Origin of the sequence: Desulfallas sp. Bu1-1, assembly GCF_015594625.1 — a bacterium.
GTDB lineage: Bacteria > Bacillota > Desulfotomaculia > Desulfotomaculales > Desulfallaceae > JADNRQ01.
In genome coordinates this window covers 1-57,671 of record NZ_JADNRQ010000019.1, presented here as the reverse complement: position 1 = coordinate 57,671, position 57,671 = coordinate 1, and the positions used below count along the sequence as shown (strand labels likewise).

At 52.6% G+C, this 57,671-nt stretch carries 50 protein-coding genes (1 of these 50 running past the window's edge); 10 read left to right on the top strand and 40 right to left on the bottom strand.

The genetic code is table 11. The annotated features are described in order from the left end of the window. The 4 genes in view from IT084_RS14255 to IT084_RS14240 are tightly spaced (at most 38 nt apart) and all read right to left on the bottom strand, a layout consistent with a single transcriptional unit that may run on beyond the window. Positions 1-3,185: the 5' portion of a helicase-related protein gene (locus IT084_RS14255; protein WP_195713570.1), read on the bottom strand. It extends 739 nt beyond the left edge of the window; only the first 3,185 of its 3,924 coding nucleotides appear in the window; its start codon is at positions 3,183-3,185; its stop codon lies beyond the left edge, outside the window. Between the two features lie 38 nt (positions 3,186-3,223). Then, positions 3,224-6,436, bottom strand: coding sequence for a DUF1156 domain-containing protein (locus IT084_RS14250; protein ID WP_195713569.1), 3,213 nt, complete (start codon positions 6,434-6,436; stop codon positions 3,224-3,226). Between the two features lie 18 nt (positions 6,437-6,454). Next, complete coding sequence (locus IT084_RS14245) at positions 6,455-7,063, bottom strand: hypothetical protein (protein WP_195713568.1); 609 nt, start codon at positions 7,061-7,063, stop codon at positions 6,455-6,457. A 15-nt stretch (positions 7,064-7,078) separates the two neighbouring features. Then, complete coding sequence (locus IT084_RS14240) at positions 7,079-10,324, bottom strand: ATP-binding protein (RefSeq protein ID WP_195713567.1); 3,246 nt, start codon at positions 10,322-10,324, stop codon at positions 7,079-7,081. Between the two features lie 384 nt (positions 10,325-10,708). On the opposite strand from IT084_RS14240, the gene IT084_RS14235 reads away from it, so the two are divergent. Next, positions 10,709-10,849, top strand: a complete 141-nt coding sequence (locus IT084_RS14235; protein WP_195713566.1) for a hypothetical protein — start codon at positions 10,709-10,711, stop codon at positions 10,847-10,849. Between the two features lie 110 nt (positions 10,850-10,959). Then, complete coding sequence (locus IT084_RS14230; RefSeq protein ID WP_195713565.1) at positions 10,960-11,124, top strand: hypothetical protein; 165 nt, start codon at positions 10,960-10,962, stop codon at positions 11,122-11,124. Here IT084_RS14230 and IT084_RS14225 read toward each other — a convergent pair. Beyond that, on the bottom strand, positions 11,107-12,039 hold the full coding sequence (locus tag IT084_RS14225) for a restriction endonuclease (protein ID WP_195713564.1): 933 nt from the start codon (positions 12,037-12,039) through the stop codon (positions 11,107-11,109). The genes IT084_RS14230 and IT084_RS14225 overlap by 18 nt on opposite strands. A gap of 98 nt (positions 12,040-12,137) precedes the next feature. Here IT084_RS14225 and IT084_RS14220 point away from each other — a divergent pair, with 98 nt between their 5' ends. Further along, positions 12,138-12,692, top strand: coding sequence for an NAD(P)H-dependent oxidoreductase subunit E (locus IT084_RS14220; protein WP_195713563.1), 555 nt, complete (start codon positions 12,138-12,140; stop codon positions 12,690-12,692). Further along, on the top strand, positions 12,634-14,508 hold the full coding sequence (locus tag IT084_RS14215; protein WP_195713562.1) for an NADH-ubiquinone oxidoreductase-F iron-sulfur binding region domain-containing protein: 1,875 nt from the start codon (positions 12,634-12,636) through the stop codon (positions 14,506-14,508). Before IT084_RS14220 ends, IT084_RS14215 begins: the two co-directional genes overlap by 59 nt. Here the strand turns inward: IT084_RS14215 and IT084_RS14210 are convergent. From IT084_RS14210 to IT084_RS14165, 10 genes are all read right to left on the bottom strand, one after another. After that, positions 14,505-15,257: a thiamine pyrophosphate-dependent enzyme gene (locus IT084_RS14210; RefSeq protein ID WP_195713561.1), complete on the bottom strand. Its 753-nt coding sequence runs from the start codon at positions 15,255-15,257 to the stop codon at positions 14,505-14,507. The two genes, IT084_RS14215 and IT084_RS14210, sit on opposite strands and share 4 nt — an antisense overlap. An 88-nt stretch (positions 15,258-15,345) precedes the next feature. After that, complete coding sequence (locus IT084_RS14205) at positions 15,346-15,804, bottom strand: N-acetyltransferase (protein ID WP_195713560.1); 459 nt, start codon at positions 15,802-15,804, stop codon at positions 15,346-15,348. 358 nt (positions 15,805-16,162) lie between these two features. Next, positions 16,163-16,945, bottom strand: coding sequence for a phosphoribosylformylglycinamidine synthase I (purQ, locus tag IT084_RS14200; RefSeq protein ID WP_195713559.1), 783 nt, complete (start codon positions 16,943-16,945; stop codon positions 16,163-16,165). Continuing rightward, positions 16,942-19,779, bottom strand: coding sequence for a phosphoribosylformylglycinamidine synthase subunit PurL (gene purL, locus IT084_RS14195; protein ID WP_195713558.1), 2,838 nt, complete (start codon positions 19,777-19,779; stop codon positions 16,942-16,944). Before purL ends, purQ begins: the two co-directional genes overlap by 4 nt. A gap of 123 nt (positions 19,780-19,902) precedes the next feature. After that, positions 19,903-20,340, bottom strand: coding sequence for a universal stress protein (locus IT084_RS14190; protein WP_195713557.1), 438 nt, complete (start codon positions 20,338-20,340; stop codon positions 19,903-19,905). A 305-nt stretch (positions 20,341-20,645) separates the two neighbouring features. Further along, entirely contained in the window at positions 20,646-21,218 is a 573-nt protein-coding gene (locus IT084_RS14185; RefSeq protein ID WP_195713556.1) for a xanthine phosphoribosyltransferase, read from the bottom strand. Between the two features lie 15 nt (positions 21,219-21,233). Continuing rightward, entirely contained in the window at positions 21,234-22,166 is a 933-nt protein-coding gene (locus IT084_RS14180) for an ABC transporter permease (protein WP_195713555.1), read from the bottom strand. Then, the gene (locus IT084_RS14175) at positions 22,163-23,251 is read right to left on the bottom strand and encodes an ABC transporter permease (RefSeq protein WP_195713554.1); all 1,089 of its coding nucleotides are present in this window, start codon (positions 23,249-23,251) and stop codon (positions 22,163-22,165) included. The genes IT084_RS14180 and IT084_RS14175 overlap by 4 nt, the downstream gene beginning before the upstream one ends. Next, entirely contained in the window at positions 23,248-24,771 is a 1,524-nt protein-coding gene (locus IT084_RS14170) for an ABC transporter ATP-binding protein (protein WP_195713553.1), read from the bottom strand. The genes IT084_RS14175 and IT084_RS14170 overlap by 4 nt, the downstream gene beginning before the upstream one ends. A gap of 62 nt (positions 24,772-24,833) precedes the next feature. Continuing rightward, positions 24,834-25,922, bottom strand: coding sequence for a BMP family ABC transporter substrate-binding protein (locus tag IT084_RS14165; protein ID WP_195713574.1), 1,089 nt, complete (start codon positions 25,920-25,922; stop codon positions 24,834-24,836). A 286-nt stretch (positions 25,923-26,208) separates the two neighbouring features. Here IT084_RS14165 and rnhA point away from each other — a divergent pair, with 286 nt between their 5' ends. After that, complete coding sequence (gene rnhA, locus IT084_RS14160) at positions 26,209-26,670, top strand: ribonuclease HI (RefSeq protein WP_195713573.1); 462 nt, start codon at positions 26,209-26,211, stop codon at positions 26,668-26,670. Positions 26,671-26,731: 61 nt separating this feature from the next. Further along, positions 26,732-26,902, top strand: a complete 171-nt coding sequence (locus tag IT084_RS14155) for a hypothetical protein (protein ID WP_195713552.1) — start codon at positions 26,732-26,734, stop codon at positions 26,900-26,902. Here the strand turns inward: IT084_RS14155 and IT084_RS14150 are convergent. The 17 genes from IT084_RS14150 to IT084_RS14070 all read right to left on the bottom strand — a co-directional run bounded on the left by IT084_RS14150 (position 26,899) and on the right by IT084_RS14070 (position 45,766). After that, positions 26,899-27,381: a DUF456 domain-containing protein gene (locus tag IT084_RS14150; protein ID WP_195713551.1), complete on the bottom strand. Its 483-nt coding sequence runs from the start codon at positions 27,379-27,381 to the stop codon at positions 26,899-26,901. The two genes, IT084_RS14155 and IT084_RS14150, sit on opposite strands and share 4 nt — an antisense overlap. Positions 27,382-27,477: 96 nt before the next feature. Beyond that, complete coding sequence (locus IT084_RS14145) at positions 27,478-27,657, bottom strand: hypothetical protein (protein WP_195713550.1); 180 nt, start codon at positions 27,655-27,657, stop codon at positions 27,478-27,480. A gap of 56 nt (positions 27,658-27,713) precedes the next feature. Beyond that, entirely contained in the window at positions 27,714-28,100 is a 387-nt protein-coding gene (locus IT084_RS14140) for a hypothetical protein (RefSeq protein WP_195713549.1), read from the bottom strand. A 27-nt stretch (positions 28,101-28,127) separates the two neighbouring features. Continuing rightward, positions 28,128-29,258, bottom strand: coding sequence for a class I SAM-dependent methyltransferase (locus IT084_RS14135; protein WP_195713548.1), 1,131 nt, complete (start codon positions 29,256-29,258; stop codon positions 28,128-28,130). Positions 29,259-29,272: 14 nt separating this feature from the next. Beyond that, a complete protein-coding gene (gene selB / locus IT084_RS14130) occupies positions 29,273-31,189 on the bottom strand; it encodes a selenocysteine-specific translation elongation factor (RefSeq protein WP_195713547.1) in 1,917 nt (638 codons plus the stop codon). Then, the gene (gene selA, locus IT084_RS14125; protein ID WP_195713546.1) at positions 31,186-32,628 is read right to left on the bottom strand and encodes an L-seryl-tRNA(Sec) selenium transferase; all 1,443 of its coding nucleotides are present in this window, start codon (positions 32,626-32,628) and stop codon (positions 31,186-31,188) included. Before selA ends, selB begins: the two co-directional genes overlap by 4 nt. Positions 32,629-32,759: 131 nt before the next feature. Further along, complete coding sequence (locus IT084_RS14120; RefSeq protein WP_195713545.1) at positions 32,760-34,910, bottom strand: acetate--CoA ligase family protein; 2,151 nt, start codon at positions 34,908-34,910, stop codon at positions 32,760-32,762. Positions 34,911-35,010: 100 nt separating this feature from the next. Further along, entirely contained in the window at positions 35,011-36,105 is a 1,095-nt protein-coding gene (gene mqnC / locus IT084_RS14115) for a cyclic dehypoxanthinyl futalosine synthase (protein ID WP_195713544.1), read from the bottom strand. After that, a complete protein-coding gene (locus IT084_RS14110; RefSeq protein ID WP_195713543.1) occupies positions 36,098-36,937 on the bottom strand; it encodes a menaquinone biosynthetic enzyme MqnA/MqnD family protein in 840 nt (279 codons plus the stop codon). The genes mqnC and IT084_RS14110 overlap by 8 nt, the downstream gene beginning before the upstream one ends. After that, entirely contained in the window at positions 36,938-38,035 is a 1,098-nt protein-coding gene (gene mqnE / locus IT084_RS14105; protein WP_195713542.1) for an aminofutalosine synthase MqnE, read from the bottom strand. A 12-nt stretch (positions 38,036-38,047) separates the two neighbouring features. Next, the gene (locus IT084_RS14100) at positions 38,048-38,926 is read right to left on the bottom strand and encodes a UbiA-like polyprenyltransferase (protein ID WP_195713541.1); all 879 of its coding nucleotides are present in this window, start codon (positions 38,924-38,926) and stop codon (positions 38,048-38,050) included. Beyond that, complete coding sequence (locus IT084_RS14095) at positions 38,904-40,352, bottom strand: menaquinone biosynthesis decarboxylase (RefSeq protein ID WP_195713540.1); 1,449 nt, start codon at positions 40,350-40,352, stop codon at positions 38,904-38,906. Before IT084_RS14095 ends, IT084_RS14100 begins: the two co-directional genes overlap by 23 nt. Positions 40,353-40,394: 42 nt before the next feature. Further along, positions 40,395-41,165 (bottom strand): polyprenyl synthetase family protein, encoded by a 771-nt coding sequence (locus IT084_RS14090; protein ID WP_195713539.1) that lies wholly within the window; start codon positions 41,163-41,165, stop codon positions 40,395-40,397. A 167-nt stretch (positions 41,166-41,332) separates the two neighbouring features. Beyond that, on the bottom strand, positions 41,333-41,713 hold the full coding sequence (speD, locus tag IT084_RS14085) for an adenosylmethionine decarboxylase (RefSeq protein WP_195713538.1): 381 nt from the start codon (positions 41,711-41,713) through the stop codon (positions 41,333-41,335). Between the two features lie 247 nt (positions 41,714-41,960). Further along, positions 41,961-44,237 (bottom strand): hypothetical protein, encoded by a 2,277-nt coding sequence (locus IT084_RS14080; RefSeq protein WP_195713537.1) that lies wholly within the window; start codon positions 44,235-44,237, stop codon positions 41,961-41,963. A gap of 103 nt (positions 44,238-44,340) precedes the next feature. After that, positions 44,341-45,498, bottom strand: a complete 1,158-nt coding sequence (locus IT084_RS18860) for a glycosyltransferase family 4 protein (RefSeq protein WP_195713536.1) — start codon at positions 45,496-45,498, stop codon at positions 44,341-44,343. Between the two features lie 79 nt (positions 45,499-45,577). Further along, positions 45,578-45,766 carry a ferredoxin gene (locus IT084_RS14070; RefSeq protein WP_195713535.1) on the bottom strand — a complete coding sequence of 63 codons (189 nt, stop codon included), beginning with the start codon at positions 45,764-45,766 and terminating at the stop codon, positions 45,578-45,580. Positions 45,767-45,935: 169 nt separating this feature from the next. Between IT084_RS14070 and IT084_RS14065 the strand changes: the two genes are divergently transcribed. After that, a complete protein-coding gene (locus tag IT084_RS14065) occupies positions 45,936-46,451 on the top strand; it encodes a hypothetical protein (protein WP_195713534.1) in 516 nt (171 codons plus the stop codon). Between the two features lie 29 nt (positions 46,452-46,480). Here IT084_RS14065 and IT084_RS14060 read toward each other — a convergent pair whose 3' ends face one another. Continuing rightward, the gene (locus IT084_RS14060; RefSeq protein ID WP_195713533.1) at positions 46,481-47,731 is read right to left on the bottom strand and encodes an acyl-CoA dehydrogenase family protein; all 1,251 of its coding nucleotides are present in this window, start codon (positions 47,729-47,731) and stop codon (positions 46,481-46,483) included. 106 nt (positions 47,732-47,837) lie between these two features. Next, positions 47,838-49,343, bottom strand: a complete 1,506-nt coding sequence (locus IT084_RS14055) for a class I adenylate-forming enzyme family protein (RefSeq protein WP_195713532.1) — start codon at positions 49,341-49,343, stop codon at positions 47,838-47,840. 180 nt (positions 49,344-49,523) lie between these two features. Here IT084_RS14055 and IT084_RS14050 point away from each other — a divergent pair, with 180 nt between their 5' ends. Together IT084_RS14050 and IT084_RS14045 are read left to right on the top strand one after the other, a co-directional pair. Further along, positions 49,524-49,991 carry a helix-turn-helix domain-containing protein gene (locus IT084_RS14050; protein ID WP_195713531.1) on the top strand — a complete coding sequence of 156 codons (468 nt, stop codon included), beginning with the start codon at positions 49,524-49,526 and terminating at the stop codon, positions 49,989-49,991. Further along, on the top strand, positions 49,978-51,117 hold the full coding sequence (locus IT084_RS14045) for an acyl-CoA dehydrogenase family protein (protein WP_195713530.1): 1,140 nt from the start codon (positions 49,978-49,980) through the stop codon (positions 51,115-51,117). Before IT084_RS14050 ends, IT084_RS14045 begins: the two co-directional genes overlap by 14 nt. A gap of 66 nt (positions 51,118-51,183) precedes the next feature. On the opposite strand, the gene IT084_RS14040 is transcribed toward IT084_RS14045, so the two are convergent. The 5 genes from IT084_RS14040 to IT084_RS14020 all read right to left on the bottom strand — a co-directional run bounded on the left by IT084_RS14040 (position 51,184) and on the right by IT084_RS14020 (position 55,163). Further along, positions 51,184-51,978: an ABC transporter ATP-binding protein gene (locus IT084_RS14040; protein WP_195713529.1), complete on the bottom strand. Its 795-nt coding sequence runs from the start codon at positions 51,976-51,978 to the stop codon at positions 51,184-51,186. Then, positions 51,975-52,979 carry an ABC transporter permease gene (locus IT084_RS14035; RefSeq protein ID WP_195713528.1) on the bottom strand — a complete coding sequence of 335 codons (1,005 nt, stop codon included), beginning with the start codon at positions 52,977-52,979 and terminating at the stop codon, positions 51,975-51,977. The genes IT084_RS14040 and IT084_RS14035 overlap by 4 nt, the downstream gene beginning before the upstream one ends. Positions 52,980-53,003: 24 nt before the next feature. Continuing rightward, positions 53,004-53,996 (bottom strand): ABC transporter substrate-binding protein, encoded by a 993-nt coding sequence (locus IT084_RS14030; RefSeq protein WP_195713527.1) that lies wholly within the window; start codon positions 53,994-53,996, stop codon positions 53,004-53,006. 297 nt (positions 53,997-54,293) lie between these two features. Further along, complete coding sequence (locus tag IT084_RS14025; protein ID WP_243276987.1) at positions 54,294-54,647, bottom strand: hypothetical protein; 354 nt, start codon at positions 54,645-54,647, stop codon at positions 54,294-54,296. Between the two features lie 144 nt (positions 54,648-54,791). Further along, complete coding sequence (locus IT084_RS14020; protein WP_195713526.1) at positions 54,792-55,163, bottom strand: hypothetical protein; 372 nt, start codon at positions 55,161-55,163, stop codon at positions 54,792-54,794. A gap of 327 nt (positions 55,164-55,490) precedes the next feature. Here IT084_RS14020 and IT084_RS14015 point away from each other — a divergent pair, with 327 nt between their 5' ends. Then, positions 55,491-56,765, top strand: a complete 1,275-nt coding sequence (locus tag IT084_RS14015; RefSeq protein WP_195713525.1) for an RNA-guided endonuclease TnpB family protein — start codon at positions 55,491-55,493, stop codon at positions 56,763-56,765. 113 nt (positions 56,766-56,878) lie between these two features. On the opposite strand, the gene IT084_RS14010 is transcribed toward IT084_RS14015, so the two are convergent. Further along, a partial coding sequence (locus IT084_RS14010) for a ParB/RepB/Spo0J family partition protein (RefSeq protein WP_195713524.1) occupies positions 56,879-57,671 on the bottom strand: 793 nt, incomplete at its 5' end.

The following is a 57,671-nucleotide window of genomic DNA, read 5'->3' as shown; positions in this document are numbered from 1 at the left end:
GTGCCGCTGCCGGCCAACCCTTCCTCGTAAAGCGTGCGGGAAACCGTCAGCATTGTTCCATCCGGGACGCCGGCCAGGCCGGACAGGGTTAACACCGGCTGCGCGGGGTCACCCGATACGGTACAGCCCAGGGCGCGCAAGAACGGCGACTGGCTCAGCGCCTCCCAAATCGCCTCCAGATCAACGGGAACGGGCCGCCGGTTGCCGGGTTGAGCCAACCGCCGGTAGATGGAATATAGTTCCTCCGGCTGCATCTCCATGGATTCCGATTGTTTGTGTTGCCGGGTAATCCTTTCCCGGGCGCGTTTGAACAATTCCTCCTGGGTAAGCTCTCCTTCGGCCAGCTGCCGGAATTCATCGGGTTCCACCGGCAGCAGGGATATTTGTTGCGTGCCGACGATCAGGTTGGCGTCCGCCAGGCGTTTTAACAGCCGCCCGTAAACAATTTCTTCGGCGCTTCCGGTATAACAAAGATTCAGGACAAAAATATCACTATGCCTTTGTCCAATGCGGTCGATCCGCCCAATGCGCTGCTCCACTTTCATGGGGTTCCAGCCCAGATCGAAGTTGACCAGCAGGTCGGCGGTCTGCAGGTTCAAGCCTTCCGCCGCGGCATCCGTACAGACCAGCACATCCACTTCGCCGCGCAGGAACCGCTCCTTTACCTCTTCGCGGTCTACGCTGATCATCTCATTGTCTTGCGGGTTGTAATATGCCGCGCCCTTCCCCGAATAGGTGCCCACAAGCATTGTCGGGTCGGCCCGGCGCAACCGGGTGACAATATCCTGCAGCGTGTCGTAAAAACGAGTAAAGACAACCGTCTGCTTAATTCGCCTTGATTGCCTGTCCCTGCGCTGGTCGAGCTTTTGTAAAAGCACCTGCATCTTGGAAGAATGCCCGGTCAGGGCGGCCAGGCCGGCAAGCATGGATTTTAATTGGTTCCGCTCCCATTCCAGGTCGGCCGGTTTACGGTTATGCAACAAAGACTCCACCGCCGCCAGGTCGTCTTCATCTTCGTTTTCAAAAAGCAATTCCCGCATTGAGGGATTAGCTGCTTCGGGCTCATCACTTTCCAGGACCAGCTGGTGCCGCAACGTGGCTTCCACCTTGCGCAGGCGCCGCTGCAGCGTCTCGCGGAACGCATAGGTGCTGGACGCGAATCGCAAACGCAGAAAGCTCAGCAAAAAGCTCACCATCTGGCGCGTCCGGGTATCGCTGTGTTTTTGGATTTGCCCGGCCAGGTTTTTGCAGTAATCCTCCAGCTGGTTGTAAACATGCCGCTCCGCCGGGGTGAATTCCACGGGTTCCAGGGGCAGGATATGACGCCGGGCCAGGTTTTGCTGCAATTGCCCGCTGGCGCGGTAGATTTCCAGCAGCCGCCGGGTATGACGCAGCATCACCCGCGCCAGCGGCGAGGCGCTGAAAAGCAGGCGCAACATTAATTGGCGGTCCCTGCCCCTGGGCACCCGGCCGTTTTCCAGCCACTGCCGCACCGCAATGCGGATGCGGTTGTCAATGACACTTTCTTCGAAGTAGTTCCAGAGCATGGGATCTTCTGATTTTACCTCCTGGACGACGCGCTGTAAGAAATCCCACTCCTGTTCGCCGGGTTCCTCCCCGCGCACCAGCCGGCCAAGAATATGATAATATTCCATGGCCAGGGTCGGGTCGAACTGGAACGCGCCCACGCGGTTGGTCAGCGCCAGCAGGTCGAACACTTCCACGGGGTGAATCTGCATGGGAGTGGCGGTGGCCAGCCACAAACAGCGCGCCTGTTTGCGCAGGTGGTCGCGGATGGACGTGTAAAGATTGCCGTAATCCGGGTAAGCTGAGAAACCGCCGTTGGGATTGCTCCGCCTGGCCGCGTGCGCTTCATCCACCAGGGCGATGTCGAACCGCTCCGCTTCCAGCAGTGCCCCGGCCCGTTCGCGGCGGGCCAGCAAACCGGTGGATACGATTACCAAATCCGGTGCATAGAGGGAATTGCTTGTGCGTTGTTCCTCTTCCGGGAGTATGTATTCATGGGCAATGTCAGGCGTGGTTCGCGCCAGGCCGAAGGCAAGCAGCACTTTGGAGGCCATTTGGCGGTGCCACTGCCTGGTCAGGCTGGCCGGCGCGGCAATGAGGATGCGTTTCACCAAACCCGACAGGTACAGGGAGCGAAACGCCAGCCCCGCTTCAATGGTTTTGCCGAGACCAACCTCGTCGCATAACAGGTAAGAGTACGGCCATGTTTCCACCAGCCGGCGCACCACCACGGCCTGGTGCGGCCACGGTTCCACGGGGGCGGTTTCCATGCCCACAAACCGCCCGCCGGGCATTTTGGGGGCATCCCGCAGCACGGCGAACCGCAATCGCTCCAGGGCCGAAGGCGGTTCAATTGTTCGGGGCGCGGCACTTGTGCCGTCAACTTCCACCGGGTGGTTTATTCCTCCGGCCAACCGGATCAGTTTCCGCCGGACCGCTTCCGGCAGGGTCAAAACCGGCATGTGGAGTACCCGGCCCGCCCACAGGTTTTCAAAGGCCTGGGCGGCCTCGTCCACCCGCCTCCTGTCGGTCTCACCCCACCAATCGCAGTGCACGTCAATATTCTCCGCATTGAGCACCAGGGCCGTTTTGGATTCATTCAGCGTGCCCGACCCGTACAGGCGGTTGCCGTATTTATCGTGCAATACGAACCACTTTTCATGCACATAGCCGTCGTCCACCGCATCGACGGAAAGCGGTTCGCCGGTTTGCCCGTGCACCCGGAAGGCCACCCGCACCTCCAGGTGACCCCGGGCCACCATCCAGGCCAGGAGCGTGACGCCGTTCCTGACTTTTTCCGGCCAGGATGCGGGCTGGTCCAGTTCTTCATTTAACTTTGCGGCCAGCCGCCCGGCATCCCCCTCCAGGATAGCCCGCACATCGCCGGGCTCCAGGTCCGCGCCGACAATCAGGCGCATTTTACCACGCCGGCCCACAAAAGCGGAAAATCCCCGGGAAGCAGCCGCCAGCGAGGACGACCGGAAATACCCGGCCACCCGGTCATACCGCACCGCCAGGCTCAGGGCGGGTATATAGAAGTCGTGCAGCATATCCACCGGGCGGCCGTCAATGATGGTGGTTGAGGTTTTATAAGAAAGAAGCCAGGAGCGGGAGCGCAGCCCCTCATTGGCCGCGGTTGCTCCGGTTTGTTCAGACATACTATCCCCTCATCAACAAAATGTGGTTCACTGCCCGGTTATTTCAGGCCGAACAGAAGGGCCTCGGCCTCCTTGCGCAGTTTGTCGCCGGCCATTTCCGCCGCCCAGACGGAAAGCAAATCAATTACCAGCTGTTCCCTTCCCGCGCCGTGCCGGGCCAGGTAGGAGCGGGCCACGGGCACATCGCCCTCCCGGTAGGCCATAATCAGGCCGTGCAGGATATCCCACTCGGTCTGCGGGTTGTCCAGGCGCTTTTTGTTGCGCTCTTCCGGCAGTGCCAAACGCAGCTTCGACCCGCGTCGCAGGAGCGGCGCGTGGTAACCGGTTTCCTCGGCGTTACTGCGCCGGGTGCGGCTACCCCGGTTTTCGTCGTTAATACCGATCATGCGCCCGTTTACGTTATACCCGGCGGGCTTGATCTCCAGTTTGATGGTTAACGAGCGGGAGAGGTTCAGCGCCTCGTCGAAGGGGAATTCCGCCAGGCCGTAGATGCCGTAAAATGTTAATGCCGCGGCGGCTTCCGGAGTTAAGTCCTCCACCTTCAACCGGCCCCCGGTCAACCGGGCCACCTGGTGCTGGGCCACCACCGCGCCGGCTTCGTTCATGGCCCGGATCGGGCTGACGGGCTCGTCACCGTCCAGCACCGGCCAGTGTTCGGAAAGCACCTGCAGCGCCCGTCCGTAACAGGCCACCATTTCGTCCACGGCGCTAAGCTGCAGCGGCGCAAAATCCTGCAATCCCTCACGCACTGCTTCCCGTATTCGCAGGGCCACACCCGTGCCGCCAAAGCCGGTCCAGGTGGCAGGCGTATTACCCGCCTCCCGGCGTTTGCGGCAGGTCAGGAAGATGGAACTGGCGGCGGCGGCCATATCTTTTTGATGCATTGAAGCCGCCGATTCAGATTCCACAGGCAACGATGAAGTTATCGTCCAACCACTTTCAATTAGCGAGCGCGTTAAAGCCTCCCATGCTTCCTGGGTTTTATGGGTGAACATGATCGTCATAATGCCGTCGTCCTTCAGGACACGGCTGCATTCGGCGAAAATCTCGCCCATCAGTCGCTCGTAGGCGCTGGCTGCACCGGCGGCTGACCCGTCCCGGGCCGGGTTGGCCACCGCCTCGTCGGATTTGTTGGTCAAATTCCGGCGGAATAGTTTCGGGTACAAATCCCGGAGGGTGCGCCGCTGCCAGACATAAAAGTAATCCGACAACTCCGCGTACTGGACGTTGTTGTAATAAGGCGGGTCCAGGCAGACCAGGTCCACCGATTGGTCCGGCAAACCGGTGTGCGCCGCTGTGCCGCAGCGGACCGTCACCGGTGGCGCGGCTCCGGCAAGCTTCTCATGCAAAGGCTCCAATAGCTTCGCTATACCTGCATACGCGTCCAAAACCTGGGAAAGGCCCCAGGCTGCGCCGGAGTTGGGGCCGCTGAATATCATTTCGCCAAAGGTCCATTTAAGTGAATAGTCATGGCGTCCAAAGGTTCCTTTAACAATACCCCTTGTATATTCCCACCGTGTTTGCTTGCTGTTATAATCAAGTCCTTTATCGATCATAAACTGCAGGTACGTCACCACGGCGCGACCGCGCTCTTCGCCCAGTTCCCGCAGTATTTCCGGCTTGAGGCGATTGAGTTCCTCCACCAGGACGAGGTGCCCGAGAAGCTGGCGCGGGGTGAACATATCGCACCAGCGCGTCATGCCATATGTAACGGGACGCATGTCATTTCCCTCCGGAAACCTTTCCGTGGGAATCAACCCCTGCCGCTCCCATTCGGGCCAGCGTTGCCGCAGGCGTTTTTCGGCCTCGGCAAGCGCCTGCAGGTCGCGGTCGCCGGGCGGCCGGAAAAAGCGAATCTTTTCAGTCTTGATTTCGCCGGCCCGTGCCCCGCTTTTATAACGCTGCGGCCGGCCGTTTTTGTCCAGCTTGGGCTGGTGGCGCACGGCCACCACGCAATAAAGCCGGTCCTGCCACCTGCCGTGGGGCGATTCACCCCGGGCCTGGGCCTTGATTTCTTCCGCGGGAATGGCCTGGCGGCAGTGGATGCACGTGCCGACACCGCCGCTGACCGTAGCGAAGTTGGGGTCTTCGCCCCTCGGTCCCCTGCCTCCCTTGACGCGGTAAGTTTCAAACCGCACCTTGCCGCCCCTGGGCCGGCCGTCCGGGACAATGCGCACGCCCCACTTGGGGTCCTCCTTGGACAGCCAGCAGGTATTTAAAAGCGGCGCCTCACCCCCGCAATGGGGGTAGATAACCTGGCGGGCGTAAAGAAAGGTGGTCGTATTTTCACAATCAAATTCCGTGATCATGTCAGGACATTTTTGTAAATGTATCTCCAAAGCGCGTCGTTCATCCGGTGATAAAGGAAATGAACGGGGGAAAACCATTTTCAATTGTTCATCCAATGCGTTAAGCAACTTTCGCCCCCAAAATTCTATATCGTTTACCAAACTCGGGCCATAACGAGCGGGGTAATCAAGGGTGGCGTTCAAGATTACTGCAGCAACCGGGTTTAAATCATTAGCAATCACGTTGTATCCCAACCGTAATGCCTCAAATGGAATTGAACCACCGCCGGCCGTTGGGTCAAGTACTGTAATGTTATTGGATTGCCATTCGGGTTGACGCATATAGGCACGGGAATACCCGTAAAGGTTTGGAACTCGGACACCTACGCTGCCTGCCAGCTCCATGAGACCTTTGAACCAGGCCGGGTCAGCAGCCACACGTTTTATTATTAAAACCGCACCTTCACCGGGCAGCGGTTCAGGGAGAGGTTTACTTAATTCCCTCCATTTTTGAATAATGGGATGCTCGCCAAGAAGAGGGTTTTCATTGATGATTTCTTCAATTAGCCGCCTTTGTTCTAGTCTAGTAGCCTGTTCTTGCTGCAACGCCCGCGCGACCACAGAGTCCACAGGCAGTATATCGAGTTCGGAAACATCCTGTCCAATACGGTCGATAATTTTATCCTCCAGCGTCCAAGGCTCCCCGTTGACCAGTGCCTGCACCTTTTCAATGCCCAGCTGGCGCAAAAACCAGTCCGTGTCGGTGCCGGCCGGCAGAAGCGAACCGAGGATGGCGGCCCTGCTGGGGGTGAGGGGACGCCTGGCCCACCAGACGTGGAGATAATAAAGTGGCGGCAGTGCGGAACTGGCGCCGCGCTCCCGCTGGGTTTCGGCGCCCACCTGGTGACAGGGAAAACCTGCTTCAATTAAACGAATATCGTTTCTGTTATCGTTTCGGTGCATGAGCCAATTCCCCCCTGTCTACTTGCGCAATTTCTCCAGCATCTGCAGCACCGCTTTGTCCCCGGGCTGGCCGCCCAGCATGATGCGCATGCCCCCCTGCGCCCAGCGGCTGGCGGCGTCACCGTACTGGGTGGCCCGCGTCAACCAGTAAGCGGCTTCTTCGCGGCTGAACCGTTCCACCCGCCAGGCGATCAGCTCCACCCGGTCCATGTCTTTGACGCGTTCCTGCAGTTTGAAAATCAGCGCCAATTTGGCGCCCGCTTCCTCGTCCAGGGGCAGGTTGCCCCGAAAGGTGATGCGGCCGTCGCCGACAAACCGGTGCAAGTCCAGCGGAATCCCGGCCTCGTCGCAAACATTGTCGATGATGGCGCGCACAACCGGCAGGCAGCGGCGCAGGGGCTGGCCGTACAGCAGTCCCCGGTCTTTCAGTATCCCCCTGCCCGGCGCGGGGTCGGTATGATACGGTTCATTATCCCGGGTGAAGCGTTCCTTGACCACAAAAACGGGCGCAGGTTTATCTTTGTATTCAGTTATCCGTAGAATCCAGGGTGCGCGTCCGGCCAGGGGCCGGATGCGCTGCTGGAATTCCCCGGCCAGGTCCAGGTTGATGTTTGTTTTGCTCGTCATATTCGCCGCCTCGCGTTATGCTTTTTTTAACTCCTGAATAAAGGCGCAGTCGTCATCGGGCTCATTGATGTCCAGGTAAACCCCGGTTTGTTCCCCTTGTTCCACGGCGCTATCCAGCACTTCAAACAATTCCCCCAGCGCCCGCAGCGAACCCGGTGACGCGTTATTTAGCTGAATTCTCAGCGTACCACCTTCGGGCAGCTCCAGTTCATCCAACTCAAGGTAGTCAATGGTGCATTTTGCGCCCCGGTTGTAGATGCTGCCCAGTCGTCTGAGCAGCGGCAACAGTTTGGCGGCTCCCTCTTTTCCTTCCAGTTTGAAGGCGCGTTTACCCGGGTCAATCCAGCCCCGCTGGCGTGCCTCCCGGGGGGTAATGATCACATCGCCGGGCTGGGGGGTGTAGAGGGCCGCCGCATGGCCGTGAATTAACTCCGGTTTGTCCTGCTGGTCCGGAGTACCGCGGTAGGCATAAAGGCGGCCGTCTTTAACCAGCGCGGCCACAGCATCCCTAAAATCATTTTCAGGGCACTGCCCGTGTTTTTCTGCATACTTGTCCGACACTTCCCCCAGGTATGCGGCGCCGCTATGTTCAACCGCATAGATGATGTTTTCCCGTACCAGAGCGGGGTCTTCCGGTCCGGTTCCGGTCCAGCCGCGCTGTTTGGCGCCCTGCGGGGTGATCAGCGCGTAGCCCGGTTCGCTTAAATTCACCCCCAGGGGAATTTCCTTTTCCTGGTGGTAGAATTCCACGGGGTTGGCGTTGTCTTCGGCGCCCATGCGAAAAACGCACCAGGCGCCCTTCTGGACACCGGCCCGCACTATTGAGTGCAGAACGTCCGGGTTTTCCAGTACCGGCCAGCTGCGCACACAGTAGAAATTATTTCGTAACTTTTCCAGGGTAATGGTATCACTGGTTTCAAATAAAAGATCGCGATCGAAGAAAAGCTTGCTCAAGATAACCAGGTCAGCCTGGGTGACATTGGCTGAGGTGAGCAGTTCGCGGTCATTAATTAAGATTTCCCGGATGGTGTTGATAAAGGGTGTTCCGCCCTCGCCCCCGGCGCTCTTGATTTCCTTGCGCACGATATAGCCCGCCGTCGAGGGATAGTACAGGCTCGTGTAAATCCTTGACACTGCGGTATGTAAATCATTTTCCAGTTTGGAGTAACGTTCTCTAAAGTCTTGATTAGCCAGGCGGCCGGGGTTGACGCCGTAGTTTTGCGGTTTTTCCACCAACAGGCGCATCGCCATGACCTGCCGGGCAAGGTAGTCAATACGCTGCCGCGTATCCCGGGCCCGGGAATACTGACCTCCAAAGAGTTCCGGTTGATCGCCGGCGCCCTTGACCATCACTGTTTCCGGGACCAGGACAAAAATCAGGTTTTGTTGTTCCCGGGGCTTGTTTTCCCCCCTGGTGGTAACCATGTCTTCCACATTGACACTTTCAGCCGTAAGTGCCACTATGCCCAATATGGGCTTCCCTTTGCCGTCGGGCAGGTGTTCGGGCAGTGAAACATCATGTTCAATATGAAACAGGTTGTTACCATCGGTGATAATTTTGCGCGCCATCGCCTTCAGTAGATGTTCTATTTGCCCGGCGGTTATGGTTCGGCGAATCCTGGCCAGCACGCTGTTGAGGGTGGGTTCTTCGCTGGCGTAATATTTGCCCTGCTCGAAGCGCAGGTAAAAAGCGCTTTCATTGATTTCCTCCAGGGCGGTGCGCACCTGCGGCGGGGTCAGGCCCGGAAAGGACACACCAAACAGTGCTTCGGATTCGGAAATACCGAAGATTCTGGAATTCAGACCCTCTTCCCGGCCAACCAGGCTGTGCAGGAAAACAGTCTTCCACGTGTATTCATAAAGGGGGTGCCCCTCCGGATGGGGGTTGCGCCGGTCGGCCAGTTCCGCGTTGCTGTGCCCGCCTTCCAGGGTGCCGGTGTCCACGCTCCCGATGTCGGAGTTTAAGATATACATTAAATCCGAACTGCCCGTGCGGCCGAGTATTTCATTGACCACCCGGTCGGAGCGCATATCCAGGTGGCAGGCGTGGATCATGGGCACAGCCTGCCGGTTCAGCCACAGGCTGCGCACAGCCAGGGAAAGCACCCGCAGGACACCCCTGGTGCCCTGGAAATTTTCGGCGCTGGCCAACTTTTTGTTCAGGAAATCCACCAGCGTGGGGTGGAACGGGTAATTGGCCTCCATCCGGCGCAGGAAATTATCGCCGGTGGCCTCATCCGGCAGCAGGTTGGCGTTGCGGCGGTACATTTGCATGTACTCCGCAGCGGTGTCTTTGGCGGCATCGTAATTTATGGAAATGAACAACCGCTTGGCAAATACGGAGGAAATCTCGGCGGCCTGTACCGGCGTAATTTGGACGGCGTCCCGGGCCACCACGCTGGTCACGCCTTTAACGGCTTTTTCACCGATGCCGATGGCGTTGTCCTCACTGACTTCTTCACCACGCACTTCGCTGATTAGTTTAGCCAACTGTTCAGTTTGCCTGGCAAAAGCGTCGGACGCGCTGGCCAGGGTGAGCACAATGGCAATGCCGGGGCGGCTGCGGGCATAGCCATGCAGCGCCATCAGGAAGGCGGCCAACTGGCCGGCACCGTCGGGCCGGGCGGCTTCCAGCCTGGCGGCGTACTGGGCCAGCTCGTCCAGCATCACCAGCGCCTTGCGGTTGGCAAATACCCGGTCAAAGTAGGTTATGCCGGGTGCGGCATGGGAGCCGGCTTCGTTTTCCACTTCGCGGTAGAGGGCTTCACCGCCGATTTGATAAGCAATCTCGCCCCACAGGGTGTAGGGCACCAGGGCGTCACCCCGGGGCTGGTGAACCGGGATCAGGTCGCCCGCCACACCCACAACGGCCACCGAACCGGGTTCCGGGAGCAGTTCCGGAGCGATAATATCTTTGACAACATTGCGCAGCTCCGTGCCCTTGTGGGCGATGTGAGTGCAGGCAATCAAGGTGTGGGTCTTGCCGCCCCCGAAAGCCGTTTCCAGCCGGTGGATGGCCGGGGCGGTCGCGTCGCCCGCAATGCGGCTGAACACTTCGGTAAGAGCCACGCGCAGGCCCTGGGTCGGGTAAGTGGCTTCCCGGAAAAACAGCTCCGCATTGGTGTAAATGCTGTCAATAGCGCTTCGACCGCTGCGGTAATAATCAATCACCGGGCTGAGCCCCGCCGTAAATACATCGGGATTGAAGTTGCCGGCCAGAATTTCCGGTCGCGGCCGGCATGTTTCCAGTACCGAAAGCACGGTTTACAAACCTCCTGTTTCCAACTTTGTTGAAGGTGCAGCGTGATTTTCCTGTTCAATCGAATTCGGATTTATCAAGTTGGCCCTGTTTCAATGCATTTTGCTTTTGGTTATTTTAAACAGTTCGACAAGAATCTTTAAAATCCTATTAAGTTAACCAGCATTATTCCTCAACCAGTTTAAATATCGATCACATGGCATCATTTTGATCCCACCGGCGTGAATAAAAATTTGTTTACCTGGCACTTATATTACAGGGGTTGTGGAAGACATGGCGCTTTGGCGCAGTAAGCAGGAGAAACAAAGCGGGAAGTAACAGCTACGGGAATTGAATCTTTCATGTTTGTTTTCCGGGGGGGAGTATTTCTAAAGGAGGTGTTTCAAATGCCCAGAAAAAAATATGGTCTCGATGTTGTTGTTCCAAAGCCCGATACCAAGGCGGGTCCGGGTTTGGATAAATTGCGAGCGACCCTCGGTGAGGATACCGAACCCCTGGCTGCGTTTAACGTTGACCATGAACAGTAAATAAAAATTCCGGGCAACAAACCCGGATTTTTTATTGTTCTGCTTACTAATAACTGCATTATGCGCATCAGGTCAGGGAAAAATTTTTATAAAAAGGGGTGGCGGTTTGCTTGACCGGAAAGAAGCAACAATTACTTTACGACCAGCGAATTAAACACGACATTGCCGGTGCCCGCAAGTTTGTGTTTAGGGACGTCTCCACGGGCAGCAGGCGGGGCTGGAATTATATCCGCGACTACAACGCCTGGCTGAATAAGTTAATCCAGGTCAAATAACAGGTCTTTATTGCGCAAAAAAGACAGGATATAGCCCGAAAAACCGGTAAACAAGTTGATAATCCCGGAAATCAGGTAAATAGGGCCGACAAATCCGGCCTGCAGGGCGGAAATCGCCAGAAATACCACGCCAAGAATTATAAACAGTAAAGCCTTTTTTCGTGAGTTCAGGATATTTTCTTTAATCGACAACGCTATCCCGATGCCCGAAATGTCGGTTCCCCCTTCCTCCCGCCACTTTTCATCGGGAAAAACCGGGTGTCCGGACCTTTTGGCCATACGTAAAACATTGTAGCCGTCCACAAGATGAATACCCGTTTTACCGTTGATCCGCCTTGCAAAACGACGGGCGTCATCGGAGAAGGAACCTGTGGTCAGGATAATGCCCCTGTCGAAACCGGATTCCCTGATTTCACACCAGAATTTTCTCACCTGTTCCATAGAAACTTTATGGTCATCCCGGGTGGGATTAACACACATAACCCCTACCTTTTGGTTGTGTAATTTGCCGCTCAGATCAATATTTGAGTCCCCGCAAGGGGATAGTATTTTTAAGTCTTTAAACGCCGGGTTGCTTTCAAGTAAATCTTTGACAATTGCTATGAATTCTTGCCTTGATTCGATGCTTTTGAGCTTTTCCCGGCACTTTCGGGCGGAAAACCAGGTATCTCTGTGCAAGTTCAGCATTTTCTGCCTGTAAAATTTAAGTTTAATCATCAGAGCTGTTTCAATCACCAGGACGATGATCAACAAAGCGTTCAGCATGGCGGATTCCAGTGGCAATAACCCGGCGGCGAATATGGTAACAAACCATACCAATATCAGGGACAGCGTAAAGTCAATGGCCCGGGCCGGCCGGGTGCGGTTGTCCCTGGGTGGATTTTGAATAAAGTGGTGCAATTTATCATTGAACATTCTATTACCTCCACGGCTTTCTTTATAGGAAAGTATTTCCTTTATGTTTTTTTTTAGTCATAAATTGAGAAGCATTAGTAAAAACGGGGGTGGGTGATTTGCGCGGGATCGATGAACAACAGGAGCGTTATGCCGCTCTGGACCGGGTGATCGAAAATTACGCCGGTGAAGAGGGACAGTTAATAAGAATTTTGCAGGGTGCCCAGGAGATATTTGGTTACCTCCCCGAGGAAGTGCAGGCTTACATAGCGGGTAAATTGGGCCTGCCCGTAAGCGAAGTAAACGGGGTGGTTACGTTTTACTCATTATTTACAACGGAGCCCAAGGGGGAGTACACCATCAACGTATGCACCGGTACTGCTTGCTACGTGCAGGGAGCCCAAGACATACTGGACGACTTGAGGAGGACACTTAAACTAACCGGCGGCGATACCACGGAAGACGGCCTGTTTACGGTTAAAAGCACCCGCTGCGTGGGGGCTTGCGGGCTTGCCCCGGTTTTGACCGTTAACGACGAGGTGCACGGCAAATTCACCCGGCGAGATGTTTCCAGGTTGATCCGCATGTATAAAAAACGCTCGGAGGTGAAAGCCGGTGATCAAATCTCTGAGAGACCTGGAACATATCAAGAACAGTCGCCTGCCGGACATTAGGTTGCGCACGGGAAACGTTGGCAGTAATGATACCTTGCATGTTCTGGTATGTACCGGAACAGGATGTACTTCTTCCGAAAGCCGGGCTTTAATCGAGGAAATGGTTAAACAGCTTAAATCCAGGGATCTGCAACACAGAGTCAAGGTGTTTAAAACAGGCTGTTTCGGTTTTTGCAAAATGGGCCCCATTGTCATGGTCCACCCCGGTGAAATTTTTTATTGCCTCGTGGAAAAAGAAGATGTGGATGAACTGATCGAAAGCCATTTTATTAACGGAAACGTGGTTGAAAGGCTGTTGTACCAAGATGAACGATCACACGGGGTGGCCTATCGCAGGTCGGATATCAACTTTTTTCGGGCGCAAAACCGGGTGGTGTTAAGGAATTGCGGCCTGATCAACCCGGAAGATATTGGTGAGTACATTGCCATGGACGGTTATTTTGCCCTGGCTGATGTACTTGTTAATAAACAACCGGGCGAGGTTATCGACATTATTAGCGCATCCGGGCTCAGGGGGCGCGGCGGCGGCGGTTTTCCGGTCGGCAGAAAATGGGCTATTGCGGCCGCCGCCAGGGGTGATGTCAAATATGTGGTATGTAATGCCGACGAGGGAGACCCCGGCGCATTCATGGACCGGAGCATTCTGGAAGGCGACCCGCACAGCGTGCTGGAGGCCATGACCATAGCGGGGTATTGTATTGGTGCGCAAAGGGGCTATATTTACGTGCGGGCCGAATACCCCATCGCCGTGGACAGGTTGGAAATCGCCATTGATGAGGCCAGGGACAATGGATTGCTGGGCCGCAATATTTTCGGTACGGATTTTCATTTTGATATCGACTTGCGCCTAGGGGCCGGCGCCTTTGTGTGCGGAGAAGAAACCGCCCTGCTGCGCTCCGCCATGGGGCGGCGTGGTGAGCCGCGCCCCCGTCCACCCTACCCCGCCGAATGCGGCCTGTGGGGCAAACCGACCTTGCTGAACAACGTGGAAACCTTTGCCAATATCCCCCTTATTTTACGCTACGGGGCTGATTGGTTTGCTTCCATGGGAACGGAAGGAAGCAAAGGAACAAAGGTGTTCTCCCTGGCCGGAAAGGTAAATAATACCGGGTTGATTGAAGTGCCCATGGGCACCAGTATACGCACCATCGTTTTTGATATCGGCGGCGGGATTCCGGAGAACAGGGAATTTAAAGCGGTACAAACGGGGGGACCGTCGGGCGGGTGCATACCCGTGGAACACATCGATACACCCATTGATTATGAATCGCTGAAAGAGAAAGGGTCCATGATGGGGTCGGGCGGCCTGATTGTTATGGACGAGACGGATTGCATGGTGGATATTGCTCGATTTTACCTGCACTTCAGCCAGGATGAATCCTGCGGGCAATGCACGCCATGCCGGGTGGGTACCAAACGCATGCTGGAAATACTGGAGCGGATTACCAAAGGTGAAGGAACGATGGAGGATCTGGAAACCCTGGAGGAGTTGGGTGAGGAAATCAAAGATGCTTCTCTCTGCGGCCTGGGCATGGCGGCGCCCAACCCGGTACTGTCGACATTGCGTTACTTCCGGGACGAATATATTGCACACATCAGGGATAAGAAATGCCCGGCGGGAGTGTGCCGGGCCTTGCTGGACTATGCTATTGACGAGGAAAAATGTGTTTCCTGCGGTATTTGTGCGAAAGCTTGCACCGTCAATGCCATCCGGGGTGAGCAAAAAGGCCGGCCATATTTTATCGACCGGCAGAAGTGTTTGAAGTGTGGAGCGTGCCTGGCCCGGTGTCCCAAAGAAGCTATTTACACCGGTTAGCCCGCCTTTTCTTTCACGGCGGGTGTTTTGATTTCCCCCACTTGAAAATGTTTCACCATGTCCTGCTCAACGAAACGCCACGTTTCCTCGGCATTGGTGCGCCAGTTGGTGGGGCAGGAGGACAACGCCTCCACAAAGGAAAAACCCCCTCCGGCCATTTGGTTTTGTAGCGCTTTTTTGATATAACCTTTGAGTTGCCTGAGGTTGGCAATGGTACCCCGCGCCACATAAGCGCCCTCGTTTGTTATGGCGGCCACCATTTCCGGCCCCTGCATCGGAGGTCCGGTCAGCGCGGGGTCCCTGCCGTAAGGGGTGGTTTCGGTTTTCTGTTCCGGCATGGTGGTCGGAGCCATCTGGCCGCCCGTCATGGCATAAACGGTGTTGTTGGCCAGCAATACGGTAATATTTTCGTTGCGGGCGGCGGCATTGACAAGATGCTGGGAGCCGATGGCATACCCTCCCCCGTCGCCCATGTAGGCAATGGCCAGTAACCGGGGGTTGGCCCGTTTAATACCCACCATTACCGGGGTGGTACGGCCGTGGTGGGTCTGCACGCTGTCCAGGTTAAAGAAGTCCCATGAGAGCAGCGAGCATCCGATATCACATCCAAACACGGTGCGATCCTGGATACCCAGTTCATCAATCACTTCACCCAATGCCTTGAGAATCAAACCATGGCCGCAACCCGGGCAGAATTTATGGGGCTTGGTTTCCACCCTCCAGCAGCGGGGCATAACCGGTTGAGGCATATTCTTTCCTCCTATGCTCAATTGATCCTACTTAATATCACCGGGTATGCCCTGGGATATGCAACATTAAACGCAAATGAATTACTATTTATAAATCGAGTTCCTTAATCACTGCAACCTCGTCGCATTGCGGAAATTTAGGGCAATTGATACACTCTTTCCATACCTTTTGCGGGAGGTCTTCCTTGGGGATGATGTTAAAACCGCACTTGATAAAAAAAGGCGCCTGGTAGGTCAGGGCGAACACCCTTGCTATCTCCAGGTTGACGGCTTCAGCCAAAAATGCCTTAACCAGCCCGCGCCCAATACCCTGTTTCTGGTAGCGCTCATCCACGGCCAGGGACCGGATTTCGGCCAGGTCCTCCCACAGAACGTGCAACGAACCTGCTCCCACGATCTTCCCGTCCAGTTCAGCCACGGTGAATTCTCTAACGGATTCGTAGAGCGACGAGCGGGAACGTGCGAGCATCAGGTCTTTTTCCGCGAAATAATTGATAAATTTGTGGATAGTTTCGATATCCGATATTTTGGCTTTCCGAAAAAGCAATCTTATCTACCTGCCTTTTATTGGTGGTCTGTCGTCGGTGATCTGTCACCGGTGCTCGTTACGTGGGAGGTGCTTCGGCGGTTTCCACCATTCTTAATTTAACTTTTGATTTCGCTGCAAAAACCGGTACTTGTATCTGGCGATCCGGTGGTTTCTTCCGCTCTCTTCGCAATTATCTTCGTAATGGTTAAAATTACTGCTTGTTAACGCTTACAAAACCCTGCCAGAGCAATACTTTACGCCCTTTCAGGGTCAAGCTCTGGGGCTATGACGGGCTAAGCACCGCACCCAGTGCTCAGTTCGCTCCAGAAAACCACCGGATCGCCTGCTGCTGTGGTGTTTTTACATTTAAATTACTTTATAAATTTTTTATGACGTATGCGACGGCATTGCGGAAAAGTGGCACGCCGTGCGGCTCGGCAATATAAGACCTGCGCCAGTTGGGATGATGGTGGGTTTCCACAAACCGCTCGGGATGCGGCATCAGGCCCAGCACTCTACCGGACCGGTCGCAGATGCCGGCAATGGCATGCAGTGATCCGTTCGGGTTATGGGGGTAAGTCTGTGTCCGCTCCCCGGTGGCCGGGTCCGCGTACCTGAATACCACCAGCCCCGCCTGTTCCATGTCCTGCAAGGTCTTTTCGTCGGTATAAAACTTGCCTTCACCGTGCGCAACCTGGTACTGCACAATGGCGCCCTCCATGCCGCGGGTGAATATGCAATTGGTTTTTTCCACCCGTAAATTAACCCAGCGGCATTCGAAGCGCCCGCTGTCATTTTGCATCAGGGTGACCCGGATGCTGCCCGGCTCGCCCCAGGGCAGCAATCCGGTGCGCACCAGGACCTGGAAACCGTTACAAATGCCGATCACCGGCTTGCCCTGGTCGACAAATTCAAGCAATTGCTCTTTTAAAAACGAGGTCAATTCGACGGATAAAATTTTTCCCGAGTGAACATCGTCTCCGTACGAGAAACCGCCCGGTATAGCCAAGATCTGGTAGCGGGAAAGTTTTTCCGCGCCGTCCCTTAACTGGTTGACGTGCACAAGCGCACATTCCCCGCCCGCCTTTTCGAAGGCGTAAAAGGTTTCTGCATCACAGTTGGTGCCGTCTGTTCTCAGGATGCAAACACGTGGTTTCAACCGCCGAACACCTCCTTCATGGGCTTCTGCCAGGCGTACAATAATTTTTCCAGGGGCAATTCAAATAGCTTTTTACCGCCCTGGCTTACAGAAATAACCTTTGTGTTAGTGGTTTGCCCCAGGGTAAGGTATGGAATACCGCCGAACAATTCACCGGCATCGACCCGGTCGTCCAGTTCCACCAGGAAACACCCCGCCGTTTCATTGAAAAGGAAGTAGTCCGGACGGCAGCCTTCCGGTATGACAACGTCAACTCCCGTATCGCCGCCGAAACACATTTCCGCCAGTGCCGCCAGTAATCCGCCCTCGCTGACGTCGTGGCAGGCGAGCGCCGCGCCGTTTCGGCAGGCCCGGTAAATTGCTTTCAGCGTTTCAGGCAATACCGACAAATCAACCAGCGGAACACCGGGCGTGTATGAGCCCGTAATGTTGAAATAAGTTGACCCGCCCATCCGGTTGACGTCGCGCTTGCCCACCAGGATGATTGGACTGCCCGTACGTTTAAAATCAGTGGATACCGTGGCGGTTACGTCTTCCACGCGACCGAAACAGGATATGCATACCACGGGCGGTATCTTGATGACGGAACCATCTTTGGAACGGTAAGTGCTGCTCAGGCTGTCCTTGCCGGAAATGAAGGGCATCCCCGTTGCCCGTACAAAATCAGTACAGGCGTCGACGGCCTGATCCAAGTCGTACAATGATTCTTCATCCGGGTAAGGCCAGATAAAATTGTCGATTAAAACCAGGTCTGCCGGATTAGCCCCCGCGGCTACCGCGTTGGCCACGGCTTCGGTGGCGGCCCAGATGGTGCCGGCGTAGGGATCGATTGTGTTAAGCACGGGGTTCATCCCGTGTGAAATCACTGCGCCGTATTTTTTACCAAGTACGGGGGCCAGCACCACGGCGTCATTGGGCGCTCCGCCGGAAACTCCGCCAAAGGGGGGCAATGCGTTGCCGGCTTGAACCCCGTGATCATACATGCGCACGATGGGTTCCTTGGAACAAACGTTCAGGTCCCCCATGATTTTAGCGCACACTTCCGTCCAATCACCGGGAAGATCAGGTTCTTTAACTTCGCCCGGGCGCCGCGCGGGCACGGCGATCATTGTTCGCCCGGGAATGCCGTGGTGAAGAAAGTTCATCTCCAGTTCGCAGACGCACTCGTTTTCGTAATACACTTCGAGCTTGCCGGTGTCGGTGAACTCGCCGACGGCCGTGGCCTCCACGTTATGTTCATGGCAAATGGCGAGCAGCCGCTCCAGGTGCTCCGGCGCCACTGCCAGGGCCATTCTTTCCTGGCTTTCGGAAAGCCAGATTTCCCACGGTGCCAGACCCGGGTATTTAAGGGGTACGCGCTCCAGGTGGATTTTAACCCCTGTTTTTTGCCCCATTTCACCGAAAGCCGAGGCGAAACCGCCAGCCCCGCAATCCGTAACGGCCCTGATCAGCTTTTCGTCCCGGGCTCTCAGCAGCGCGTCGCTTAAACGTTTTTCCTCGATGGCATGACCGATTTGCACCGCACTGGCGTTAACATCAATGGTGCGATGGGTCATTTCACCGCTGGAAAACGTAGCACCGTGAATGCCGTCCCTGCCTGTTCTCCCGCCCACGACCACGGCGATGTCGCCGCATTGGGGCTGCCCCTTCCGGGCATCCCCGGCGGGCATGATACCGTATGCGCCAACAATTATTGTGGGCTTGGCCCTGAAATCCCGGTGGAAATGCACGGAACCGTTGTTGGTGGGTATGCCCATGCGGTTCCCGTAATCCCGGACCCCGGCGACCACCCGGCGTAACAGGTAGTGCGGGTGCAGGCATCCCGGCGGCACTTCTTCCGCGGGAAGATCCGGGGGGGCAAAACAAAACATGTCCGTAGAAGCGATTACTTTAGCCCCTTTGCCGGTTCCCATAATGTCCCGGAAAACTCCGCCACTGCCGGTCATCGCCCCGCCATACGGTTCAATGGCGGATGGAGAATTATGAGTTTCCACCTTGCCGCACAACGCCAGGCCGTCATAAAACGCAATCACGCCGGAATTATCTTCAAAAGCCGACAAAACCAGTGGATGGCGCGCATTGAAAGTGGCTTCCTGCAACCTTTTCAGTAGAGGTTTTTTGAGCGACCCGTCCACAACCAGGGTCGATTTGAAAGTCTTATGCACGCAGTGCTCGGACCAGGTCTGGGCGAGGGTTTCTATTTCACAGTCGGTGGGATCGCGACCCAGTTCAGTGAAGTAATTTTTGATGGCGTGCATCTCCTGGAGATTAAGAAACAGTTTGTCCCGGCTCAAATCCATCAAGGCATCATCGTTCATGGACCTGATAGGAATAGTCTCCGTAACGCCGGGCGTACCGTGGATCACCAGCGTGTCCGGTTTTTCCGGAACCACTCGCTCCACTGTTTCGTTGACCAGTAACCTGGATAAAACAAGCCCAATTTCTTTTTCCGTAATGGTGCCGTAAAAACCATATTCATGGCTGGAATCCGCGGCAATCAGCCCGTTTACGCCCAAATCCTCGGCGGCCTTCATAATTGAACCGACCTCCGGGTTCATCACTCCCGGCTTGTAGGCCACCTCAACAACTCTATCGGCATCAACGATGATGGGTTGATTAATCGTATAGTGTTGGAATACTTCTTCACACAGCAAATGACGGGCTAGAAAATCGACATCCTGAAGGGAAATACCCTCAAACCGGTATACCTTGGCCGTAACAATTTTGCTGATACTGTAAATATGCAATGCGGTTTTAATTTCATATAGCAAATTTTTGCCTCTGGTATCTTCAAGATGAGGCAGGTTGGTTACGCGTACTTCATGTACAGCCATTGATCCACCCCCGGTTTTTTGCTGGAAAAAACAAAAATTCCGGCCGCCCGCGTACGGCCGAAAAACGGAAACAATTCGATCATATTTTATTATATTTCAGCGCAAAAAACAACTTTTAAATGGTTATCTGACTATAAGCACCGGGCAAGGGGCGTGCCTGCTGACCCTGTTGCTTACGCTGCCCATAAGGTAGCCTTTGATCTCACCCAGGCCGCGGCTGCCGATTATGATCAGATCGTATTGTCCCACTTTGGCTTCATCGCAAATTTCTTGTTCCGGTTTGCCCCAGGCCAGTTTTTTTTCTATAGTGACGTTTGCTTCCTTGAATTCATTTTCGGCGTCATTAAGTATACTTTCACCCATGGCTTCAAATTCCCTTGAAATAGCCTTAAATGCCGCGCCTGGGTGTTCGCCGGATTTGCTCCCGTACGGAGTTATGTTGGGGACGACGTGGAAAAAAGTTATTTTTGAATTCAACTTGGAAGCGATTTGTACTGCGTGCGTCGCCGCCGCCATGGACCGGTGGGAACCGTCAAGTGGAACCAGAATTTTTTTATACATAAGATTTCCCCCTGTAGTGAAAGTTTTCACTTATAATAAAATATTTTTTTAGTGTTTTCAATACGCATACATGCTGATTTAAAAGTATTTTTTTGAATTTTATTCTTTTTTCAAATTAACCTTGACGTGAACAAAAGTAGACTTACCGCAACCGGCGGGTCCGCACAATATAACCAGTGATGGACCCGGTATATTAATAGTGGTCACCGGCATTCCTCCATCATCCTTTGATTTGGGGTGCCTTGATAAATAATGTTGATAATATTTTTCCATGTCACCAAACAAAAAACACCCTTTTCGGGTGTTTATTCGGCGAATTTGACCACACCGCCGGCAAGGGACGCGATGGGAGCAAGCGATTCGATGCGTACACCCATTTCTCTCAACGCCTGGCCGCCACCTTGGAACACTTTTTCGATTACTATCCCAACTCCCACTAGAGTGGCGCCGGCCTGCCGGACTATTTCCACCATACCCCTGAGGGCTTCACCCTGGGCCAAAAAATCGTCCACAATTAAAACGCGGTCACCGCTGTGGATGAAGCTTTTATTGACGTAAATATCTACCGCTTCCTGCTTGGTAAATGAAAAAATGTGGCTGCAATACGAGCCAGGATCCTGGGTGGCGGCCTTTTTTTTCTTGGCAAAAACAACCGGCACTTGCAGCGCCAGCCCGGTGGTTAGCGCCACGGCGATGCCGGAAGCCTCAACGGTTAATACTTTTGTTACGCTTGATCCCGCAAAACGCCCGGCTATTTCCCTGCCCAGTTCCAGGGCAAATTCCGGATCAACCTGGTGGTTTAAGAATGAATCGACCTTTAATACGCTATCGGACAGAACCCGGCCTTCCGCAAGGATTTTTTCTTTTAGTTTACGCATGTTGTCACACCCTTCTCATCTTTCTTCCCGGTCATAAGGTAAGCCCAGGGCCCGCGGGGAACCGATGCGGTTGAGCATGTTGCGTTTTGTAACCAAAACGAGCACCACAACCGTAAAAAGATAAGGCAGCATCTTTAAAAAATGTGGGGATATGGTTACGTTCATGGTCTGCAATCGAAAACCGAGGGCGTCAATACCGCCGAAAAAGTATGATCCCCAAAGGGCGTTAACCGGGTTCCAGGTGGCGAAAATTACCAGTGCCACCGCTATCCATCCCCTGCCAGCGGTTATATTCTCCATCCAGCTGGGCACGTAATGCAATGACAGGTAGGCGCCGCCCATCCCCGCCAGCATGCCGCCAATGATAACATAGATGTACCTGGTTAAAAAAACATTTATACCCATGGAGTCAGCCGCCGCCGGGTTTTCACCCACGGCCCGCAGGTGGAGGCCGGACCGGGTACGGAAGATGAAGAACCAGAGCACAGGCACCAGGATGTAGCTCAAGTAAACCATGGGATCGTGGTTGAACAAAACCGGGCCGATAAACGGTATGTCACTCAGCACGGGTACAGAGACTTTGTGAAAAGGAACCGGCAGAGGCATCCCCACATATGATTTGCCTATATACCCGCTCAGCCCCGTTCCAAACATGGTCAGGGCAAGCCCGCTGACAACCTGGTTGGCCTTTAAAGTTACGGTTAAAAACGCGTGAATGGCGGCAAGCAGTCCACCGGCCAGCATCGCAATCAGCAGGCCGGTCCAGGGGCTGGAAGTTTTTGTCGCAAAGATAAAACCACTGACCGCTCCCGCCAGCATCATGCCCTCTACGCCAAGGTTCAGTACGCCGGCGCGTTCCGCCAGGATCTCACCCAGCGCCGCGTATAAAATCGGTGTTCCCGCGGTTACGGCGGTAGCCAGTATGGCCACCAGGATTTCCTGGTTCATCGCATATCATCTCCCGAGGGATTTGCGGGCATCCTCTTTATCGTGTAATTGGTGAGCAACTCGCCCCCCAGTACAAAGAACAGAAGCAAGCCCTGAAGCATGGTTACCATGGAGGAAGGGATGCCACTGGTTTGTACAATGTATCCACCCACCTGCAAACCAGCAAATAAGAATGCGACAATAACGATTGCAAACGGGTTGAGCCTGCTTAACCAGGCAATGATTATCGCCGTGAAGCCGTAACCGGGGCTGAGGCCTTGTTGGAGACGCCCGGCAATGCCCGCCACTTCGGACATACCGGCCAGCCCGCAGATGGCGCCGCTGAAAAACATCACCAGCATGATATTCCTTTTAGAGTTCATGCCGGCATAATGCGCGGAGTTGGGATTTTCTCCGGTTACCCTGATTTCGTAGCCCCAGCGGGTGTGGTATATGATTAAATAAAAAATTACGGTTAAAGCCAAACCGAAAAACAAACCGGCATGAATGCGTGAATTTCCCAGGGCGGGTAAAATCGCACCGGGCGAAAACTGTGCGGTCATGGGGAAATTGAAACCGTTGGGATCCTTCCAGGGACCGAAAACAAGATAATCCACCCAGAATATGGCCACGTAGTTCAACATCAGGGTGGTAATAATTTCATTAACCCCCCAGATTGCCCTGGGTATGGCTGGTATGAGCGCCCACAAACCCCCGGCCAGCATGCCCAGCAGCACCATGGTGGGCAAGACCCACCAGCCGCTTCCACCGGGAAAGGTTAAAGCGACCCATGTCGCCGCAAAAGCGCCCATATACAGCTGGCCCTCGCCACCAATATTCCATAATTGCATCCGAAAAGCCAGCGCTACGCCAATGCCGGTGAGAGTAAGGGGTATGGCTTTAACCACCGTTTCCGACAAGCCGTAACGGGAACCGAATGCACCGGAAAACATGCGGCTGTATATTTCGAAACAATTACGTCCGGATAATTCCAGAAATATTGCACCGGCAGCCAGGGCAAGAATAATGGATAAAATAGGGATAATTACATATGCGGTTGATGAAGGGGTCAACCTTTTTTCAATTACGTAACCGGGCAATATCATAACACCATTTCTCCTGTTCCACCCATCATCAAAAGGCCGATTTCCTCTATGTCAGTCATTTCCGAGGGGATAATTCCAGTGATGCGGCCGCCGCAAAGCACGCCGATACGGTCGCTTAATTTAAATATTTCTTCCAGGTCCTCGGAGATCAATAAAATGGCCATACCCCTCTCCCGTTGTTCCAGTAACAGGTTGTGCACGGCCTCGGTGGCTTTGATGTCCAACCCGCGCACCGGGTAGACGGCGATTAATAATTTCGGGTTGGAGGTAATCTCCCGGGCCAAAAGCAACCTCTGCAGGTTGCCGCCGGACATCAGCTTGACCGGGGCGTCAAGGCTGCTCAGTTTGATTTCAAAACGATTCACCAGTTGTTTTACTTTTTCATAGGCCTTGCGGCGGTTGAGGAAAGGACCCCTGCTCATCTCCCGCCGGCGGTAATCTTTTAACACCAGGTTGTCCACGGCGCCCATGTTCGGGATCAGCCCTGTGCCTAAACGATCTTCCGGTACCAGGGCGACACCATGGTCAATGACCCGGCGGGGGGAAAAACCGGTAATGTCGGTACCGTTGACGATGATGCTGCCTTCTGTTGCGCGCCGTAGCCCCGCGATTACCTCGGCCAGTTCCCGCTGGCCGTTGCCCGCCACCCCGGCGATGCCAAAAATTTCACCCTGGTGAACGGTAAAACTTACATCTTGCAGGCAGTTCCGTCCAAGATCGTTTAAACAACCAACCCCCTTTAATTCCAGAACCTTCCTTTGACCTGGCGGGGATTTTTTCTTGTTTTGCAGCACGACGTCCTGACCCACCATCAGCCAGGCCAGATCGGTGCGGTTGAACTGCCCCCGCTCCAGGGTGGCCACTGCCTTGCCCCGGCGCAATACGGTAACCCTGTCGGCAATTTCCATTACCTCGTTCAGCTTGTGGGTGATCACCACTATACCCCGGCCCGTCCCGGCCATTTCCCTGAGGTTTCTAAAAAGTTTGTCCGCCTCCTGCGGTGTCAGGACGGCGGTTGGTTCATCCAGAATCAACACCTGGGAACCGCGGTATAACATTTTCACTATTTCCACCCGTTGCTTTTCGCCGACGGAGAGCTGCCAGACCATGGAGGACGGGTTTATATCTAATCCGTAGCGCGCGGACAGCTGCGCCAGGTTGTTTTCAACGTCCTTGATATTTAAAACGGGCGCGGTGCGATCGTCGCCCAGGATTACGTTTTCGGCCACGGAAAAAGAATCGATTAATTTAAAATGCTGGTGCACCATGCCGATACCGGCGCTGATCGCGTTTCTGGGCGAGCGAAAAACCATCTTGATGCCGCGGACGATGATTTCACCCTCATCCGGCCGGTACAGGCCGGATAAAATCGACATGAGCGTGCTTTTACCCGAGCCGTTTTCCCCCAGCAACACGTGAATTTCGCCCTTCCGGACATTGAAATTCACTTTATCGTTGGCGGTCACACCGGGAAATCTTTTGGTAATATTTTTTAGCTCAACCAGGTAAGTTTCCTGCATTACTTTAGCCCCTTAGCAGTGGTTGCTGGCAGTGTTCCTGCCAGCAACCGGAATAGTGGTGATTAATTTTGAGGAATAGTTCCCTCAACACCTTCAACAAACCACATCATTTCAATCAATTCCTGGTCAGACAGCTTCTGGCCGTCCGGCACCTTGATTTCTCCTTTTTGATCCTTGATGGGGCCGGTGAAAACATCCCATTCACCGCTGATGATGCGCTGTTTTTCCTGTTCCACCAGTTGCTTGGTTTCTTCCGACACCATGGGACCAAACGGAGCCAGTCCCACTACGCCCTCTTTCAAACCACCCCAGTAAGTAAAGCTGCCATACTTGGGCGTGCTGTCCCAGGTGCCTTCCTTAATGGCCTTCACAGTTTCCACGTAGTAGGGGCCCCAGTTCCATACCGGCGAAGTCAACACTGCCTTGGGCGCGATTTTGCTCATATCGCTGTTGTAACCCACCCCGAACTTACCGGCCGCTTCAGCCGCCTGCTGCGGGCCCGGAGCGTCATGGTGCTGGGCAATTACGTCCGCTCCCGCATCCAGTAATGCCACGGCGGCATCTTTGGCCTGGGCGGCGTCAACCCAGGTATTGATCCAGACCACCTTGACCTTGGCTTCCGGGTTGACCTTTCTTACACCCAGGGTGAAAGCGTTGATACCGCGAATCACTTCGGGAATCGGGTATGCAGCCACGTAACCGATAATATTGGTCTTGGTGGCTTTACCGGCGACAAGCCCGGAGAGATAGCGGGCCTGGTACATCCTGCCGAAGTACGTCCCCACATTTTCAGCGGTTTTAACCCCTGAGCAATGAAGGAATTTAACGTCGGGATATTTTTGGGCTACTTTGATGGTGGGATCCATGTATCCGAAACTGGTGGTAAAGATGATCTTGTTGCCCTGTTCGACCAGTTGGGTGATTACCCGCTCGGCATCATTTGGATTCTCGGGCACGTTTTCCACATAATCACTGGCATCAACATAGGGCAATTCCTTTTCCAGGTACTGGCGGGCCTGTTCGTGGGCTGTGGTCCAGCCTCCGTCGTCCACCGGTCCGATGTAAACAAAGCCAACTTTTAGTTTTTCCCCTTCCGACTGGCTGGCGGGCTGTTCTTTTGCACTGTTTCCGCCGCATCCCGCGACCAGCATGGATATAAGCAACACCGTTGCCAGTGCCAGCAAAACTTTAAAATTAAACTTTTTCAAAATGTATACCTCCTCCTAAAAAAATAATAAAAAGAAAAAATACCATCCCTCCCGTCCCCATGATCGGAATTAAAATGAAAAATGCACCTAGATTTTATTCTTGCTTCTACAATAAAATCCTGCCTGGATCGACAAAAAAACACGAGTGCAATAATTGAATTAATATTGCCGGATATTAACAGGCGTGATAAAATTACCGGGCAATGTTGTATAGGGTAGGGTGATGGAAATAAAAGAGGTAGAGATTTATACCGATGGGGCCTGCAGCGGCAATCCGGGCCCGGGCGGTTACGGTACTATCTTAAAGTATGGACCGTATGAGAAGGAATTGTCGGGTGCCTATGATAATACCACCAACAACCGCATGGAATTGATGGCCGTGATCAAGGGGCTGGAAAGTTTAAAAGAACCATGTAAAGTAACCATATATTCCGATAGTAAGTATATCGTTGACGCTATGACCAGGGGATGGGTTAACAGGTGGCGTTCCCGGGGTTGGATGCGCAACGACAAGGAACGCGCCAAAAACGTGGACTTGTGGGAAAAAATTTTGCAACTGGCCGGCAAGCACGATGTGCGGTGGGTTTGGGTTAAAGGCCATGCCGACAACGAATACAACAACCGGTGTGACAGGCTGGCCGTGGAAGCCATAAACAAAGGTCCCCGGTTGAAGGATAACCAGGTTGAATAAACCGGGATTGCCCGGATATCTGTTGGGGTTGCGTCAAATAATATTCTCGAGGTGATTTTTTATGCCGGGTGATCAAAAGAACTTTACCAGCCAGGTACAAAACAGAATTGACTCGGAGGAAACCGGTGAAGAGGTACTGCGGGATGCAAGAAGAAAAAACAAGGACCTGTGCGGTTTCCAGCTGAATGAGGCCGGCGGGCCGCTGGGAGAGGAGTTTGCGGAGCAGGATTAGACCAACACGGCCCAGAAAAACCAGAAGATCATGGCTGCTTCAATCACCAGCTTCACCAGGGTACCGCCGAGCAAACCCACCAGGGTGCCGATACCGGATCGGACGGCAATGTTCAGTTTTTGCTTGTTCAGCAACTCCCCAACAATTGCCCCGATGAAAGGGCCGAAAATGATGCCGGCGGGACCCATGATAATAATGCCGAGAATGGCACCGGCAAAACTGCCATAAACGGCGTTGCGGGAGCCGCCGAATTTTTTCACCCCCACCATGCCGACCAAATAATCGACCGCATAGACAAGGGACACCGCCAGCGCCTGGCCGATAAAAAAGAAGGTGTTCAGCGTGGTAAACTTGGTAAGAATCCCGTAAACCAGCATGCCGGCCCAAATTAATATCGCCCCGGGTAAAACCGGCAGTACGGAACCGGCAAGGCCGGCGATAAAACAGATAATGGCCAGGGTCATGGCCAATACGCCCATATTGGACACCTCCAGGTAAACAGTGGTTTACTTATTTATATTAGGGTTATATGTGCCAAGTCAAGAAAAAATACGGGGCTATCAACCCCGTATTTTTTAAATATCCTCTTCCTGGTAATCGCTTCCCATTTCCAAGTCTTCCACCGCAGTGCGACTATCAGATTTGCCGGCTAATGAATCATCCTTCGGGCATCTGGTTGATGCGCACCCGGTTTTGGGGTCGACCGAACTGGAGCTGGAGCTGGAACTGCTTCCGGAGCTAAATGATTTTGACAAGATTCAAACACCTCCTGCTCTTATTTTGCCCCAATGTATTGCTATTTTACGAAGGTTTATTTACCTGCCGAGGTTTGATTTAGAAAATCTTCCACCAATTGCCGGCATATTAGTTTAATTTTATCTATTCCCTCCCTGCCTGCGTTTTCCACATGAATACCCGCCACCAGTACAACGGTGCAATTTAATGCAACCGCGATTTTTTCCGCCAGCGGTTTGGCCAGTTCATCTTCCTTGTGTCCCAGTTCGGGAATGACTATGGAATTGCAACTTGTTCCGCCCCCGGGTACCAGGCTTGGCCTGGGGTGGGTGATTACCGTGGCGCCGACATGCGGTTTATCCCCTCCAAGTAATTGAACGATTAAGCCGGATTTGGTGGAAGTGACCAAAAGGTGAATTTGAAACGGAGGTAGGCCGGTTTGGGTTCGATAAAGCTCAAGCATATTTGACCTCCTTATGGTGATTCATTATTATTTTAAACCGGTTAAACCAGGCAAATGGTCAAACCCCTTGCAAAATGCCAGCACTTTAAAAATATTGCCCATGCCGCCGGGCAACACCAGTTGTTTTATAGCCCCGGTTTTTTTCAATACTTCGGGTGAGGAAGTATAATCAGAGTGTTCCTTTAACGTATCCAAAATTCCGAGATTTAACAAGAACCTTGGTTGAGTGACCAAACCCAGTTTTGTAAGATCCAGTTCCCGGCCCCAGATGGCCAGAGCCGTAAAATTGACGTGCGCCGTTATATCTTGCCCGCCGGGGTTGACCAGCGGGTCTTCCACCAGGCGGTGTCTGCGGAAACAGCGCAGCGTGCCGTTAAAACGCTGCGGGCTGTACATTTCCGGCGCGGTCAAGCCGTAATCAATAATTAGCAGGAATCCCTTGCTCAAGCCGGCGGCCACATGGGCCAGCCAGTCTCTGGCCTGCAGGTTGACTTCAGCCCTTTGGCCGGGGGCCAGCTCGACATGCTGCATTTTAAAGTAACCGGCCAGTTCAGTTCTTGAAAGGGGGCCTTCCAGGAAATAGAAACAGTCATCCTGGATGTCCACGTATAACTCCCGCAGGCTGTGGTTATTTTTTTTCACCAGGTGCACCGGGAAAGCATCCACCAGTTCATTGGCAAAAACACAACCGATACTTTGGCCGGAAGACCTTATTTCATCCAGGCTGCCGGCCCACTTGCACTTTGTGGCGGCGGCCGCGCTGGAAGCCAGCTCGTTCCGCTGTTTTTCCCTTAGTTTGGCGCTGATTTCAACCAGGTAATATTCCAAGTGCTCGTAAAATTCAGGGTGATCCCGGGCCGCCGCGTCAACAACGTCCCTGGCCAACACGCCGGTACCGGGGCCGTATTCAACCAGCACCCAGTGTGCGGGGCGGCCGGCCAAACGCCACATTTCATGGAACTGGCGGGCCAACATGGCACCGAATAGCGGGCTTGCGGTGGGCGCGGTGTAAAAATCGCCTTGCCGGCCAATGGGGTTTTCAGCGGAGGTATAATAACCGTACCGGGGGTGGTACAGGGCCGCCTCCATGAAACGGGCAAATGTCACCGGTCCGTTTGATTTAATGTCTTTCTTGATTATTTCCTCCAACCGGGACATGAGTCACCTCTTGTTCAAGTCAGGAATTTGCCGGCCACGCGCATATCGCCGACCCGGCGGGTTACTTTTTCCCTGTCCAGGTATTCCAGCAGCGGCAGCGTATATTTACGGGATGTTTGCAGTAAATCTCTGACCTCGCCCAGGGAAATCTCGCCCTTTTGTTCCAGGTGTTCCTTGATCAGGGAAACAGCTTTACGTAATGCTTTGCCGTGAAGATAAATACCTTCGGCCAGTTTAACCAGTATGCCCCTGGCCAGCAGGTAGCCCAGCAGTTCCTGGGCTTCGGCATTTTTAATCCCCGCCCGGGTAGTGGCGTCGCTCCAGGTTGGCGGCTGGAATTCGTTCTCCAAAAATATTTTTTCCAGACGGTTTATTTTTTCATTTATTTCCGGCGGGGGCTGGGGTTCAAACCCCCTTAACGCGATGCTCTGGGCGCGGCCGGCCACTTTGCCGCGCTGATCAAGGTAATTAACCAGTACTTGAAATTGCTTGGCATTCAGGACCGTGAAATAGCGGGATCTTAATTCTTCTTTGGGGTAACCTTCCCGCAGGGGATATTTTTGATGATATTCATTAAGAACGGATAAGATTGTTTGCTCCCATCGGGCCAGAACCATGGCGGATAGATAATAATCTTCCCCTTCCGCGGTGAGTTTCACCACCCGGTCGTTATCCAGTAGCTCCCGCAAGGTGCTCCCGGCCTCTTCCTCGCTTATGCCCGCGCCGGTAGCCAACTGGTGCAGGGGGACCGGGCGCGCGGTCGTGAAAAGGTATTGTTCCACCAATTCGGAAGGCGTGCCTTTTTCCGCCGTGGACAGTGCTTCTATGACCTCCTTGCGGTTGCGCTTGTGTTTTACGGGGGCCGGGTCAATCACAGTTCCCCCTCCGATAGTGCGCATAGGTGAATAGGACCTGATTACAAAATGGTCGCCCCGGGCCGCGGCGACGGGGTCTTCCAGTTGCAATTGAACATAGGCGTCTTCACCGGGCTTCAATTCTTCCCGGTCAAGTAAAACCACCCGCCCCAGTATTTCGGCGGTGCCGAGATAGACTCTGACCCTGGCGCGGTGTTTTAACGGCTTCGGGGCGCTGGGTAGGAACTTCATCCTGGCGTCCAACCGGTGAGACGGCTTTAAACTGCCCGGCGCCGCCAGAACATTGCCGCGCTTGATGTCGCCCGTTTCCACGCCGGACAGGTTGACAGCGACACGCTGGCCCGCTTCGGCCATGTCCACCTTTTGGCCGTGAACATGAATGTTGCGCACGCGGGAAACCGTATCACCGGGATAAACTTGCAGATTGTCCCCCGGGCGGATTTGCCCGGAAAGCAAGGTGCCGGTGGAAACGGTACCGAAGCCGACGACGGAAAAAACACGGTCCACGGGCATACGCGGCGGCCCGGAAGATTTTTTTTCATCGACGCCGGCTACCAGTTCATCGATAACGTGGAGCAATTCATCCAGGCCCTCACCGGTGACCGAAGAGACAGCGACTACTCTGGCGTTTTCAAGTACGGTGCCGCGCAGGAATTCTTGAAGTTCTTCTCGAACAAGACTAAGCCATTCCTCATCCACCAGGTCTTTTTTGGTGATCACCACAACGCCTTTATCTATTTGCAGTAACTGGATAATTTCCAGGTGTTCCCGGGTTTGCGGCATAACTCCTTCGTCCGCGGCCACCACGAGCATAACGATGTCAATACCACCGACACCGGCCAGCATGTTTTTAATAAACCGTTCATGCCCCGGAACATCAATAATGGCGGCGTTATGACCACTGGGTAATTTTAATTTGGCAAATCCCAGTTCAATGGAGATGCCCCTTTCCTTTTCCTCTTTGAGCCTGTCTGTATCCACACCTGTCAGGGCCTTGACCAGCACGGTTTTTCCGTGGTCCACGTGACCGGCCGTACCGATAACGATATGCTTCAATGCGCCGCCACACCCCCTCGTTCCAGCACTCTGGTTATTACGTCCGCCAGTAAGTCGTCCTCACCCGGTAAAAGGGTGCGCAAGTCAAGAATCAACCTGTCATCTTGCAGTCTTCCGATCACGGCGGGTTCCTCTTCCCGCAGCATCCCCGCCAATTCAGTGACCGAAAGATCCAGGGGCAATACTTCCACCGCCAGGGAAGGCAGCTCCGCGGTCGGCAGAGCGCCGCCGCCAGTGGCCGATAATGTTTCCACCGTGTTGAACCGGGCTTTGTCTCCGGCCCTGCGGCGAAGCTTTTCGCACAGATCGATGGTCCGTTGATTTAGTTTCTCCCGGCCCGCGGTCAGCATGCTCAATGTTGGAATCTTGCCCAGGGCGTTTTCCGGTTCGAGGTATTCCCTTAACGTGGCTTCCAGAGCGGCCACGGTGAATTTATCAATTCGTACGGCACGGGTTAGTGGGTTTTTCTTCATTCTGTCGATGTATTTTCGCTTGCCGACAATGATTCCGGCCTGGGGGCCGCCCAGCAGCTTGTCGCCGGAAAATGTGACCACGTCCGAGCCGGCCTTGACCACTTGTTGCACCGTCGGCTCGCCGGGCAGGCCCAGGGTTTTGAAGTCCACCAGGGAACCGCTGCCCAGGTCGGACATAACTGGTAAACCAAATTCGGCGCCCAGGGCTACCAGTTCGGCGATGGATGTTTCCCTGGTGAACCCGACAATGCGGTAATTACTGGTGTGCACATGTAACAACAGTGCTGTTTCTGAAGTAATGGCGTTTCTGTAGTCGGTGGGGTAGGTTTTATTGGTGGTGCCCACTTCCACCAGGCGGGCCCCGCTTTGAGCCATCACCTCCGGGATGCGGAAAGAGCCCCCTATTTCAACCAGCTGCCCCCTGGAGACAATTACCTCCTTGCCATTGGCCAGGGTGCCCAGCGCAAGCAATACGGCCGCTGCATTGTTATTGACAACCATCGCGGCCTCGGCCCCGGTCAGGCAGGTCAATAAATTTTCCACCGGGGCGTAGCGTGAACCCCTCTTGCCGGTGTTTAGGTCCAGTTCAAGGTTGGTGTAGCCCGAGGCCGCGTTGTTGATGGCCTGAATGGCACTTTCCGCCAGAACGGCGCGCCCCAGGTTGGTATGCAGCACTACGCCGGTCAGATTGAGAACCCGGCGCAAGTTTGGACGATTAACTTTTTGTGCATTCTGTACGGTTCGATCAACAACCTGCCCGGTGAGCAAATCGCGAAAGTTCCCATCCCGGAGCTCCTTCAGGTTGCCCGCTGTTATTTCGTCCCTGATGTGTGCAATTGCTTCCCTTACCGCTTCCAACACCAACGACCTTGGAATTGAACTGAGCAACGATACAACTTTCGGTTGATTCAGCACTTCGTCCACTGAGGGTATATACCTGAACAAAGTTTTGTTCACATCGGACATATTGATCCTCCAGCATCAATTATCTTATACATTATATGGCAGCAACTCTTTCAGCGCAAGGGTATCAAAAAACCAAACAGCTTAAAAGGTAAAGGATTGCCACACGGCAACCCTTTATATCATACCGGTAATTATTCAATAATGATTAATGCATCCGCGGCGCATGCGCCTCGTCCTTCCGGATACAGAAGCAGAGGGTTGATGTCCAGCTCGGCAATCTGCGGAAAGTCTTCCGCCAGGCGGGAAACGCGTTGGATAAGGCCGATCAGGGCCTCCTTGTCCGCGGGCGGGTTGCCGCGCAGCCCCTCCAATACTTTCTTGCCCTTTAACTCGTCCAGCATTTCCCTGGCGTCCAGGGGCGAAACCGGAACCACCCGTACGGAAACGTCCTCCAGCGCCTCCACAAAAATTCCGCCGAGGCCGGCCATCACGGTTGGACCAAACACGGGGTCCTTGCTTACACCAACAATCATTTCGGTTCCCCCGGGGAGCATCTCCTGAACCAGCACGCCTTCAATCACGGCTTTTTCATTGTAATTCCGGGCGTTGTTGATGATCTTTCGGAAGTTCTCCTTTACTTCTTCCTCTGACGCCACGTTTAAGATCACGCCGCCGGCTTCGGTTTTGTGCAGAATGCCGGGGGAAATTATCTTCATTACCACGGGATAACCGATGGAATTGGCCGCATCAACAGCCTCTTCCGGAGTGGTGGCGAGTATCTCCCTGGTGGTTGGAATGCCGTAGGCGCGCAGGACCTGTTTGGCCTCGTATTCAGTAAGCTTTGTGCCCGGAGCCAGGTTCAGCAGTATTTTACCGGCCTGCTCCCGGGCGCCGGGCGGTACGGGCGGAGCTGCTTGTTTGGCGCCTTTGCGGGTACGGATATACTCGTTATAATCCGCCAGCGCGGCCAGGGATCTGATGGCGAAGTCCACCTCTCTGGCGGCCGGCACCAGGTGCTCGTTTAAGAACCGCAGGGCCTCCCGGGCGGGGTCTTCCGGTCCCCAGACGATGTTAAACACCGGTTTGCCGGTATTTCCGCTTACCCGGACCATTTGCTCCAGGTTATTCCGGTCGCCATGCAAGGCCCAGTACGCGGCGATCAGGATGTCGACACCGGGATCGTTAACCACTATTTCGGCACACTGTTGTAACAGGCCCGGCTGGGTCATGATGGCCGAGGTGATGTCCACCGGGTTGGCCGAGGAAGCAAAATCCGGTAAAATCCTGTCCAAACCGGACCTGGTTTCTTTGCTGAGTTCGGCGATTTCGAGCCCGTATTGATAACATTTATCCACCAGCGCTACGCCGCTGCCACCGGAAGTCGCCAGGATGGCCACTCTTTTACCCCGGGGAACCTTGTTTGCGGCCAGTAAGCCCAGCATGATCTGGTATTCTTCCAGGCTTTCCACCCTGATGATACCCTTTTGTTTAAACACGGCGCTGTAAACTTTATCGGACCCCACCAGGGCTCCGGTGTGCGATGCGGCGGCCCTGGCGGCAGCCGGGGAACGACCCGCTTTGATCAACAAGACGGGTTTGTTGTTGGCCAGGGCCATATCCGCGGCCTGGAGAAATTTTTGCCCGTCTTTGACCCCCTCCAGGTAGCCACCGATAACCCTGGTACAGCTGTCCGAGGCCATAAAACCCATGTAATGGGAAAACTCCAGGTCGGCCTCATTACCTGTGCTTACAAAATGGCTGAAACCAAAGCCCTTTTCTTTGATCATCTGGTAAATGGCGGACCCAAAACCGCCGCTTTGACTGATGAAGCCAAGTAAATCAGGCACCAATACCCGGTCGGGCAATTCAGTAACCGCGAAATTGGCCATCAAAGCGTTGCGCGCGCTGAAAATGCCCATACAGTTGGGGCCGCAAATGCGCATGCCCGTCTCCCTGGCCAACCTGGTCATTTCCTGCTGGATTTTCACGCCTTCGGGTCCCACTTCGGCGAACCCCGAGGTGAAAATGATTACGCCTTTGACACCCTTTTCAACACACTCGTGCAGGGCATCCATGGTCATTTTCGCGGGTACCGCGATGATGGCCAGGTCGACTTGATCCGGGATGTCTCTCAGTGCCGGGTAACAGGGCAAATTTAACAGGGTTTGGTATTTGGGATTAACCGGGTAAATCCTGCCCTTGAATCCGCACTGGGTCAGGGCCACCAGCGGCTGGCCGCTTGGTTTCAATGGGTTGCTGGAAGCGCCGATGATTGCCAGCGACTCCGGTTGAAAAAGGGGTAACACGCTTTTAATTTCCTGTTGAAAGTCCGGCGTTGTCAATGTGATTCCTCCTCACCCAGGCAATGAATGAACATTCACTCTATTATATAACTATTTTAACATAAAATTTTTTATTTTTAAGAAAAAAATCTCCGCTGCCTTAAATGGCGCGGAGATTGGGATGCTCGGCGATAATGGTATAGTCCGTCCTGCGCTGGGCGGGGATAAACCCCGCGTCAATAATACATCTTTGAATTTCCCTGAGGGCGATGCGGTAGTTCACTCCCGCCGCCCGCACTACATTTTCCTCCAGCATGGTGCTGCCGAAGTCATTGGCTCCGAAGCTGAGGGCCAGTTGTGCAATTTTTGCCCCCTGGGTGACCCAGGACGCCTGGATGTTAGGTATGTTATCCAGCATAATGCGGGCCACCGCCAGCACCTTCAGGTATTCGGCCCCCCCCACCGTGGAGCCGCCCAGCCTGGTGTTGCGGGGTTGAAAACTCCAGGGGATAAAGGCGGTAAAGCCCCCGGTGACATCCTGTTGTTCCCGCACCCTGACCAGGTGCAGAATAATGTCCTCACTGGTTTCCACATGTCCGAACATCATGGTGGCGGTTGTTTTCATTCCCAGGCGGTGGGCCTTGTCCATCACGTCCATCCACTGCTTCCAGCCGATTTTATTCGGGCTGATGATTTTCCTCACCCTGTCCACCAGGATTTCAGCACCACCGCCGGGAAGGGAATCCAGGCCTGCATCCTTCAGGCGGGCCAGAACTTCGGTCACCGGTAAACCGGAAAGCCCGGACAGGTGGACGATTTCAGGAGGTGAAAAGGAATGAATGTGAATATCGTATCTTTTCTTGATTTCCCGTAACATGTCAATAAAAAAATCCAGGTTCAGGCCGGGGTGCAGGCCGCCCTGGATCAGCAGTTCCGTTCCGCCCGCGGCCAGGGTCTCTTCAATTTTTTCAAACAGCAGGGATTTGCTCAACACATAAGCGTCAGCGTCGCCCATTTGCCGGTAAAACGCGCAAAAGCGGCAGCGGCAGACACAAATGTTGGTATAGTTGATGTTTCGGTCGATAATGTAAGTGACACGCCTGTCCGGGTGCAGCCTTTGCCTGATCCTGTCGGCGGCCTCCCCCAGTTCAAGCAGGCTGCCCTGTTCCAGCAAAACAACGCCTTCCTCCAGAGTAAGCCTGTCACCGGAAATCGCCTTTCCCAGAAGGGCGGGTACGTTGGACAATTTATTCACCCCAGATCCTTAACTTAACCCTTTCTTCAATGATACCACTTTTATACGCGTAATCGAAGTAAGTGAGCATTGCTCTTCGTTCGTCTTCGCTCAAATCATGGTGAATGGTGTCCAAATAGTGATCCAACACGTCGTAAGGCAATTGGGACTGCCGGTGCGCTTTTTTTATTAACGCTTCCCGGTGGGCCAGCCCGAACAATTTTGATTCATAAAGCAGTTTGCTGATTTGATCCGCTACATACGGTTCTTTTTCGGCCAGGGAGGATCTAATCACCCAGACGGCATAAACCATTTTCTCCCCGGTAAAACTTTTCCAGGCCTCGCCGAGGTCGGTTACCACCAGGTCCCGGTTTTGAAGTCTGATCCTGTGGTGCGCCCGCATGGCGTCGTCCCCGATCAGCAGCGCCCCGTCCGATGTCGCCAGCATAGCGTCCAGATCCGGTTGCGCCCGGCAAAATTCAACCTTGACGTGGTAGTAATGTTCAAACAGGATCCGTAATAGCGCCACGGAAGTTGCGGAGGAAGTGGTGACGCAAACTTTTTTCCCCTCCAGTTCCGTTAACGGGATTCGACTGAAAAACAGGATGCTTTCCACCTTCCCGTCGGCGCTGATGGATAAATTGGGCAAAATAATGCATTTATCCCTATTCCTGGCGTACTCTATGGACGAGATGGGGGTAACGTCAAGATCCCCGTCGAGGAACATTTTGTTCAACTTGGTGGGCGGCCCCTTCACCAGATCAATGTCATCCACCAGCAGCCCATCTTCCAGGGCGTAGTAAACCGGGAGGCAGTTAATGTATTCAACTTGGCCCAGTCTGATGCGGGTCAATTAAAAACCCTCCTCCACAACGTTGTAAAGGGTATCCCGTTGTACCGGAATAAAACCTGCGCTTTTAATCATACGCACCAGTTGTTGTCTGCTAATTGATTGATCGGTTTCGGCGCCCGCATCGTGGGCGATTTTTTCCTCCACCACTGTGCCGTCCAGGTCGTCCACGCCGAAGGAAAGGGATACCTGGGCCATTTTGGGCCCGATCATTATCCAGAAGGCCTTGATATGGTCGAAGTTGTCCAGCAGCAACCTGGCCACGGCCAGTGTTTTTAGATCGTCGTACCCGGTGGTGGTTCCGAGCCCCATGGGTTCAAGGGCGGTGTTCTTGGGATGGAAGGCCAGAGGGATGAAGGTCAGGAAACCGCCCGTTTGGTCCTGCAACTCGCGCAGGCGAAGCAGGTGATCCACTCTTTCTTCAATGGTTTCCACATGTCCGTACAACATGGTGGCATTGGTCCGCATACCCAGTTCATGGGCGGCCCGGTGGACGGACAGCCACTTTTCCCCGTCAATCTTTTTAGGACAGATGATTTCCCGCACCCGGGGCGCAAATATTTCCGCTCCGCCGCCCGGCAAAGAATCAAGGCCCGCATCCCGCAAAGTGGCCAGTACCTCATGGTGTGAGATGCCGTGCAGTTGAGCCAGGTAATCGATTTCCACCGCGGTAAAGGACTGAATGATCACCCCGGGCAACACGTGCCGGACACGCCGGAGCATTTCAACGTAATAATCCAGCTTGAGGTCAGGGTTCAGCCCGCCCACAATATGTATTTCCGAAATATTTTCGCCTGCGGACTGTCTGGCTTTGGCCTCTATTTCATCCAGGCTCAGCATATAGGCGCCCGGGCTGCCGGCGTCCCGGCCAAAGGCGCAGAGCTTGCACCGGTTGACACATATATTGGTGTGGTTGATGTGACGGTTGACAATAAAAAAAGCTTTTTTGCCGTTTTTTCTTTCCCGGACCAGGTTGGCCAATTTCCCGATGCTTAATAGGTCATTTGATTGATACAATTTGATGCCGTCTTCCCGGGAAAGCCTCTGTCCTTTTGCAACCTTATCTGCAATTTCCTGTAGCGCATTGTCTGTATTGATCATTTAAACCTCTCCTTAAAAAATCCGAATGGGAACCAGGATATCCAGCAAGGTGAAACAAAACATCACGATACTGAGCATACCGTTCAGGTTAAAAAAGGCAATTCCCGCCCGGCTCAGGTCGTCGGGTGATACCAGTCTGTGCTGGTAAAACAACAAAGAAACCGCGATAACCAGTCCCAAAAGGTAAAACAGGCCGAGGTCCAATAATATGCCCACAGCCAGAAAAAACAGGGGCGCTACGGTGTGGAAGGCCGAAGATATGGACAGCGCCCCGGCAATGCCGAAACGGGCCGGGATGGAATGAATGCCGTATTCCCGGTCGAAATTGAAGTCATCACAGGCGTAAATAACGTCAAATCCCGCCACCCAGAATAGTACCCCCAGGCCAAGCAGTACAGGAGCTATGTGAAAGCTGCCGGCAATGGCAATCCACGCGCCCAGGGGAGCCAGCCCCAGGGTTAAGCCTAAAAACAGGTGGCAGGTCCAGGTGAATCGTTTGGTGTAGGAGTAAAAGGAAAGCGCTGCCACGGCGACGGGAAACAACTGAAAGGCCAGGGGTGAAAGCTGGCGTGCCGCGTATAGCAGCAGGGCAAAAGATAAAATTACGTAAATCCAGACCTCCCTGGATGAAAGCAGACCGCGAGGCAGCGCCCTGTTTGCTGTCCGTGGATTCTTGGCGTCAATGTGCCTGTCAATGAGCCGGTTTAAGGACATGGCGGCGGTACGGGCGCCCACCATGGCCAAAGTGATCCAGAGTACGTCCTCTCCCCCGGGGACTTTTTTATCCACCAGTAATGCACCGGTGTAGGCAAAGGGCAGGGCGAAAATGGTGTGCTCAAAACGGATCATTTCCAGGAATGTTTTGGTTTTATTGATTATCGCCAAAACCATAACTGCGCCACTTCCTATCCACAAGCTCCTTGATCTCCGTTGACATGACGATGTCTTTCGGCCATTCGCGAAGGTGACCCTCTTCTTTCCACTTGGTGGTGGCGTCAATGCCCATTTTGGATCCGTAGTGAGGCAGCGGTGACGAGTGGTCCAGGGCATCCAGCGGGCCTTCCGTCATCATTACGTCCCGGCGCGGGTCGATGTTATTGAATACCCGCCACATTACCTCGGAAAGATTTTGAACGTCCACATCGGCATCCACCACGATAATCAGTTTGGCCAGCATCATCAACCCCATACCCCACAACGCGCACATCACCTTGCGGGCCTGGCCGGGGTAACTTTTACGTATGGATACGATTACGCAATTATGAAAAACCCCCTCCGGCGGCATGTTCAGGTCAACTATTTCCGGCAACTGCAAGCGCATCAGCGGCAAAAAGATGCGCTCCGTGGCCTTGCCCAGGTAGGCATCCTCCATGGGAGGCCGGCCGACGATTGTAGCCGGGTAAATGGGATTTTTACGGTGAGTAAGGCAGGTCAAGTGAAATACCGGATACTGATCCGCCAGGGAATAGTACCCGGTGTGGTCGCCGAAAGGTCCTTCCAGGCGGGATTCCGCCGGGTCAACGTAACCTTCCAGGATAATCTCGGCCCTGGCCGGCACCTCCAGGTCCACGGTCTCGCATTTGACCATTTCCACCGGTTCCTTGCGCAGAAATCCGGCGAACAGGATCTCATCCACCCCGTGCGGCAGGGGGGCAGTGGCGGCGTAAATGGTGGCAGGGTCACACCCCAAGGCCACGGCGACCGGCATTTTACCGCCGTTTTTACGGTAATGCTCCGCGGCGTCCTTGTGTATGTGCCAGTGCATGCCGGTGGTTCGGTCATCGTAGACTTGCATACGGTACATGCCGACATTGCGGCGTCCCGTGACCGGATCGCGGGTAAATACCAGAGGCAAAGTGATAAATGGGCCGCCGTCTTCCGGCCAGCAATGCAAAACGGGCAACCTGGCCAGGGAAGGGTTGTCCTTGTTTATCACTTCCTTGCACGGACCGGTTTTGACGTATTTGGGCAAAAATGAAGACAACTGGGCCAGCTTGGGCAACGTCTTTAACTTGTCCATAAGTGTTGTGGGAAGTTCCGGCGGCTGAATTAAATTGATCAGATCTTCGCCGATCCGGTCCAGCGAGTCAACTTCCAGGGCCAGTTGCATTCTTTCCAGCGAGCCGAACATATTGGTTAAAACGGGCATATCGTAGCCCTTTACGTTTTCGAACAGTAGCGCGGGCCCGCCTCGTTTGCAGACCCGGTCGGTAATTTCGGTAATTTCAAGATGCGCATCAACTTCTGTTGAAATTCTTTTTAATAGCCGCTTTTTTTCCAGTTTATTAACAAACGCACGTAAATCCGGATAGGCCACTGGCTACACCTGCTTTCCTAATAGTGTGTTGACATTGACGTTTCATATAACCATGCGTTGGAGCACCGAATTATCTTTTTTCAATAAAGTAAGCAGGTTTCTGAAGCAGTCGGTTTCTTCCCCCGGTGGAAATTGATTTAGTATGGATTCCGCTGAAAGTATATACTGGGAAACTTGTTTTAATGAAGCGCCTTTTTCCAGTAAACCAAAGGCCATCCCGAGGTTTAAACCGAAGTTGTACAGGTGTCTTTTGGCATTAGTGCCCGCACCGCCGAGGTCGGCACCCAGGTAAGCCGAACAGGCAAGCAACTCCGCGGATTCTTTCCGTATGATACTATAATATTGTTGTTTATCGCCAAATTCTCTGTTCTTGTATTTATGGTTCAATATGCCGCCCTTATTGATGGTGCAAATCAGTTTTGCCAATTTTTTCAGGTAATGGACAATACCCGCGTCGCAAAGGGTGGTAAAAAACTTGCCGTAGAGGTAATCCCCCACCAGGATGGGATACTGGTATTTAAAACGGTTATCCGGTGCGCTTTCCCTGCCCGTACCGCTTTCAATCACATTTAAATGGACCCGGGAGGCTAAAAAAATAAATTGCAGCACGGCGGCAAGGGCGATTGTCCGTTCCGTTACCGGGCCGAATAAGCGGTTGCTTAAAATAACTATACCGGGCCGCAAATGAAAATCCAAATAATTCAGATCCAGGGAGATGAAATCACTTATATGACCCGCCTTGATCTTGAAATTTTTGTGGATCAACAGCTGCACGTTTTGCAGTTCTTCGTTGATAAGTTGGAAAATATTCATCTTGGGGGATAGCCTCCTTTGCCTTAAACACTATTATATTCGGTACCGCGTTTTAATTTCCTCCCTGCGGATTTATTTGCCCTTAAAAAAGCAATGACCTTGCTGTTTTTTTAAAACCGCAAGGCCATGCTAATCTTCACTCAAGTTGGTACTAATAAAAATCCCTCCTAAAGATTTACGGCTTCCCGCGGCATTATATCCGGCAGGATTCCCCGTTTTGTCTCTTTAGCGGTCAGATGTTCGGCACCGAATTGCTCGGTAAGGTAATTGCAAGCATCCCAGGGATTAACTTTTTCCCCGCAGGTAAATACGTCCACCGCGGCGTAACCAAGCTCGGGCCAGGTATGAATTGCCAAATGAGACTCTGAAATTACGACCACCCCGCTTACCCCTTGAGGGCTGAATTTATGGAATACATATTCTCTTACTTCGGCACCCGCTTTCAGAGCTGCGTTAACCATTATTTTTTCTACTTTGTTGATGTCATTAAGAATATCGAATTCGCATCCATAAATTTCAGCTAAAACATGGCGGCCCAAAGGTTTCATTCTAATTATCTTCCCCCTTTTTTCAATATGATTTTTACGGCTTTCGACAGTAAATATGCACTGCCGTGTACCAATCAAACTCAATTTTAGCATAAAATTTGTTGTTGTCAATAAAATTTTAAGTATAGTTGTAGTTTGCTTGGTTTAGTTTGTATTTATATTAATAATCTATGGTTTGCTCGCTTTTTCTCGTCAAAGTTACGCCCCGGGCGGGCCGTGTTAAAATTTCCATATGTAATTATAATATTCATTTGACGCGTTCCGTGCGTAAAGTTCTGATCACCAGGTAAAGCAAAGGCGGGACCCCGAAAATCATTGCGGTTGCCGCCGCCACCACTCCGGAATCGTTGAACAAAAAAGCCATAATACTGGCCGTAACTACTCCGATAAACCCCTTGTATATGTAGGAATAACGGGATTTGATCGACTGCATGATTCCAACCGGGCGGTAAAAAAGTATGGCCAGGCTGGCCAGGCTGGCCAGGAAAATCCTGCTCCAAATGGTATATCTTAGAAGTTTAATATTCATGTTGACCTTACGGGTGATAATATTTGTTATTTCACCCGGGCCGCCCTTCAGGATCAGGTTGGCCGTACGCCCGATGTGAGATTGGTACTCAACGGGACGCTGCAGGTCATAAAAAATAAGGACAAATAAAAGCAAGCAGACAGCAGTTACCAGTTTAATCAATGTTTTGACGTTAAATCGCACCCCGGTTAACAGCATGAAGGTAACCAGGAATGATACCGTTCCCGCAATCGCCCCCCCCACGTTTGTACCCAGTTGGGGGGCCGCGATCAAATAAAGTACTACTAGATAATACGCGCCGATAAGCGGCAACGCTCGTTTATTGTTTTTAAACAGGCGATTTGCCAGGGCTGTTGTTCCGATAATGGTCGATCCGATTAAAACTCCCATATACTCGTTGCCTATACCGTAAAATCTTGCCCCGACTATGGGGTCATATCCCAAAAGGGAATTTTTTTGCATGGGCGATCCCATGAAAAGGTCGACCATAATGCACAACGAGGTAAATAAGCTGATGATAATAAAAGGGGCCAGGTTGTTTTCATAGTTTTTCAACCACAAGTGGATGATAGCGATAATTCCGGACGTGATGGCGATTAACTGAATTACCAGGACCGCCAGGGAATAATGCGGTAGTAGTGTAACCATTAACAATGCGATTGGGAAGGCCATCACAGCCAGCAACAAAGGTTTTAAAACCAGCATCAAGGAATTGCTGCCGGGTAAAAAAATTGCAACCAGCGATAAAAACACCAGTACCAGCTGGACCAGAACATAATTGCGCAGTACCGGCGGCCTGGCCTGGTAATTAAGTTCCAGCCCGGCGTACAAAGCTGATAAACTGTCCAGCGTATTATCATTATCGCCCGGTATTACCTGGAGACAACGCCCGTACATTTGTTCCGGAACGGGAATGCCGAAATAATTCAGTATTGTGGGTGCCAGGTCCGTATTTCTAACAATCCCGGGACGTTTCGTGGTAGGCGAAGTTAATATGCCCGGTTTGATGTCTTGCCCCAAAACAACCACAGGAGTCAGGTAATTTGAACTCGGTAAATAATTACCCCTGGGAGTGGGGGAAACAATCATCACCATATCGCGTTGCAAATTGACGCGATCAAGCATGGTGGAAATAAACGCGGTAATATTTTTAATGGTTTCTACGCGCCGGGCTTGGAGTACGCTTTCCTCCAGGTACCCACCCATACGCTCCAACCGCTCCAGATCGCCCAGTTCCACCACCGTCAACCCGGTTTTCCCTTTCTGGCGGGTGGCTAAATCAAGCAGCTTGTCGTAGTTGGTGCGCAAACCCCCGGGGAAAGTGTTGTCTTCCAGTAATGTCCCATAGCCTACGTTTCCACCGGCCACAACCCCTTCTTTGTTCATGGCCAGTCCCACCGCCGGTCTTTGGGGATCGTTCATTATATCGGAATTTCCCAGCACTTCGACCGTAAAGCCCTGGTTTTGCAACAATGTACCCAAGTAGCCGGGAATCGCGGAGTATTTGTTTTCGGCGTTCAATTTTTTTATTCTGGCAATATCAAGCTGCAGTACGGAATCGCTCTGTGCTTCCAGCCCGGTTCTCTGGCGGTAGATAACACTTGCTGAGACCCCGGATATGAGATCCCGCGCGTTAAAGCCGTGTTCGGCCGTGCCCGATGCGTTAGCCGGCGCGCCGGCGCCGATTGAAAGGAAAGAGTTATCCGGGGTGACACTTCCTTCCACTCCGCTGCTCATCAGCCCCATTACACCAGCACTTAAAACATCGAACAGTTCCCGGTTGTCGTTAATATCCTGAAGCGTCAGGCGATCAACAGTGATCAAATAAAATCTGCCAGGCCCGGGAATGTTTTCTATGTTTTGCGGTCCGGGTAAACTGGATTCAAAAAACGGCAGGCTTTTGGGTTCATAACCTTCGGGTACGGGGATTAATGTGCTGATAGTCAGCGTTATGACCGCCACAATCAAAATTGACCAAAGCAAGATCCTATTCAACCAATACTACCCCTTCCAATAGTTTAATCCGTGGTGCAAGTGCCAAAATATCTCAATCTATAATAAACAGTTAGCAACAATCTGCCATGAAAAAAGCAAATGTTTATATCACTTCTTTTTCATTCGGAAGAGCCCCCTTTTCCCTTAACAAATTGTAGTAAAGATATGCTGTTTGTTCAACCATTTTTGATGCATTAAAATGTTGAACCACTCTTTGACGCGCTTTTTTGCCCATTTCTCCTGCCCGGCCGGGATTGTCCAGCAGGTAGGCGATTCCATGGGCCAGTTCCGTGGCATTGCCGGGTGCCACCAGTAAACCGGATACGCCGTGTTCGATTACTTCCGGCACGCCGCCCACCGCCGATGCAACCACGGGCAGTGAGAACGCCATTGCTTCAAGCAGGGATAAAGGTAGTCCCTCCGTCAAGGAAGGCAAAACAAAAATATCCATGGCGGCGTATACAGTAGATATGTTGTTGACCGCGCCCGTGAAGGTAAACCGGTTTTCCATGGAGAGCGACCGGACTTGTTCCATCAGGCTGTCTTTTAAAGGACCGTCGCCCGCCAGGATAAAATGGATATTGCGATATTTGCGTAGTAGTTGTTCCGCCGCCTGAAGCAGCACGGATAATCCCTTTTGTGGTGCCATGCGGGCCACCGTTCCCACTACGGTCCGGCGGGGTGGCAGATTCCATTGGCTTATGTTGGGGGTAAAATGTAAACTGTTTAAAGAGATACCGTTATAAATAACTTTAATTTTAGAGCGGTTTATTTTTTCCCTGGTCATAATCTCATGGCGCAAAGCATTGGATACCGTAACGATGCAATCGGTGGGCCATGATAAAATATGTTCGATGGTGGTGGCTAAACCATTTTTCCAGGACGGCCATTTTTCATTGAATACCGAATTGTGTACGGTATATACGGAAGCGGGCACCCCGGCAATTAGGGCCGCAGGCCTGGCGATCAGGGCGGCCTTGGCGCCGTGGGAGTGGACCAGGTCAATACCCTGGCTGCGCATAAAACCAACCAGTAATTTAAACGAACGGTAATCCTCTCGGGGAGACAGTGTTCCTCCCAGGGGCAAAGGTAATATTGTAATTCCCATGGACAGGATTAGCTCTTCCAACCGGCTTTGATGCAGGCAGGCCACAGATATGTCGAAATCATTTTTCAAACCGTCTATTAAGGTTACAATGTGCCTTCCGATACCCCCTTCAGTCGGTCTGACCACATGGAGTATTTTAGGTTTTTTGGGCACAGCGCATCCTCCTTTTGAAAATTAAGACACGGCTGGTTTATGGTACGCCGTGTCCTTGCTTTTACTTTTATGTTTATATTTAATTGATAGTGATGGCGTCCGTGGGACACCCTTCGGCAGCTTCCGTGGCCTGTTCTTCCAAATCGCTGGGTATTTCATCAACTATGGAATGAGCCTTTTCATCGTCGTTCCAATCAAATACTTCCGGACAAGTATCAATACATGCCCCGCAGCTAATACAAAGGTCCTGGTCGACTTCCGCATGCATTCTTACGCACCTCCCTAATTTACTTGAAAACAATTATAGTTTGGCTGGTTTTTGATAATATTATGCCTGATTGTCACGGAATTTATAAATTATACCAAATCCGGGCGGCAGAAGAATTGGGATTGACAATTTTTGTCGAGCTGGAAATAATGAGAAGGGGTGACATTTGATGTCCCGTAAAAGTGCCGAACAGGTAAAAAGAAAATGGCTGTTGTTCATGATTTTCGCGCCCGGAATATTTTTTATCGTTTACTGGCTTGCAGTACAGCCCGGGCACGAATACCGGGCTGAAAAAATAAAACCGCCCGTGGATTACGCGCTGTTGGGACAGGCGGTTTCCGTTGACGGCAAATCATACTTGGCACGGAAAGGCGAGAAAATTTTTACCGATACACTAAATTTAAATAATAATGTGGCTATGGCCGAACCGGGGTATGTTTTTATGGGTCTGGGCTTGCAAACCGGCGCGGCGGAGGCAAAACCCGGCGGCCGCATAATCGATGCGGAGGGGCGTTCGTACAGACCATTGGAAGTAGACCGGTCCGTGGTTGCCCGTAATTTTGGATTTAAGAAAGAAAACAGCGAATTTCTTTATCTATTCAAGGTTAATTCCAAGTCAGATTATTATTATTTTCAAGTTAACGGCAATCAGCATTTAATCTGGCAGGTTAAAAACGAATTATAATCTTGTTACTCGATTATACGTAGCTCAGTTTACTCGTAGATCTTCTCCTCCACAGCGGCGGCTTCGGCGGCGTCCAACTCATAGTCCCGTTCCTGACGGGTTTTTATGTTTTGTTCGTATTCCCGGTACCACTCGTGGGCGGTAATCATGGCCATCACTTCGTTGGTCCCGGTCCAGATGGAGGCCAGGCCCAGGTCCCGCACGATGCGCTCGATGGGGAATACGTTGGTGTAGCCGATACCGCCCATAACCTGCATGGCATTTCTGGCCGCCTTTTGGCAGGATTCGGTGACGAATTTTTTAGTCTCGCTGACCATACGCCGGATGCGATTGGTGTCCACGCCGGCGTCTACCGCCCGGCAGGTGGTATAAACCATCGAGCGGGCCGCGTCGAGAAGCATGGCCGCTTCGGCCACCTGGAAACTGACGCCCTGAAATTGATTGATTACCCGCCCGAAAGCCTTGCGCCGGGATGTATAACGGGTGGCCACGTCCAGAGCGGGACGGGCCGCGCCGATGGTCATTGCCGCGGTACCCAGGCGTTCGGGGATCATCATGGTGTTGAACACGGTATATGCATCGTTTAGTTCTCCCACAATATTTTCTCTGGGCACTTTGACATTTTTGAACACGATGCGACCGGCACCGCCACCGCGGCAGCCCATCAAGCCATAGATATATTTCACCTCAACGCCGGGGCCGCGGTCTACGATGAAACAGGTCAGTGCTTTGTGGGGGTGAGCTCCGGGGTTATGGTCGGTCCGGGCATAAACAAGGAAATAATCTGCTCCTTCGGCCCCTACAATAAACCGTTTTTGGCCATTCAAGAGGAAATAATCACCTTTGTCTTCCGCCGTGGTGGTGGTTCCGAAAAAGTCCGATCCGCCCCGGGGTTCTGTCAGGCATTCGGCGGCAAAGATTTCGCCGGCTAATAAAGGTTTAACATATTTTTCCTTTTGTTCATCAGTTCCATGCTGGATAATGGCGTCACAAACCAGTTCGGCGCCCACACCGAAAGTACAAGCAAAAATATAGCCCAGTGTGCCGATTTCTTCCATGACCATGGCCGTGGACACCCAGTCCATCCCCCGGCCGCCCCATTTTTGGGGGTAACGGCAACCCATGAGGTTGCGGCGCCCGGCCTCCCGAAGAAACTCCCTGGGGAAACGGATTTTATCCTGGTCCATATCCAGAATCATCTGGCGGGGAACCCACTTGACCAGGTCCCTTGCCTCATCCCGTAGTTTTTTCTGTTCTTCGGTTAATAAGAAATCATACATTATTCACATCTCCTCAAATTTAATAGATTGTATTAGCAACCGATATTCGACATCAATTTAGTTATTCACTCAGTCTCGCATTCAATCCTACATTCAAGCATTACACTCAGGCAAACTGCTCGCGCAACTCAAACTTTTTAACCTTGCCGGTGGGAGTGTGGGGCAGTTCGGATACAAAATTAAATTCTCTGGGGATTTTATATTTAGCCAGTTTGGCGGCCAAAAAAGACTTGAGCTCATCCACATCCAAACCCGCACCTTCTTTGAGCACCACAAAGGCGACAACGGTTTCACCCCAATCGGGATGCGGCCTGCCGATCACCGCCGCTTCCACCACGCCGGGATGGGCTGCGATGGCGTCCTCCACTTCCTTGGAATAAACATTTTCACCGCCGGTAACGATCATGTCCTTGAGCCGGTCCACGATATACAGGTAACCGTCTTCATCCACCCGGGCCACGTCACCGGTTCGGTACCACCCGTTGATGAATGCTGCGGCCGTTGCTTCCGGGTTTTTGTAGTAACCGTTCATCATGCTGTCGCTTTTCAGCCAGATTTCTCCTGTTTCACCGGGGGAGGCGGGTTCAGTATCGCTCTTCATCACCATGATTTCCGCACCCGGCAGGGCGTTGCAACCAATGGAACCCGCTTTGCGTACTTGGTCCCGGGGGTAAAGCACCGTGCCTGTCGGACCCGCTTCGGTCATGCCATAAACCTGGTAGAAATTATTGCTCCTGTATTTTTCCACCAGCATGAGGGCCACTTCACCCGAAATGGGACCGCCACCGTAAATCCAACAGCGCATAGAAGACAGGTCAAAATCGCCAAAGTTGGGAATTAACTGGACGGGCATGATATAACTGATGGGCGCGCCAAAATAAATGGTGCATTTTTCGTCCTGCACCGCCTGCAAGAAATGTAGAGGGTGATATTCACGCAGGAGAACCGTGGTGGCTCCCATGTACTGGGCGGCCATAAACCAGTTGTTCAAAGGAGAGGAATGCCAAATTGGCATGGCCATCAACAGCCGGTCTTGCTCGTCCATCTTCATGGCCAGGGCGCCGGTGATTCCGGCGAAAATGACATTTTTGTGGGTATGCAGGCATCCCTTGGGCTTGCCCGTGGTGCCGGAGGTGTAAAGTATCTCGGCCAAATCATTGTCTTCTATTTCTTGTAGTTTAAAGACTGAAATATTTTCCATGGCCTTCTCCATGCGTTCAAAACCCCCTGCATCGGAATCGATGGCGGCCATTTTAATTGGAACCGAAATATTGTTTGCAATCTGGCTAAGGGCGCCGTCAAACAATAAAGCCCGGGCCTCGCTGTGTTCCAGTATGTAATCAACCTCTGGAGCAGCAAGCTTGTGGTTTACCGGTACCACCGCAGCCCCGGCTTTGAGCGCACCAAAAAACGCGATGACAAAGGCGGGAGTATTAAAGCTCATAATGGCAATTTTGTCACCCTTTTGCACACCCCAGGATTGAAACAAACCTGCCGCCCGCTCGGCTTGTTCTTTTAAACCGGCAAAAGTCAAACCGCGACCGCCGTAGCGCAGGCAGTCCTTATGCGGGAATTTCCTTGCGTTACGGTCCAGCATTTCAACCAGGTTCATTAAATTAAAGCCTCCTTCTTTTAAAAAAATTTGTTTTTTGAATAGTCAATTTATTATATATTGGAATAATTATAGCAATATGTAATTACTGAATCAATATTTCATGTTATAATTCTTTTGAGAGTAATTTTTTTATCTTAATTATGGTAAATTAATAAAAACGTTAAAGAGGCTGGCAAAATGGGATATAAATCAATTGGAAGGCAATTGCAATTGGCCAGGGAGGAGGCGGGTTACAGCCAGGAACAACTGGCGGCGAAAATAGGTTGTTCCCAGTCCACCCTGTCTAACTATGAAAAGGGCAAGCGCAGAATATACCTGGCCCAACTGGAGAAAATCGCGGAGATATTGAACAAACCTATTGAATACTTTCTACGACCCGCGGATTATCACCGGGGTGAACCGGAAAGTCAAAGCGGAGAACCGGGTAATCAATCATCTCCCGCTCCGAAAAAGAAAGATACATCCTATCAGGCAAACTTGTTGCCAATTTTAAATATGCCAGGGGAAGACCAGGGGGAGAAAACCGCGCTGGAACAAAATTTGTTGCGCTTGTTTCAGTCCCTTTCCCCCGCGGGCCAAATTCTAGTAATAAACTTTGTTACTTGGCTGAAAGAAAGGGAGGTGGGATGCAATGGCGAATTTTAGTTTGAGTCCCGCCCAGGAACAATTAATCGAGGAAATACGGCAGGTTGCCGCCGAGCGCATTGCACCTGTGGTTAGGGAACTGGATGAAGGGGATGACCATTTCGATTTCAGGCCGGCGCAGGCCCTGGCCGAGCACAATTTATTGACGCCGACCATCCCCCGGGCGTACGGCGGGCGCGGGCTGGATTACTTCTCCACCGCCCTGTTGTTGGAGGAATTGGGCGCCACCTGTGCCGGGGTGGCCACGGTGGTCACCACCAATATCCACGCCGCGGGACCGGTTATACTGGCCGGGACGGAACACCAAAAGAAAACATTTTTGCCGCTTCTGGCTTCCCCTGAACCACATCTTGCCGCCTTTGCCCTGACCGAGCCGGAGGCCGGTTCGGATATCGGCGCCATGTCTGCGCTGGCTGCCTGTGAAGGCGGCGTTTGGAAAATCAACGGCGTGAAAGACTTTGTCATCAACGGTGGTATAGCCCATTTTACCACGGTTTTTGCAACTACCGATCCCCAAAATAAGCGGGCGGGCATGATGGCGTTTTTGTTGCCTTCGGGTGTGCCGGGTCTAAAGGTTGGAGCGGTGCGCAACAAAATGGGTATTCGTTACGCCCGTACGGTCCAGTTGATCATGAAAGACACGCTCGTGCAGGATGAACTGGTAATCGGTCGAAAAGGCGGCGCTTATTTACTGTTGATGCAAACCTTCGACCGGGGCAGAGCACTGGCGGGTGCCGTGGGCGTGGGAATTGCCCGGGCCGCTTTTGAATTTGCCCTGCGGTATAGCAAGGAGCGCCGCCAGTTCGGGCGCCCCATATTTTCCCAGCAGGCAATCTCCTTTACCCTGGCGGAGCTGCAGACAAAGATTGAATCCGCACGCCTGCTTGTCTGGAAAGCTTGCTGGTTGATCGACAATGATCTTGATTATACCATGGCATCATCCATGGCCAAAATTGCGGGCAGCCAGGTGGCCCAGGAGGCAACCGCAGCGGCAATGGATATATTGGGGGGAAGGGGCTACCTTAAGGGTTGCCCGGTGGAAAAATTGCTGAGGGACGCCAGGGTCATGTCCTTAATTGAAGGTACCAACCACATTCAAAAAGCGGTTATCGCATCCCAGCTTTAAAGCGGTAACAAGTAAACAAGCCGGACCTTGCCCGGTTCGGGCGTCCGGCTATATTTTTAGATTTAGTTATGCAAGCAGCACGCGGTCGTCATCAAAGACGGAACCGCTGGAGGAAGTGAATCTGGTTACCAAATCGGGTACTGTAAGTTTGTTTTTCTCTTCCGCTCCTATATCCAGGATGATCCGGCCACGGTGCATCATGATCAGCCGGTTGCCGAAACGAATTGCCTGTTCCATGTTGTGGGTAATCATTAACGTAGTTAACTGGTAGCGGTTAACCAATCGCTCCGTAATCTCCATGACCAGCCTTGCGGCCTTTGGGTCAAGGGCTGCGGTGTGCTCGTCAAGTAGAAGCAGTTTTGGACGGGAAAGTGTGGCCATTACCAGCGCCAGCGCCTGGCGTTGCCCACCGGAAAGCGTGCCTACGGGAACTTTAAGGCGACTCTCCAAACCCAGCCCTATATTCTTTAAAGCTTCCCTGAATATTTCGGCTCGCTGGCCGGTAACCGCCCTGGCGAGGCCGCGTTTTTGCCCGCGGAGGTAAGCCATAGCCAAGTTCTCTTCAATACTTAATTCCGCGGCGGTGCTGGCCAATGGGTCCTGGTCAATGCGGCCGATATCACGTGCGCGCGTGTGTTCCGGCAAATTTGTTACGTTCCTGCCGTCAATTTCTATACTCCCGGCGTCAACGGAAATGACTCCTGCGATTGCTTTGAGCAAAGTGGATTTACCCGCCCCGTTGCTTCCGATCAGAGTGATAAAATCTCCCTGGGCAACCCGTAGGTTGACATTGTCCAGCGCCTTGACCTCGTTGGGGGTACCGGCAAAAAAATATTTATCTATACCTGTCAATTTAATCACTCGCCCACCCTCCCGTCATTTTGGACATGCACTGTCAATTCTTTGGCAGGAGACGGGGAATAGTCCGCCTGTAAGGAACGAGTTTGGCGAGGTTTTTTATTTTTGGTTTGTACGCCTGGAACCACTCCGGCCAGTCGTTTATTAAGACTGAAATTAGGCAGACAAAGGACCAGCAAAACGAGCACAGCGGTCATCAGTTTGAAATCCTCGGCTGGTAAGCCCATCCGTAAACCAATGGCCAGCAACCCCCGGTAGACGATCGAACCCAAAATCACACCCGTCAGTAAGCGGCCCAGGCGGTTGCCGCCGAAAATGGTTTCCCCCACGATTACCGAAGCGATAGCCGCCACCAGCACGCCGATGCCCATGCCCACGTCGGCGAAACCTTGCAACTGGCAGGCTAATGCTCCCGACAGGCCAACTAAAAAATTGGCGATAATTAAACCCATTAATTTGGTATTGTCGGTATTGACCCCAAGTGACCTGATCATTTGCTCGTTGCTGCCGGTGGCGCGCAGGGCTAATCCAATGTCGGTATTCAAGAACCAACCGAGCAGCAATCGAACTATTACCGTTAATACCAGTAAAGCGATGATAACGGTGCTGTTTGTTTCGGTCAGGTTAAACCAGCCCAGCACTTGGCCGTAAACATTTTCATGCGCTAAAAGAGGTGTATTGGGACGGCCCATTGTGCGAAGCATCACGGTGTAGATGGCGCTTGCGGTTAAAATGCCAGCCAGGATGTTATTAACCTTCAGCCTGGTATGCATAAGACCGGTCGCCGCTCCCGCCATGCCGCCGGCAACTGCTCCCAGCAGTACGGCCAGCAAAGGGTTGACCCCCTCGACAATTACTCTTGCGGTTACCGCGGCACCCAGGGGGAATGTACCTTCCACGGTAAGATCCGGGAACCCGAGCAACCGGAAGGTTAACAGCACTCCCAGCGCCATAAAGGCAAAAATTAATCCTTGTTGTAGAGCGTTTATGATTACGCTTTCCATGAGCCGTCACTCTTTTCCAGGCGCTTACTCCACTATTTCATCCGCCCGTTTTAGTACGGAGTCGGGAATGGCAAGGCCGATTTTTTCCGCGGCCGTCTTATTGATCATCAAGGTTCGTTTGCGGATTTCTTCCGGGACGATTTCCCCCGCTTTTTCACCACGCAGGATTCTAGCCAGCATTGTTGCGCCCTGACGCCCGCAATCATACTCGTCATTCCCGATGGTCGCCACTGCGCCGCGTTTTACTGACTCGGTATCACCGGTAAACAGGGGAATATTGTTATCTTCCAATACTTTCAATAGTGCTTCCAGGGCGGAAATTACCGTATTATCCTGGGGTACAAACACTGCATCCACTCTTCCCATCAAAGATTGGGCGGCCGCCTGAACCTCGTTGCTGCTGGCCACGGATGCCTCCACCGTCTTGAGTCCTTTGCTTTCCACGTATGCTTTGGCCCTGTTGATATTGCTGACCGAATTAGCCTCGCCGGCGTTATAAATCAGTCCTAGTTGTTTTATGCCGGGGACCATTTCCATAATCAAATCCATTTGTTGTTCCACCGGGTCGGCGCTGTATACCCCGGTGACATTGGTACCGGTGGGCTTGTCAACAGCCTTGATCAACCCCGCCCCTACCGCGTCGGAAACGGCAATGAATACCACGGGTATATCCGTTCCTTTCGCAGCCTGGGCGGCGGCTTGAGAACTGGGTGTGGTAATGGCCAAAATCGCGTCCACCTTGTCGGCTACAAATTTATCGGCGATTGTTTTGGCCAAATTGGGATCACCCTGGGAGTTTTGGATATCAAACACAACATTTTCCCCTTCAATAAACCCTTCCTCTTTCATCTGGTCCAGAAAACCTTTTCGGTCCAGGTCGAGGGCCGGGTGTGCCACAAACTGGGTAACCCCGATTTTAAGCACTTCCTTTTTATTTTCTCCGCATCCCCCAACTACAAGCACCATTGCCAGAGAAATTAAAACTAACAGTAAATTTCTTGTTATCCTATTAATCAACTTAATTGCCTGGTTCAAAAAAGCTCACAATACCTAACAAGCTGTTAGTTTTTGTGAACCCGGCCTCCCCATGACCAGGCTTTCGCTCCTTTCTGGATTGGGTTTGCCTACCCCCGGGAGCAGGCTATAGCGACAGGGAGACCTCGGCCCCGGGAGTCCCACCCGGACGGGAGAACTGCGCGAAATAGGCACTTCCGGCTTGCGCCTTCATCAATGTTGACTATTTCGCGGTAAACATTGCCTCCCGCGATCTGTTAGATACGGCCTACCGGTTTGTCCGACACCGGCTAAACGGGGTCACCTACTCGATAAAGCGAGCTGCTTCAAGTCGTGCCAGACGGAATAAAACGATTCCTGTTTGAAACGGTCCAAACCGTTATATACGGGAATCTTTTCGTCCAGCCGGTTGAAGAGCCGCTTCACCTTTCGGGTCATCCCTTTTCCTTCCCCAGGCAAGGAATTGACCTTTCGGTTCAGCTTCTCTTTGACAGCCTGGATTTTCTGCTTCAGTTCACCGGTAATGCGTTCCTTGAAGCCAATCGCCCGCCGAGCTATAACCAGAGCGGCGGCATGATGGATAATTACCCCATACCGCCGCATGTACTTCCAGTAGCCAATAGTGGACGTGTGCGCCGGCCTGACTAAAGTCACGAGTGTGCGGCCAAGCTAATTAACAGTAAAAAAATGTTGATAATTGCACATAGCAGAACCGTGCTGCCGGCCAAATACATCCCCTTGGCGTCATATTCTCTGAAATGTAAATAAAGTAACAATGTTATTAAAAAACAAGCGTTGTTAACCATAAAAATTATTAAATCCAACATTTTTCAGACTCCGTTCGTTCATATCTGCCTGCTCCAACATCCGTTCCGGGTCCATCTCCATCATCAGCCCCATGGTGCTCTCGATTTTCGGCAGCCACTTTTCAAGCAAAGAGTATTCTTCATGGGCATGATTAATTTCCAGAAAACTGTGATACGTGCGTTTGAAGAAATGCTCCAGCGTTTCGTTTAATTCAACCCTCATTTCATCCGCATTATGATTTTTCGTGCTGCGCCCGATAGCGGCACCGAGGCTTTTTGATACATGCCGGACATAGAATAGAAGGTCCAGGTGGGATTTTGCCACAATGCTCTTTATTGCCCCGCGTTGATAATTGTCTTCCAACAGTTTAAGTCCACAGACGGCGGCAGCCTTATGAAACCAGCCCGGGTTGGAGAAGGATTTCTTGAACAACAGGGCGTTGTTTTTGCCAACGTACTCCGAATCGGTTAGCTTTTTGAGTATATACTCCACAAACAGGCAGAAGTTGCGGGCTATCCATATACCTTCGTCGAAATGGTGACAGAACTTTTAACCCGCCGCAAGTTACCGGGCTTTAGCCCGAGTAAAAAGGCGGGTTTATCTGGGGCTTTAGCCATAAAACACTTGTTTGGCATGTTGGTAAATGCTATGCTATAAATATTACATCAGGGCTTAGAAAGGGCTGTAATCATGCCTACAAAACCTACTAAAACCATCAAGCAAACTCTAGAATATCGCTTCCCCGAATGGTTCAAGCTCACTGAAAAGCTTTTCAACGAAGTAACCGCCTTTTACTTTGGGATAATCCAGGAACACGAGGTTATTCTCGAGCTAACTAACAAAGAAGCGTTAACCGAGCTTGAAAGATTTACTCACAAAACCAAAGATAATCCGGCTCCGCCGTTCCCTTTAAAATGGGATATTCCGGCCATGTTTCGGAGGGCTTGTATTAACGCTGCCCTTGGAGCAGCCCGGTCTTTTTTCTCCAACCTGAACAGGTGGAAAAACTTAAAAGCCAAAGCCGAAGCCAAAGGCAAGAAATTTACTGACAAACCCCCGGTGCCGCCCCGTAAGTGGCACAAGCATGTCGTTTTTTATTCCGGTATGTTTAAAGACTACCGGATAAACAGTATCATGCTGAAACTGTTCGACAGCAACACCTGGCGATGGGTTAAGTTTCATCTAACCGGCAGGCAAATTCCTAACGATTGGGAAGTGGGTTGCCCTCATGTAGTTATTAAACAAAACCGGTTGCAGATTCATTTCCCGATCGAAAGGCAAAAACCCAAGGTACAAAAAATAGCCGAGCAAATAAAGAACCCTGATTTACGAATTTGCGCCGTAGATTTAAACATTGGTGATAGGCTGGCGGTATGTGGCATATTCAAAAGCGACGGCACGCAGGTGGCTACCCGGTTCATCCGTGGTGGCGATAGCTTAAACGGCCGCAGGAAGCGTCTTTTGGGTATGATCGCGACCAGGCGCAGCCTTACCGGCGTCCTAAACAAAGACGAGCAGGATAACAAAGCCCTGTGGAACAAAATCCGAAATATCGACGATTATGAAGCCCATCGGGTATCCCGACGGATAGTGGAATTTGCCCTAAAATATGGTGCGAGTATCATTGTCTTTGAGCACCTGGGTAAATTTAAGCCGGAAAAGGGCAAGTATAGCAAGCGGGCCAATTCCAAGCGTTCATACTGGCTCCGGGGCAGGATAGTCCGCTATACCAGGTACAAAGCCTGGGAGTATGGCATAATTACCAGCCGGGTAAGCCCGAGAGATACCAGCAGGCTATGTGCCAGTTGCGGTCTGGAAATAGCCCGGCACGGTGAAAAAGATAACCCGGAAGGGTATCGGCCCGGTGCGCCATTGTTTACCTGCCACTGCGGTAAACGGGGCAACGCTGATCTGAACGCGGTCCAGAATATAGCTAAAAAGTTCTTTTTGAGATATGCGGCATAACTAAACGACCAAAGCCTTTGCCGAAAGGCGAAGGTGGTCCGGTCCCCCAAGAGCAGTAAATCCAAACCGGGGATTGGGCCGGGCCTGGCACCGCCCGAGGTATCCGTCGCCCACTACGCCCTCAATGTGGTAGCGGCCACGCCGCAAATACTACGAGCAGCGACTACGCACGGGTGCCCAAAGAAGCCGCTGGGCTTTAGCCCACGGCGGAGTGTCACTTCATTTAGCTTTTCTTGTAAGCTGGAAAGCTCCATTTTAACCTCATTCAACTCATCCTCTGCTTCGATGGCACGGGATTCCATTTCTTTTGCGGTAGCCTGGGCTTTCTCTAATTCTTTTTCTAACTGCTCCCTTTCTTCGACTTTCCTGCGGAGTTCTTTGATTTCAGCCAGTGTCATGTTGGTAATTTCTTCCTTGAGCCTTTTGTAAATCTCAGTCTGTACTTCCGGCGACAGAAAAGCTACCTGCTCTGCTGCCGTAGTGCCAAATCTGCCGGATTCGACCAGGATCTGAAGTTCAGGAATAAGGTCATTGAGCTTGTCGTATCGACGTAATGTTCTTTTTGGCAACCCGGTAGCTTCGGCCAAAATGGCCGTTGCATCTCCTAAATATTGGTTATTGCCTCGTCTTACTCCGTATTTTTCCTTTAACACCTTTATCAACCTCGCTACCTGCATGTCGTTCAACTGCCGCCTTAACAAGTTGTCCTTGATAAGCAATTCCACCGCCTCATCACTGTCCGGATCAACGTCCCTGATAACGACCGGTACGTGGGTTAACCCCGCCTGTTGTGCCGCCTCCAGCCGCAGGTGGCCCGCCAGCACGGTGTAGTCGGGCGTTATGATTAACGGGTTAATTACCCCGTTCTCCCGTATATCCCGAACCAGCTCATTCCATAAATTTTCC

Excerpts from the sequence above, each read along its gene's own strand:
- IT084_RS14165 (WP_195713574.1), bottom strand. The coding sequence starts at position 25,922 with ATGCTGGTCGCGGGATGCGGCGGAAACAGTGCAAAAGAACAGCCCGCC.
- IT084_RS14180 (WP_195713555.1), bottom strand. The coding sequence starts at position 22,166 with ATGAACCAGGAAATCCTGGTGGCCATACTGGCTACCGCCGTAACCGCG.
- IT084_RS14235 (WP_195713566.1), top strand. The coding sequence starts at position 10,709 with ATGCCCAGAAAAAAATATGGTCTCGATGTTGTTGTTCCAAAGCCCGAT.
- speD (WP_195713538.1), bottom strand. The coding sequence starts at position 41,713 with ATGAAACCTTTGGGCCGCCATGTTTTAGCTGAAATTTATGGATGCGAA.
- IT084_RS14070 (WP_195713535.1), bottom strand. The coding sequence starts at position 45,766 with ATGCATGCGGAAGTCGACCAGGACCTTTGTATTAGCTGCGGGGCATGT.
- IT084_RS14015 (WP_195713525.1), top strand. The coding sequence starts at position 55,491 with ATGCCTACAAAACCTACTAAAACCATCAAGCAAACTCTAGAATATCGC.
- IT084_RS14090 (WP_195713539.1), bottom strand. The coding sequence starts at position 41,165 with ATGAATATTTTCCAACTTATCAACGAAGAACTGCAAAACGTGCAGCTG.
- selA (WP_195713546.1), bottom strand. The coding sequence starts at position 32,628 with ATGTCCGATGTGAACAAAACTTTGTTCAGGTATATACCCTCAGTGGAC.
- IT084_RS14185 (WP_195713556.1), bottom strand. The coding sequence starts at position 21,218 with ATGCGTAAACTAAAAGAAAAAATCCTTGCGGAAGGCCGGGTTCTGTCC.
- IT084_RS14155 (WP_195713552.1), top strand. The coding sequence starts at position 26,732 with ATGCCGGGTGATCAAAAGAACTTTACCAGCCAGGTACAAAACAGAATT.
- IT084_RS14060 (WP_195713533.1), bottom strand. The coding sequence starts at position 47,731 with ATGTATGATTTCTTATTAACCGAAGAACAGAAAAAACTACGGGATGAG.
- IT084_RS14065 (WP_195713534.1), top strand. The coding sequence starts at position 45,936 with ATGTCCCGTAAAAGTGCCGAACAGGTAAAAAGAAAATGGCTGTTGTTC.
- IT084_RS14100 (WP_195713541.1), bottom strand. The coding sequence starts at position 38,926 with ATGGTTTTGGCGATAATCAATAAAACCAAAACATTCCTGGAAATGATC.
- IT084_RS14140 (WP_195713549.1), bottom strand. The coding sequence starts at position 28,100 with ATGCTTGAGCTTTATCGAACCCAAACCGGCCTACCTCCGTTTCAAATT.
- IT084_RS14210 (WP_195713561.1), bottom strand. The coding sequence starts at position 15,257 with ATGCCTCAACCGGTTATGCCCCGCTGCTGGAGGGTGGAAACCAAGCCC.
- IT084_RS14050 (WP_195713531.1), top strand. The coding sequence starts at position 49,524 with ATGGGATATAAATCAATTGGAAGGCAATTGCAATTGGCCAGGGAGGAG.
- mqnE (WP_195713542.1), bottom strand. The coding sequence starts at position 38,035 with ATGATCAATACAGACAATGCGCTACAGGAAATTGCAGATAAGGTTGCA.
- IT084_RS14035 (WP_195713528.1), bottom strand. The coding sequence starts at position 52,979 with ATGGAAAGCGTAATCATAAACGCTCTACAACAAGGATTAATTTTTGCC.
- IT084_RS14175 (WP_195713554.1), bottom strand. The coding sequence starts at position 23,251 with ATGATATTGCCCGGTTACGTAATTGAAAAAAGGTTGACCCCTTCATCA.
- IT084_RS14045 (WP_195713530.1), top strand. The coding sequence starts at position 49,978 with ATGGCGAATTTTAGTTTGAGTCCCGCCCAGGAACAATTAATCGAGGAA.
- IT084_RS14225 (WP_195713564.1), bottom strand. The coding sequence starts at position 12,039 with ATGTTCAATGATAAATTGCACCACTTTATTCAAAATCCACCCAGGGAC.
- IT084_RS14055 (WP_195713532.1), bottom strand. The coding sequence starts at position 49,343 with ATGAACCTGGTTGAAATGCTGGACCGTAACGCAAGGAAATTCCCGCAT.
- IT084_RS14245 (WP_195713568.1), bottom strand. The coding sequence starts at position 7,063 with ATGACGAGCAAAACAAACATCAACCTGGACCTGGCCGGGGAATTCCAG.
- IT084_RS14150 (WP_195713551.1), bottom strand. The coding sequence starts at position 27,381 with ATGGGCGTATTGGCCATGACCCTGGCCATTATCTGTTTTATCGCCGGC.
- IT084_RS14250 (WP_195713569.1), bottom strand. The coding sequence starts at position 6,436 with ATGCACCGAAACGATAACAGAAACGATATTCGTTTAATTGAAGCAGGT.
- IT084_RS14135 (WP_195713548.1), bottom strand. The coding sequence starts at position 29,258 with ATGTCCCGGTTGGAGGAAATAATCAAGAAAGACATTAAATCAAACGGA.
- purL (WP_195713558.1), bottom strand. The coding sequence starts at position 19,779 with ATGGCTGTACATGAAGTACGCGTAACCAACCTGCCTCATCTTGAAGAT.
- IT084_RS14190 (WP_195713557.1), bottom strand. The coding sequence starts at position 20,340 with ATGTATAAAAAAATTCTGGTTCCACTTGACGGTTCCCACCGGTCCATG.
- IT084_RS14170 (WP_195713553.1), bottom strand. The coding sequence starts at position 24,771 with ATGCAGGAAACTTACCTGGTTGAGCTAAAAAATATTACCAAAAGATTT.